Genomic DNA, 57,671 nt, shown 5'->3' with positions numbered 1-57,671 from the left:
AGGCTAACCTAAATTTTGCGGGTCAAGCTAACGAACTGTGGTGTGAAGGCGGCGAGCTTGCGTTTATTCAACGCATGATAAAAGAAAGTGTTAACGTAAAAGACAATGTTGAATGGTTTACCTGTTTGGTATCGAAAAGCGCGCATTTAAAGCCACTGAAAACGAGTATTAATTACTATGGCGCGCGTGAATGTAAAGTCATTGATATGGGGCAGGGGAGCAAGGTGAGTCGCTTTATAGCTTGGTCATTTTGAGGCTGAATAGCGGAGATTTAGCCGTAAAGAGCAGCAAGAAAAACGATAAAAAGCGTGCGCAGTATTAATGGCGTTCGCACGCTTTATACCTTTTGCTTAGCGCTCTTTTTTTCTATGAGAAAATAGCGCTTAAAGCAGGCTTTAGAAGCTAAATGTTTTGGTTACGCCGAACACAATTCGTTCGTCAGCGGTATCTATATCAAGGTTTGTATTCTCTGCGGCAATTTCGAAATCTAAACCTTTGTAGCTCGTTTGGTAAGCCAAACGATAGTGATAAAACGATGTATTGTCATCACGCCATACCCATGTGTCGCTATCTAGCGAGTTAGACACATCAAAGCTTGCGCGTACGTTATGGTTTGGCGCGAGTTCGAAGGTATGGGCAACCATCGCTACTGTATGTCTTGAGCCTGTCCCAAAGTAATCCCACGTGTACCAGAAATTAAGCTCTGTATTACCGTAGTCGCTTGCATAGCCAAACTTAGTATAAATTTCTGGATAATTACCGTCGCTTGAGTCGTCACCGCCGTGGTAGGAATAATAGGCGATACCATAGTCAATGCTGACAGCCTCAGTAAGCATTTGATAACGACCCACGTAGGCATCCCACTCAAGGTTGGTGTCGCCACCAAAATCCACGTTAGATGCCCAAGTGCCAGCATATACGCCGTTTTCGAGAGCTTTATCTATACCACCTTGAAGTGCTGGATCATTTTGGGTTTGGCTTAGGCCATTGAAGGTATAATCAGAGACCGCAGAAATATTTGCGCTCCAGTCAGCGAACGACGCTGATGAGTATAGCACTGCAACAATAGCAGTAGTAACGATGCGGATGGATGCTTGAAAAGCATTGCGTTTTTTCATTATTAAACACCTGTTTTTTCGTTATTGTGTTATCCACGATCTCTTATTTCAATTGCGCTTATACCCAAGTTATAGGCGCAACTACGCTCGTTTATCCAGAAGGTAAACTACTCAATATAAGATAAGGGACCGTGCTGTTCTTTTGCGTGACTGACCTTTACCGCATTGCAAAGGTCAGTAGACGCTATTTCACTAATTTAAGTTTTCTATTTTTGTGAAGTCGATTTTGTTTTCTTTTGGCGAGGTTTTGATAGTCGTCACTGATTTAAACTTCTGACTCAATATAAAACCGAAGCAGCTAAAGAAGACGGCTATAACCAGCGCACCCACCCACTGTATTTGTAAGAAGTCTAGCTGAAATAAAAGCGTAAGCAGCGAAAGTGCGACAATGTTTAACGCAATATATTTACCTTTACCTATGTGCTCAACGGTCATATTGAGGTTTTCGGTGTAAAGCCTTATGAGTGAATCGAGAGAGTTGATCACAAAGACAATACCGACAAACACCATTGCCATATTCGTTAACCCTTCAGTTGGGATACCGGCGCTGTGGTAGTGGTAAAGGACTGAGAACCACGCTGCAATTGGAATAGATGGAATGACCATCATCGCCAACATGACTTGATACGTTTTGAGACCACCTACAAAGCGCGACGTAAATTGTCCTATCATAATGCTCCAACTAAACCACCAGAATAAGTAAAACTCGTGATATTCATTGATAGGTAAAACAAAGTTGTCGATGTTGGCAAAATAACCGCCAATCAAACCTAGATTAGCAAAGTACGCCGACATCTCACTTTCACCAAATACAAAGGCCGCCGCCCACATACCAACAATTAGTGCGATGAATACCCACGTGGTGGTAAGGCTTAAAATACGAACATATTTAATACTGGTACTTGAATAAACAGCAAAGGCAATAGCTGCAAACACTATCAAATAAAACGCGGGGACAACTGATTCACCATCTCCTAGGGAGGGTAAATACCACGGCAGATTGGACAAGAGTAAAAACGCCGTGAAAGCGCAGGTTCCGATGATCACCACATTGTTGACGAATTTAACTAGCGGTAGCTCAAAGAACTTAACTTTTGGTTCGATTACACAGAAATAAAAGCAAGTAAGAAAGTAAAACCCCCAAATTAAGAAACCCCAAAAACCGAACTCGATAGCCAGTGGATTGGTGAATGCATATTCAGGACTTGCGCTTATGTCAGCATAACCTGCAAATTCAGTAAGCGGGAACATGATAAGGCCCACGTCTAAACCCGAGGTAAAAAGAATAGCGATAAAGGTAAAAGTTCTGACTGGCGTTACGCCAACCACTTTCATGTTGCCCCATTTATATAAAATGTAAGCTATAGAAAGTAGAGTGAAAATAATGCCTGCACTAAGCCATACTGTCATTATCGCCCTCCCAGTACTGATAAAAATAAAACATGTTTTTTCCTTTTTTTCGTTATTAAACAGTCCACCCAGTTATACGTCGTCGCCTTATGACAGCAGCGTATAAGCACTGTGGAAGGTGTGCTTGTCATATGAAAACACACTGGTGCAAAATTATTTAAAGTCTAGCGTTGCTCGGTTTGCCAACTAGGGTGGATATCTACCGCTACATTCTGCGGTGGCAAAACAGGTTTGCCTAAAATTATATCCGCGGCCTTTTCCGCTACCATGATGGTTGGCGCATTTAGGTTTCCGTTTGGAATCGTCGGAAATATAGATGAATCCACTACGCGCAAACCTTCAATGCCATGCACATTGGTTCTAGAATCTACTACCGCCATGTCGTCTTCACCCATTTTGCACGAACATGATGGGTGGTAAGCACTCTCAACGGCTTCACGCACGAAGGTATCTATTTCTTCATCCGTCTGAATGTGTTCGCCAGGCTGAATTTCGCCGTCTCTGAAGTCGTCGAATGCTGGCTGTGCGATGATTTCTCTTGTCAGTCTTACGCATGCTCTAAACCCTTCAATATCATCTTGGTGCTGCAAGTAGTTGAATAGGATTTTAGGTGGCACCGTTGGATCAGCCGACTGAATAGTGACACTACCTCTACTTTTAGGTTTGTTGTGACCTACGTGCACTTGAAAACCATCGCCGTCGAACGCAGACTTACCGTCATAACGGATTGCAGCTGGTAAAAAGTGGTACTGAATATCAGGCCATTCCACGTCTGCTCTCGAGCGAATAAACGCGCAAGATTCAAAGTGATTCGTTGCACCTAGACCAGAGCGGTTCAACAACCAGCGCGCGCCGATTAACCCTTTTGAAATTAGTCCGAGTTTGCGGTTTAACGTAATTGGCTGCTTGCACTTGTATTGGAAATAGAATTCCAAATGATCTTGCAGGTTCTGGCCCACGCCAGGCAGGTGATGCTTAACTTCAATGCCTGCTTTTTCAAGAATATCTTTATCGCCGATACCGGAAAGTTGCAGAATGTGTGGCGAGCCGATAGAGCCTGCGCTCAAGATCACTTCGTTAGATGTAGCTGCAGTTTCGGTTTTACCGTTAACCACATACTCCACACCTTTCGCAACCTTATCTTCTAGCACTACCTTAGTAACTAGTGCGCCGGTCACTATGGTTAAATTCTTGCGCGATTTAACTGGGTCAAGGTACTCACGACTTGCAGAACTGCGCACGCCGTCTTTCACGGTCATATGCATTGGGCCAAAGCCTTCTTGCTGCTTACCGTTATAATCGCTAGTGATGTCGTAACCTGCCTGTTCGCCGGCTTTAATAAATGCTGTGTAAAGTGGGTTCTTCATTTCGTTACCATTGTTAACGCCGAGTTCGCCATTTCCACCACGATAAGCGTCGTTGCCCTTATACCAGGTTTCCGCTTTTTGAAAATAAGGTAGGCAGGCCTGATAATTCCAGCCCTCTGCGCCGTGAGCTTCCCATTCATCAAAGTCTTTAGCGTGGCCGCGAACATATACCATTCCATTAATGGATGATGAGCCGCCCAATACTTTTCCGCGTGGGCAGTGCATTTCACGGTTGTTTAAATACGGCTCTTTTTCTGTATTGAATTGCCACGCGTATTTGTCGGTATTCATCGGAATAGACAACGCCGTTGGCATCTTAATGAAAATGCTTTTGTCTGAGCCACCGGTTTCAAGCAGCAGCACCTTGTGTTTCGGATTTTCTGACAGGCGGTTAGCCAGCACACAGCCAGCTGAACCTGCACCTACGATAATATAATCAAATGTCTGCATATCTGCTCCTAGAATAGCTTCTTAAAACGGGCTTTCGATTTGGCTCATACCTACGTAAACCGACTTGGTTTGTGTGTAGCTATTAAGCGTTTCTACGCCATTTTCTCGGCCAATACCTGACTGTTTATAGCCGCCTACGGGCATTTCAGCAGGAGAGTTACCATATGCATTGATCCAGCAAATGCCGGCTTGTAGCTGTTGGATAACGCGGTGCGCGCGCTGAATGTCTTTGCTAAACACACCGGCCGCTAAACCTAGCTCGGTGCCGTTGGCCCGTGCGATCACCTCATCTTCGTCATCGAAAACCAACACGCTCATCACCGGACCAAAGATCTCTTCTCTAACAATGGTCATATCGTCGGTGCAGTCTGTGAAAATAGTTGGCTCTACAAAGAAACCATTGGGTGCAGACTCAGGAGACGCCGCGTTGCCGCCAGTTAGTAGTGTTGCGCCTTCTTCTTTACCTTTAGCTATATAGCCAAGCACTAACTCTTGATGTTTCTTAGAGATAAGAGCGCCAAGGTTTACATTAGGATCTAATGGGTCGCCCATGACGATGTTGTTTTCGGTACGTGTCTTAAGCTCATCAATGAAGGCTTGATACACAGAACGCTGAACAAAAACACGGGTGCAATTTGTACAAATTTCACCTTGGGTATAGAAGTTTCCTAACATAGCTGCACTTACGGCCTGGCTAATATCAGCGTCTTCAAACACTAGCAGCGGTGATTTACCACCAAGCTCCATCGTAACGTCTTTCAAGTTAGATGCGGCTGCGCTTTGCATTACCTTTTTGCCTGTGCCTACTTCACCGGTGAACGACACTTTTTCAATGTCGGGGCTTGTTGTCAGCCACTGCCCCACCTCTGCTGCGCCTTGTACTACATTGAATACGCCAGCAGGTACGCCTGCATCAATAAAGACTTCCGCTAACTTAAGTGCACCCATTGGGGTTTCTTCAGACGGTTTGAAAATGAATGCATTGCCCGCAGCAAGTGCCGGACCGGACTTCCAACATGCGATTTGAATAGGGTAGTTCCATGCACCAATACCAGCGCAAATACCCAGCGCTTCTTTACGGGTATAGAAGAAGTCGCCGCCCACAGGCTGCTGGGTTCCTAACTGAGTAGGGGCAAGTCCTGCATAATACTCAATAACATCAGCGCCGGTTTCAATGTCAACACAGTCCGCTTCTTGGATGGGTTTCCCCGTATCGAGGACTTCAAGTTTAGCTAGCTCGTCATTACGCTCACGAAGCAGTGCAACCGCTTTATTAAGGATGCGGGTTCTTTCTATCGGCATCATTGCCGACCACACCGCAAATCCCTCTTTAGCGCTCTTGATTGCTTCTTGTTGAATGAACTCATCAGCCACTTCTACGTGGTAAATTACTTCACCGGTTGCGGGGTTGGTTACTGCAAAGGTTTCTTTGCTTTTGTTTGCCATCGGCTTGCCGTGAATGAAATTCTGATAAGTCGGTAATGACATGCATAAACTCCTACTTTAAAAAAAGGTGTTGAATATACTCACCAATAAATTGCGAGAAAAAACCTGATACACGAACTCCGTTTCAAAACGATGAATAGTGTTGAAACTATTTCTTTATACGAAGATCGCTCGACTTGTATCAAACGGTTCACGCAATATTAAAATCACCATTACCTTTAATGCCGTTTCAAGCCATTAAAGGCTATTTCGACGTTAGGTTTAACGCTTGCCAATGAGTGATTTTATTTTGATTGGCTGTTCAATAAAAAATAAATTGTATAGTGCTCTAACTATTATTTCAACTTGGGCTCACGTAAATATCGTGTTTTAAAGCATGTTTGGTAGTGGGTTTTAGTTTATAAGTTGCAGATTTATATGCATAAAATTGCAAACATTAAAAAATATCGAATATTAACGGTTATATGAGGAGTGGTAAGGCAGTGTTCGATACCTTGATAGAAATGTTTAGCTGAAACTAATTAAGGAGAAAGCCAATAGTGACGAAGTAGTACAATGAAATGTGCTAATACAGAAGATTGTGCTGAGTGTGTGAACGCGAATTGCAACGCAAAAATAAACGAAGGCGCGTTTTAAAAAGCGCCTTCATACGTAATCGATATTGTTTAATATAAGATGGGTTTGATTATTTAAGAAGATTACAGTGATAGCTTCCTGAGTTTATTGAAAGGATCGCGTCATCACCTTTGTTCCAATACACAACATTCTTGTTATTTGTGTATTTCGCCCCTGAAGCAGAACGGGATAATTGAACAATGTGAAGACTATTGTTTAGCGATAGCCCCAACGTATCCGGGCCAAGTGCACTTACTTCAAGGGTGGTCGTGTTCGCGCTAGGGGTCTCGCATGTATAGCGTTTTGTGTTATTTGTCTGCTTTGTATCAATGACGTCTTGTTTTTGGTTAACAGGTGCCGTTAGTTTCTTTTCATTATGTGACGATTGATAGTCAGTATCCGCCGTGCTTTCAGACGTTAACATTGCTTTGATGGTTTCTGTTTTGTCGCCGTTGAGAAGAACTAGCCACGTACCACTGTCTACGGAATACAACTGAGTTTCGTTAAGCGCCTCAACGAATTTTTGCTCCTGCTTCATAAGCGCAGGTGCACACATCTTTCTGGTCAACGCAATAGTGTCGATTGTAAATGCTGAGAGCCCTTCGCTTTCTGCCTCTACCATGACCGCCCCTGTATAACGGTTGCAACCCGTACTGCCGCTTATCTGACCATCGTCTATGCTCATAGTCACATGGCTATAGTCAATAATTCCGCCTTGCTGAATACTTTCAACCTGCCAGTAGCTATCGTTCATTGCAATAACAGAGGCGGCGTGTGAAGGATTTTCGGAACTTGAAGGAGAAACCGAATCAGAGAAAGAGCTTGAGCTACACCCAGCCAGCGATAGTAAGCCTGTGTAAAACAGTGCCCCAAAGTACATCTTATTAGTCATCAAGACTCCATTTAGTTTTTCTACTAGCGCTATGAGTCTCGCAATGCCTCTTAGTTCATTTAGTATCTGTTTATGTTTTTAAGGGGCTAAAGAAGACCATGAACGTTAGGCATTGTTTTGAGGGCTAAAAAACAGCCTTTGTCGACGACATTATGGGGTTAGCGATCGGGCCGTTGTTTGTTCTTGCGGAACTGAGCTTTGAGTTAGGTTTGAGAAAGGCACTCAAAGAAGAAATAGAGCGCCGCTCTGGCCCAGTAAAGTAGTGGCGTATTTCGGGAAAAACGCGTTAACCCTATAAACGTTAACGCGTTGCTCCGAACACCCAATCAATGGCCCTAGGCTTTCATTTTTTCTATAGTCTCGTTACGCAGCTGTAGCTTTGACTCAGCGAACGACTGCCTAGGCAACATTTTAAGCTTTTCCGCATAACCCATTGCCGTTGCCAAAACCTGATCCTGTGGTACAGCTGCATCGAGAAATCCTGCTTTAACAGCTTCAATACCTTGATAAATTCGAGAGAAAAGCAACGCTTCTGTTTGGCTCGTATTCGCCAGCCTTGCTTTTGCCAACTCCATGCCAAACGGCGGAAGTACCATGCCAATGGCAGTTTCGTTTAGTCCATATTTAGTATCTGCATCTTTACCGATACGCAAATCGGCCGCCATCAGCATAATTGCACCCATTGCAATGCTGTGACCTTCAGCCGCAACGATAACCGGCAGGGGAAAACTGTAGAGTCTGACAATAAGTTCAGCCCCTTTTGAGACTAACTCATGCTGCTTTGCTTTGTCGTCTGCTTTCATAACCGATAAATCGAATCCACCGCAAAATTTACCTTCACCCCCATGAAGTACAACCGCTTTTGCATTCTTCTCGGCTTCATCAAGCGCGTCGTTGAACTGTTGGATAAGTGTAAAGCTCACGGCGTTAACTTTTCCGTCGTCAAAGGTGATCACTGCAATATCGTTATTAATAGCTAAATTAAACGCCATGGTATGTCCTGTAACTTTCAAGGTAGGGATAAATGTACGTTACACTTTTTTAAGCGCAACTTTCTAACAGTGATTGTAGGTAATTGATATCTATTATGATAGTGCTTTATGTATCATCTTCGGGGTACGTGCCCTGATTATCGGAGATTATTCGGGGAAGTTCTGCAATAAGCTTCTTTTTATATCGGCGCTGCCTGCGACGTGCCTTTGCATTATTAGCTCGCCGGGAAGCGCGCTTATCTTGCACAACATCCTCTAAGTCTTGCGCATCTTCAATTCTACTTGCATCAAAAAGAGACGTTCTTCTTGGCATTTCAAAAATCCAAACGATATTGTTTTTTTCGCCACTGTTTAGAGCGTTCGTTTAGCGTGTGAAGTGATACACTTTCGCACGCTATGCGCTCAGCAAGCTGCGCCGCAGCAATGGCTTTTTCCTCTGAAAGATTTGGATAGGCCGGGGAGCGAATAACGTCGTACCATGGGCATCCGCAAACATTATCCAAAATGACCCGCATGAAGCAGTGGTCATTGTGTATTGGCCAACTATTTTTCTTCGTTGCTGCAATAGAAGGCAATACATTTTTTGCGTAATGCAAAAACTGTTTGAGGCTTTTCTCATGTTCTGCTGACACGAAGGGAGTGTGACTGATTTTCATAGCTCTGGAGCGCTGGTTATTCAAAACATGGCTAAAAAAAGGGTTGGTATTTTTATAGCTTGAATTAGTAGTGCCATTGCAATCTTAATTCGGTTTAGAAAAGAGTTTACACGACAACGAATAATTTCAGCGTTACACTAATTTTAGTCTTTTTGATTTCAGAGCAATTTGCTCTTTTTTACTACATGGTTGTTTAATGCGCCCTCATTTGAAAATACTCGTTATAGAAGATGCTGTTGACCTGCTCGAACAAATTACCTCAAGCATAGGTAATACTATCAACTACTTTGATAGAAGCGATGTTGAAATAAGTTTGTTAGAGGCAAGCTCAGTAGCAAAGGCGCTGCAGCTTGTTCGTGAAGACGGTGATATTCAGGCGGTAGTTTTTAGTTGGGATGTGGTCGCAAGAGTCAGTGAACTTTCAGAAACCAGCCTACTCAACCTTCCAGCGCAAGGAAGTCAGCAATCGGAAGGTAGTAAGGCAAAGGATACGGTTGATGACGAGAAGCCCGGTGAAGAGCTACTTTCAAGCACTGGCGCCACCGTTGAGAATAACGCCAAAGTCATTGATGCTATTAAGCGTATTAGACCAGAACTGCCCGTTTATGTGCTGGGCGATGCGGTTAAGGGCTTGGATATCGTAAACCAAGCTAACGGTATCGAGTCGTTCTTCTATCGCAATGATATCATCTCAGATCCGGAATCAATCCTCGGTTACATCATTAACGATTTTGATGACAGAAACGAGACACCATTTTGGACGGAATACAAAGATTACGTTGTAGAAGCTAATGATTCGTGGCACACACCAGGGCACAGTGGCGGTGCAAGTTTCAGAAATTCACCCTATATCAGCGACTTTTACCGCTTCTTCGGGCGTAATGTATTCGTCAGCGATTTATCGGTAAGCGTTGATTCTTTAGGCTCGTTATCTGATGGCACTCACGCTATAGGCAAAGCGCAAGCGGCTGTCGCGAATACATTTGAAGTACGTCATTCCTATTTCGTTACCAACGGCTCTTCTACGTCTAACAAAATTATTTTGCAAACGCTGTTGCGCGAGGGCGACAAAGTCATTGCCGATAGAAATTGCCATAAGTCAGTGCACTACGGCATTATCCAAGCGCGTGCCATGCCAGTGTATCTAGATAGTGTGTTTAATCCAGAATACGGGATCTTTTCACCGCCTAAAATGGCGCAAATTAAGTCGTTAATTGAAGAGAACACCGACGCCAAGCTGATCGTCCTGACCGGTTGTACCTATGACGGCTTGCTAACCGATTTGAAACAAGTGGTTAAACTTGCCCATGAACACGATATCAAAGTCTTTATAGATGAAGCCTGGTTTGCTTACTCCCTATTTCATCCGGCTTTACGAGATTATTCAGCCATCGCCGCTGGCGCAGACTATGTAACGCATTCCGCGCACAAAGTGGTGTCGGCGTTTTCCCAAGCGTCTTTTATCCACGTTAACGACCCTGATTTCGATAAAGACTTCTTTAAAGAAGTGTTTGCCATTCACACCAGTACGTCGCCTAAATATCAGTTAATTGCGTCGCTTGATGTGTGCCGTCAGCAGCTGGAAATGGAAGGCTACAAAATACTCAATGAGTTATTAAGTAACGTAGCCGAACTTAAATCGCAAATGGCTAAGTTCAAGCGCCTTAAAATATTGTCAACTGACGACTTCGCAAAAATGTTTTCCCATTTTGAAAGTGACAACATAGGACATGACCCGCTTAAAATACTTATCGATGTGTCTGCGCTTGAGTATTCAAATCAAGAAATACATCGATTCCTGATGGATGAGGTCGGGTTAGAAATAGAGAAGTTTACCCATAGCACGATTCTAGTTTTGCTCACGCTAGGCGGAATGCGTTCTAAAATCGTAAGACTATATAACGCTTTAAAGCGTCTGGACGATGGCGCAGTTAATTTAAGTAAACGCAAGAATAAAAGCCCGCTGCCAGCAGATATTCCACCCATTCAGTTAGATGATCTGCCTTCAAAAGCGTTCTTCAGCAAGCGCGAAGCAATCGCATGGCAGAACAGCATCGGCCGCACGGCGGCTGGCTTAATTACCCCTTACCCTCCAGGCATTCCGCTTATTGTTCCAGGGCAGAAAGTAGAACAGGCGCACATTGATTATCTTCAGGCGTTGGCAAGTCAAAAGCTTACCGTGCAAGGAATTTATGATGGTGAAATTTATGTTGTTGATGAAAGTTGACCGCCATGCTCTAGCGGCAAGATGCAATGTCATCTTGCCTTTTCTTTCACTTACCTTACACTTGCGCCGAAAGTTATAAAAAGGCGATGCAAATGAAACTAAGTGACGTGAAAAAGCTTCATCAAAAAAAATTTAGAACACAGTTCGGATTCTATTTAGTTGAAGGGGAGCACTTAGTCCTAGAGTTAATTAACGTTGCTCAACACAAGAGTAAAAGTATCGGCGATATCACGCTTTATATCACGGCTGAGTACGAGCCGTGGGTGAGAGAATACGTACTTCCATCTAATGTTCAGATGAACGTTGAAACGGTATCGTCGCAACAAATGCAGCAACTAAGCGACACGAAGTCACCACAAGGTATTATTGCTCGCGTTCCGCTTCCCAACGCTACGTTAAGTACAGAGCAGTCAACATCTAGCAATATTGCGAACAGTTCCAGCACCGAAAAGTACATCTACCTTTATGAGGTTCAAGATCCAGGCAATTTAGGCACTATACTAAGAACCCTAGCCTGGTTTGGTAATTTCACGTTACTGCTTAGCCCAAACAGCGTAGACCCATACAATTCTAAAGTCGTGCGCTCTAGCATGGGGGCTATTTTTCACGTCAAAATGGAATTAAATGTGCCGCTTGAAAGTTTGGCAGAACGATTTGAACGCTTCGCTTTTTTAGACATGGATGGTAGCAATATCACCTCAGAGACCTTCGGTAATTATCAGTGCTATCTGTTTGGCAATGAAGCACGTGGAGTGCCTTCAAATGCGCTTTCAACGCTTAACGCAACAGCATATACCATTGCCGGAAGTGGCAACATAGACTCATTAAATTTAGCTAGCGCTGTCAATGTCTGCGCATACGAGCTGACCCGTTCGGCATAGCGTTTACAACTCGATCACGATAGGAATTAACCATGGCATTACAATGGTTCCCTGGCCACATGCACAAGGCCCTGAAAGAAATTAAAGAGTCGCTTAGTCAAGTAGACATTCTTATTGAAGTACTTGATGCACGTATTCCGTATTCTAGTGAAAACCCAGAAATTGCAAAAATACGCGGTGATAAACCCTGTATTAAAATTCTGAATAAATATGATTTAGCCGACCCTGAGATAACTGCCCGCTGGCAGGAAAGCTTGGAAAAAGAGCGCGGCGTAAAAACGATTACAACATCAAGTGACAATCCTGGTAACAGTAAGCAGATAATGCAGCTTGTTAAGAGTATCTGTGCTTACAAAGAAGGCCAACCCAAAGCGATAAAAGCAATGATTACCGGCATTCCCAATGTGGGTAAGTCAACGCTCATCAATATATTAGCAGAGCGTATTATCGCAAAAACCGGCAATGAGCCTGCTGTCACTAAAAGTCAGCAGCGTATTAATTTGGGCAGTGGCATTATTTTATTTGATACGCCAGGGGTGTTATGGCCGAAATTAGAAAATCCGCATTCTATTTACCGCTTGGCTTCATCGGGAGCCGTTAAAAATACAGCAATGGAATACGATGATGTTGGTTTTTTTGCTGCTGATTATCTAATTAAAGCGTATCCCGACGTCATGAAAGAGCGTTACAAGCTTGAAGAGTTGCCTGACACAGAGATTGAGTTTTTAGAGGCCGCCGCGAGAAACCGCGGAGCAATTCAGGCAGGTGGACGAGTAAACCTACATAAAATTTGTGAAATTCTGCTTAAAGAACTGCAGTCAGGCAAGCTAGGGCGAATTACGTTAGAAACCCCTGAAATGTTAGAAGTTGAGAAAAAAGAAATGGAGCTGGAAGCGATTAAGAAGGCTGAAGCAAAAGCTAATCGTAAAGCAAAATTTAAAACAGGCTCGCTGACGCCAGATAAAAAGGACCGAAAAGAAAAGCGAGAAGAGAAGCGCCAAGAACAGAGCCGCAGAATGCGCGCGGGTAACAAGAAATAAAAAATTAAAAACTAATTTTAAAAAAACTGCATCCAAGCATTCGTCTTAGACGTTTGGTTTACATGCTGTTTACATTTGGGCATTTCCTGAACAGGTTCGCTCAAGTTAAACGGCGTGATAACTCAACGATAATAGGATGCCACAATGCACAAACGTCCACTTTTAGTACCCACACTTACACTACTTACTTTAAGTATAACCTCTCACTTTGCGCTTGCTGAACGCAACAAAGGTAAAGTGCCAATCGTCACGCCAGAATGTTCAAATATTGCTGCGTGTAAACAGCAGGGAATTTTCACTGACCCATTCGAAGAGCCGTTGGTTACAGGTGAATTCCCCGATCAAGACAACACCAACATAACTAATCCTCTCAACAATTACCCAGATAACGGTAAGTGCGAAGAGAATGAAGATGGTGTGCTCAAGTGCAAACCTGCAGCAGGCAGCTTGGCACTACTAAACGATGGGCGTATTCTTTATTTTAACGCATTGGAAGGTACTGAAAACGTTGAGTACAACGCGTTACTAGAAATAGGCTCTGCCATTATAAACGACCAAACTCGCGTATTGACCATGAAAAATGACAGTGCGAGTTGGATTGCGCCTTCTCCTGTAGACGCTGGCGCCAACCCTGATGGAAATGATTCTGAAACCCTTACTGGTGACATAACCGGTTTTTTAGGTACATCCCTGCCACTTGATTTAAACACAGATGACGAGAGAACCAACAACGACGGCGCTCTTTTCTGTGCTGATTTAGTTGGCTTGCCCAACGGAGAACTTATGGCAGTAGGCGGCACTGACTACTACCACGAACCAGGAGTAAGTACGAGCTTACTTGGCGAGCCGATTAATTTTGGACTGTCTGAACTAGAAGGTTTGAAAAACAGTCGTATTTTTAATCCCGAAGATAATAGCTGGCGAAAAACAGGCGACATGAACTTTGGGCGCTGGTATCCAAGCGCTTTATCACTAGCTAACGGCAATGTACTGGTTGCTAGTGGTGTTACCAAGCTCGTGAAGCCCGTTTATTTAACCCGCCCAGAAACCTCAGGTAGAAATGTTACGGTTACCGAAACCTACGATACATCTTGCGGGGAATGGAAGGACAACGGCCCGTTAGCAGAACGTTCGTTACCCTTGTATCCAAGATTACACTTGCTACCTAATGGCCACGTCTTCTACAACGGAGGCGGGCAGGCGTTTAATCCATTTGGGCAGAGTTACGATCAAGCGCTTTGGAATATAGTAGCGGCTTACGATCCTCAATCTAAAACGTGGGCTGACCTTGGGTTTGCCGGCTTACCACTTCACTTAAGCGAAGCGGGTATAGGAGATCTTACAAGTTTTCTTAATATAACCAATACCGAATCAAGCACATCGTTAAATGGGTTGCTTACCGGTCTAACGGAAGAATTTATTGCTAATCCATTTGACGCACTAGCCCCCATCATTGACGACCCATACAGGCTTGCTGATGTGCAGGCACTGTTAGGCGCTGGTTTTCGAGGCTCCACATTTTCAATGATGATGCCACTAACGCCAGATGATAATGGGGTTTACAGTAAAACAGAGTTTCTCACCGCCGGTGGTGTATTAACTGGTGTTGCTGCAACAAGCCCTGGTTTGTATGTTGGTACAAACTTGGCGCGTATCGACTCGGTGACCATTGACGGTGAAAAAATGCTGTATGACTCGCGCTCAACGGGAAGTCTACAGCAAGGTCGTTGGTACGGTACTGGTGTACTGCTCCCCACAGGAGAGGTCTTAGTCGTATCGGGAGCAGACAGGGATGAGGTGGTGCTACCAGGTGCTGGAAAACCTATTCTGAAAGCTGAAATTTTCGACCCTGAGACAGAAACATTTAGACAGGTTGCCGAGCAAAATCGACCGCGTACGTATCACAACTCTGCTGCATTGTTGCCAGATGGTAGTGTCTTAATAGGTGGACATGCTCCCATTAATACCGCATATGCATACAGCGTTACGTTACCGGGCTTCTCACCAAACGATGGCAGAGATCCTTCTTTTGAAATCTATAAGCCTGCCTATATGTTTGGCGACAGACCCGCTATAGGAAGAAAAAACAAGGCTGTTGGTGTGGGCGAACGTCTTAGTATTGGCTTGAAAAACACAGATGCAGCAACCGCCAAAATGAATGCCAATATCGAGTCAGTGGTGCTGATACGAAGAACAAACATTACCCATCTTATCGATGGTGACCAGCGCAGCGTAGTTCTTCCCATAGTGCGTCACAATACAGATAGGATTGTCGTACAAATGCCATCGCAGCAAGCTGTAGTACCACCTGGCGATTACATGCTTTTTGTTAACGCTCGTGATGAAAATGGCGAATTAGTTCCATCAGCGTCAAAGACTATCACGGTGACGGGCGAACTTTCTGCAATGTGTAACTAGGGGGAGTAATCATGATTAAGACATTTACTACCGTGTTAGCATTTTTCCTAGCATGCTCTTTTATATCCTCAAACGTTTACGCGCATGGGGCGTCAGCTGTCGCCGGAGAGTGGCTCCCTGTTATAGATGAGCGGGGTAAAAGCGAAGCCGTTATTTTGTCCCAAATACAAAGTTCGCCCTTGGGAAACGAAATACTTGTGCAATATGACGGCGAGGGAAAATTAGAAGTGCTGGGCGATGACAATGAGGCTTTCATTCGCATCACAAAAAGTGGTGTTTATGCCAATTGGGACCACCCTATGTGGTTTAAAGTACAAACCGCAGGGCCCAGACCTTTGCCAGAGTGGGTAACAGATCAAAAGCTCGAGTCAAAATGGACCCAAGTTAGCGAGCGGAACTACTACGGTTGGTATGATAAACGGTTAGAAAAAACTGATGAACACGCAGAACGCTGGAGTATTGCGCTAGCGGTAAACGGCAAGCGCCAAGAGCTTTCTGGGTATTTCAAATCGCTGGCGCCACCGAGCAAGCGCACGTTAGTTACGGTAGACAATAAAGCGGCGCCTATTACAGACCTTACAGCTATGGTAATTCCTGGTCCTGAACGAGCGATAAGGGTAAGTTATCAGGGCGACCATCACATGGTAGTACTTGATGAATACGACGAGCCCATGTTCAGATTTAGTCCACACGGCGTAGAGGCAAACACGCAAAGTGAAGGCTGGAAACAACTTGGTCGTTCGCCCGTGGATTCTGAAGTTAAATGGGTGAAGCTTTCTACACAAGCGGCATATACATGGCCAGACAGTCGTTTAGATAACGATGAACAAGAAAAATGGAAAATTCCTGTCTTCTGTCACCAAGATAAAAAAGTGAAGTTTATTCAGGGAGGATGGGTAGAGATAGCTCGCCTTTAAGCTTGCAACTTTTTTTTTGCAAAAGTAACGTAAGCGATAGCTTTTTGGTGTTTGCGCAGTTGTTTTGCGCAAACACTTTTCGTTTTTTCAAGCAGTTAAAGGGGAAGATATTGTCAGATATAAACATGAGCAATAAAAAACAGAGCAACGTACACCAGGCTAATGCAACCCGCTTTGATAAAACACTGTTTGAAACGCTTAAATCTCAAGCTGAGACTAGCGCACGCCGCCGCTCCCACTTTAATGTTCACAAAACATATCAAGATGTCGTTCAGCGCCTTTTTATTGCCATGATGCCAGACTCTTATGTACGTCCTCATCGGCATGTACAGTCTCATAAGTGGGAGTTTTTTATGGTACTTGAAGGTGAGTTAGATATTCTCTTTTTCGATAACGAGAAGGAAGGGCAACTGGTGGAAAGAACTACCTTAAAAGCAGGCGGGGAGACTAGCGGTGTGGAAATACCTCCAAATGTCTGGCATGCAACAGTTTGCAATAGCCCGGTTGTTTTTATGGAAGTAAAACAGGGCCCCTATGAGGCTACAGATGATAAGGGGTTTGCACCCTGGTCGCCCGAGGAAGGAAGTCATTTAGTTCCACAATTTTTGGATGCGCTAAAGCGTGCCAAAGAAGGGGACTTTGTAGGTGTTCTGTAGATGTTTTTTAAAACTAATATGAAAGGCGTGATCGAAGCGCACAAACACTTTCCTGTTTGGAAAGTCGTTGCTATTGCTTAACGACATGGTATGGTTAAGGATAAGTGACAGAAGGCCGCTGCTGTATTTTTGAAACGCACCGAAGCCTCAACATTTTGCTCAGTCGCGGCACAGGGTCGTTTGTACAAGCACATTGTGAAAAGAGAATTATCATGCAAAACGTTTCAACTGGTTATTTTTACAATTTTAATTACTGATTGCACCTGACCGTCGGTGTTCAGGGGCAAGTATTGGCTTCTGGGCACTGCAGGTAGAACGTTTTGCAAAAGCCCAGAAGGTATCACCATCTGGGCTTTTTTAATGCCCGTAATTCTCGGTAAAAAACAATGAAAGAAATCACATTAGGTGACATTAGAAAGCAACATAGAGTTAAACAAGAAGTGGTAGCAATGGCGTTATCAGTGACCGCTTCGGGCGTAAGCAAATTAGAATCGAAGAGAATTCAAGATGTGTCATTGCAGCGGGCTGCGGCTTATTTAGCAGCGGTTGGCGGCACTATGAAGATTGAAGTGACGATGCCAGATGGCGCTACCCTACGAGTAGGGTAGCGACTGTCTTTGGTGAATAGTTTCTACCGAGGTATCTTTTATAGCTTAGTTGCATAGTCTGTTAATTTATACTGCATGAAGGCCTTTAAAAAATAGCGTGTAATAATGAAAATCAATTTTAATGAAACGAATAGGCATGTTTTTACGACCAATCGCTTTAACTAAAATACCCATGGGGTAAACTGTCGTTAAATCGATTACAAGGAGTCTTACATGGCCGTTCACGAAATTACCCATCCGCTTATTGCCCATAAAATCGGGCTTATGCGATACGCTAAAATTAGCAGCAAAGATTTTCGCGAATTAGCTTCAGAAGTAGGGAACCTGCTGACCTATGAAGCGACACGAACGTTACCTACCGAGAGAGCGACGATAAAGAGTTGGTCCGGCGACGACGTCGAAGTGAGGCAGATTAAAGGAAAGAAAATAACGGTTGTGCCAATTCTTCGCGCTGGTCTTGGAATGCTTGAAGGGGTACTCAAGCTTATACCGAACGCCAAGATCAGTGTAGTAGGCCTTTATCGTGACGAGGAAACACTGCAACCTGTGGCATATTTTGACAAGGTAGTAAAAAACATTGATGAGCGCACTGCGCTTATTGTTGATCCCATGCTTGCCACTGGCGGAACCCTCATTGCAACCATTGACCTACTAAAGGAAAAAGGCTGTACCAAAATCATGGGGCTTTTTCTTGTTGCGGCTCCCGAGGGTATTAAGGCTGTTGTTGAAGCACACCCTGATGTTGATATTTTTACCGCTGCTATCGATGAACGATTAAATGAAAAGGGCTACATATTGCCGGGACTTGGCGACGCCGGTGATAAAATCTTCGGGACACGATAAACGTAATAAACCTTAATATTAAGTTGTTTAATGATTTGTTAAATGAGGCGTGTTTAGAACGTTAAATTTATTGGGTTAAACGTTTAAGAAGGTGTTACAATCGACGGGTAGTCACAGCGTATGCTTACTGCCCTTAACTGTTTTAGCGTAGGGCAAAAAGCGTCGTTAAAAGAGTTAATAATTAATGAACAAGACAAAACTAACCCTTAAAGACGTTGCTGAGCAATTAGGTGTCTCGACAGCGACGATTTCAAATGCTTTCAATCGTCCCGATCAGTTATCCAAATCAAAGCGTGAAGAAATATTGGCGCAATGCAAAAAAATTGGATACAGCGGACCAAATAAAGCCGCCCAGATTCTTAGAAAGGGCACCTCAAATATTGTTGCTTTAGTACTGGCAGATAGCATTTCCTATATGGTAAGCGATCCTGTTGCGAGCACGTTTATAAAAGGCGCTTCCTCGGCATTACAGGAAAGTGGTAAGCACTTGCTCCTATATGCAGGCGACTCGAATAGTATTACTGACGTTGTAGACTTCGTAGACGGATTTATCTGCTATGGTCAACCTCGCAATGTTAATCTTATTAGAGAACTGGCTGCTTCGCCTAAACCTGTTGTTACTGTCGATTTTGATATTGATAATAAGCCATCAATTAACATTGATAATGAGGAGGCTGCATATCGCGTTGCTAGTCATGCTCTGCATGAAGGGGATTCCGTTGCAATTCTCGGGCTGCGGCTTATTGATTCACCAGCTACGTGCCGCATTTATGATAGCCCCCTTATTGATGTTGAAACCTCGATTGCTCACCGCCGCCTAGATGGCTACTTGAGGGCTGCTCAAGACAAAAATGTCGTTGTAAGTAATGAAGCTATTTGGCATCTACCAGAAAGTGATCGACACTTCGCTCGCCAAGCCGCGAAAGAGGTGCTCACGAGCTCCCCTAGGCCCAATGTTGTACTCTGCATGAGCGACATCATTGCGCTAGAACTTTTGCATATGGCGCTTGAAATGGGCATAAACGTTCCAGAAGAGTTAAAAATTACCGGTTTCGACGGTATTGAAGAAGCTGAACGTGCGCGTCCTAGATTGACGACGGTTTGTCAATCTAGCTCACAAAAAGGCGTTGAAGCTGCCACATCGCTTTTAGAGCATGTTACATCTAAGAATACGCTGCCATTTGAAGTACGTTTAGGTGAAACTGTATAAAAATTCGCTACCCCTATGCAAAAGTGCGAAGGGATACAGCATACGTCTTAAATAAGCGAGCGATAAACGCCTGGTGCAAATTAATCGATAATTTGTGCCTCCTAGAGACCTTTCTCAACGTCGCTAAAACCGTTTTTCATCCACATTTATTTAACATTATCGCTGGGAAATTAAGAGAGAAAAGCATCTTAATTATTTAAGCTTTCTTAAAATGTGCGCATTTTATTGTACTAAACCAGATATTCTGATAAAGCAATGTTAACAGCATTGGATAAACCCTAATGATAGACAGTGGTATTCAGGCTGGTGCAGAGAGGGTATATGTAGGCTATAAAACGAGTTACTAGCCTACGCTTGAAATCGGCAGTCTATTTACCTCAGAATGTCTTGCAATCCAATTTAAAGCTGCTCGTCCCAAACGAGGGCTTTAAAGTGTTTACGGCACATTGATTCGTATCGGTCATTCCCGCCAATTTGAACCTGATCTCCGTTTTTAACAGCATCACCATGTTCATCCAGCCTAACAACAAAGTTAGCTTTTCTTCCGCAGTGGCACACTGTTTTTAATTCGAAAAGTTTGTCCGCCCACGCAAGCAAAAAGTGACTACCTTCAAAGGTTTCTCCCAAAAAATCAGTCCGTAAGCCATAGGCAAGCACAGGAACGTCTAGTTCGTCTACCACCTCAACCAGCTGCCGAACTTGCTTTTTCGTAAGAAATTGGGCTTCGTCGATGAACACACAGTCAGGCTTTCGTTCTTCGCAGTCCTTTTGAATTGATGAAAATAAGTCATCATCTTTGCTGTAGAGCTTGGCGTCTGCTTGAAGCCCAATTCTAGAGGTAACTTTACCTACACCGTAGCGGTCATCAAGCGCTGCAGTGTATATTATAGAGTGCATGCCTCGCTCGCGATAGTTATAGGCTGATTGGAGAAGGGACGTTGATTTTCCTGCGTTCATCGCAGAATAATAGAAATAAAGTTGAGCCATGGTGATTAGTAATTTTCGTTGTACCAAGAAATAAGGTTATTAGCATTCATAGGTTTCGCAAAATAAAAACCTTGCAAGTAGTCTGCACCAAGCGTTGCAACGTGTGCTTTTTGCTCTGCAGTTTCAATACCTTCTGCAATAGTTTTACAGCCAAACTCTTTTGCCATTAATATTGTTGCCCTTATTATGGTATCACTCTCCTCAGTGCTATTCTGTATAAAAGAGCGGTCTATCTTGATAAAGTCGAAGGGAATAGACTGAAGCCTGCTCAGCGACGAGTAGCCGGTTCCGAAGTCATCGATAGATATTTTTACGTTTCTGTCAACCAGTTCGCTTACTCTCTTACCTATCAGCTTTTTATCTATAGCAAATACACTTTCAGTAATTTCAAGGTGCAGTTGCTCCGGGGCAATTTGCGTCGATTTGAGAGCATTATCCAAGATTTTAGAAAAACTGTCGTCTAAGAGTTGCGCCACGGACACGTTGACGGACATAGATATTTCGTGGCCAAACTGCCAGTGAGAGAGGTCAATAAGGGCTCTGTTTAATACCCATGCCCCTATTTCAGGCATTAAACCACTCCTTTCTGCAAGTGGAATAAAAACAGCTGGGCAAATATAGTTTTCGTCGCACTTCCATCTCAAAAGGGCTTCAACAGAAGATACCGAGTTAGTACTCACATCAATAATAGGTTGATAGAAAACACTCAATTCGCCGTTTTCAATGGCTGTTCGAAGTCTTTCGCAGAGTTTTTGCTCTATCTTGATTTCAGCATGCAGGGCTTCATTAAACACGCTGACTGAGCCCCGTTGCTTTCGCTTTTGGTCATACATGGTTAAATCTGCGTGTTGAATCAAGTCAAGCGCAGTATCACCATGAGAAGGAAACATAGCAATACCTATGGTGGCATCTAGGGTAATTTGGTTGTCATCCGCAAGGATAGGAATAGTGACCCCACTTCGCATAGCGTGCGCGACGGCTTTGGCCGTATCAATATTCGCGTAGGGTATGACAGCGACGAACTCATCTCCCCCCCACCGACCTAAGTGATTATCTTCTGTGTAGTTTCGAAGTCTTTTAGCGATTTCTGCCAGTACAATATCGCCAATCTTGTGGCCGAGACTGTCATTCACTTGTTTAAAACCGTCTAAATCGATAAATAGTACCGCAAGAGAATTATCAAGGGCGCGCGTCGTATCTAGAAGATTGTTTAGATGTTTTAAGAAACCATTTCTGTTGGGCAGGTCCGTAAGAGGATCTTTATTTGAAAGGCGATACAACTCAGCGGTCCTTCGCTCGACTTCCGCTTCCAAATGTAAATTAGATGCATCGAGTTTTTGATTTGAGGCAACAAGCAACTGATTAACCTTTTCAGTTTCATTTCGCTCTATTTTCATTTGTTCCATCAATTTATTATTTTTAGCCTTTATATATAAGGTACTGATAAAAAACTTATGATAACGAAATGCACTAGTAAAAATACCAAACCAAAATACAAGCCCGAGAATACCTAAAACAAAAAACTCGCCATTTTTATCTAAGATAGCGCACAACGACATGGGAACGAGAAGGGCTGTGGAGTAAAAGCCCACAAGGTATTTATTGGGTGATAATACCGTTCCAGCTCCTCCAGACATGGCTGAAAGCACCACCATGGTTGCTGCAAGCTCAACCGTTGTCATTGTTGGATAAAAAAGAACAGAGTAGAGCGCCCAAATACTCCCCGTAGTGAATAAACCGATTGAGAACCTTATTAACGCTGGCCGGGGGTTATAGCTAGTGCCTGCAAGATTAGTACGCCAATAAATAGCATCCAAAAGGCGCGCAATCGATACGATCATCATTACTATCCAAACCTGAAATTTCAGAGCAAACGTTGACGGAGCATTACTCTCGAAGAAAAATAAAAGACCGGAAAAGGCAAGCATCGTCATCAGAAATCCGATGAAACTGTTGCCAATGAGCATATCGGTCGTATCTCGCTCTATCTCTATTTGGGATATTGACGCTTGATCTGTTTTCAACGAGAAAAACCTTCTAATAATTTGATGCTGTTACTCACGTTTGATGAAACCCGCACTAATATTTTAAGCCTTCTTGGGCATTTTTTTAACGTTTACGCTATATATTAACTTAGCACGGAGCGATCATCATACTATCGGTTTAATAGATTTTGAATGAGACCATCGACCAATTTGTTTTTCTCGCAGTTCAAATTGTTTATACCTTCTTAATCGATATTCCAACTTTCAAGGTCCTATGTTCCCTCTGTGTTTTAGGCTGAGAAACCTAAGTATTAACACTTTAGAAAGAACACGTAATACTTTCGAAGTAAATTTTTTCACAGGATGTTTACAATGTTGTTTTTTTGTTATACATTCTTAATCGATTAAGTATGTTTGTGTTGCCAACCACCCTAGTAGTTAGGGTAGCGGCTACTTAGGATTTAACAACTCCAACACATTACCGGAGAAAATATGAAAAAACATCACACACTCAACGCACTAACATTAGCCGTTTGTACAGCGCTTTCTGGCACGGCTTTCGCTCAAGAATCTGCGACACCAGAGACTGAAGCAAAATCTAAAGAAAAGTTCGAGCAAATCGTTGTAACTGCAGCGCCAGGTGGCGCAACAATGCAGGAAGCGAGTGTTTCGGTTAGCGCTTTTGATGAAGAAGATATTCTTAAGCTAGCGCCTCGCTCTACCGCTGAGGTGTTCCGCGCGTTGCCAGGTATTCGTGCTGAATCATCAGGTGGTGGCGGTAACGCAAACATTACAATTCGTGGTATTCCGCTAGCTACAGGCGGCTCAAAATTTCTTCAGCTTCATGAAGATAGCTTACCAGTACTTGAATATGGTGATATAAACTTTGGTAACGCAGATAACTTCCTACGTTACGACTGGTCAGTAGCCAATGTGGAAGCAGTACGTGGTGGTTCTGCATCAACGTTTGCAAGTAACTCGCCTGGCGGTGTAATTAACATGATCAGCAACACAGGTGAAGCAGGTGGTGGCGCTATCGGCACATCATTTGGTGTTGACTACGAAGAGTTCCGTTTAGATTTCCGCTACGGTGGCGAAATCACTGACGATCTATACTACCATATCGCAGGTTTTGCTCGCGGCGGTGAAGGTCCTCGTGAAACTGGTTACAATGGAGACCAAGGCGGTCAGGTTAAGTTTAACATTACTAAAATGTTAGATAACGGCCACATCCGTTTCTACTACAAAAACTTGGATGACAAAGTGTCAACTTACCTTCCTTCTCCAGTGCTTGTAAAAGGTGATGGTGAGTACGGTCCAGTTCCAGGTTATGACGCAAGTTCACAAGCGCTGAACTCTGCATATAATACAAACATTTCTACTTTTGACAGCTTCGGAAACCCTGAGAACCGCGACGTACGTGACGGTATCGAGTCTAAAGTTAGCTCTTTCGGTGTAGAAGTTGATTTAGAAGTTGCTGAAAACCTGTTCTTACTTAACAAGTTCCGTATTTCTGACATTTCTGGCGGTTTTATCGCACCATTCACGGATGGTTTCCCAGCAGGCCCAGGTGATGTTTCAAACTTTGCTTCAGCACTTTGTGCAGGCGCACTTGACGGCGATGGTAACCCTCTAAACTGCGATAGTACAACAGTGACTTTGGCCAACGGTCCTGGTGCAGGTGACGTTTACACAGGTCAAGCATTTACTAACCTTCAGTTTGACACGCGTATCAATGATCTTGGCAACATGATCAACGACTTCAGCTTACGTAAAGAGTTTGATAACGGTATCGACCTTACAGTAGGTTACTACTACTCAAACCAAGATATCGCGACGAGCTGGTCAAGCTGGCAGACCTTTATTCAAACGCTAGACGGTGATAATTCTCAGTTATTGAATATTACTAATGGTGATGGCGTTGAACTCGTGTCTGACGGTTTACTGTCGGCAAGTTTCCTTTCGTGGGAATGGGACCTGAACTACGTTACTAAAGCACCGTACATGAACATCGGTTTCGAATTGTCTGACAACATCCTTATCGATGCGTCAGTACGTCACGATACCACGGAAGCGTCTGGTGAACTTATCAGCTCATGCTGTGGTGGTAACGCTGATTTTGACTTAAACGGTAACGGCGTTATCGAGCAAATCGAAGATGCGTCTGCTACTAACAGTGGTTTCATCCGTGGCGGTGTAATTAATCTAAACCGCGCTGGTGCAGCGTCTCAAATCGTAGATTACAGCGCTAATAACACGTCTTACTCTATCGGTGGTTCATACCTGCTTACTGATAGCCAAACGTTCTTTGCTCGTTACTCGAAAGGTGGCCGTGCAATTGCTGACCGTCTACTTCAAATCGGCGGTACGTTGAATGCTGACGGTAGCTTAACAAGCACTACGTCAGGTTATGATACAACGAAGCAGTTTGAAATTGGTTATAAGTACGGCACAAAAGACCTGATGGTTAACGCAACCTTGTTCGACACGGTGACTGAAGATACACAAGCAGAGGTAACTAGCGGTCTTACATTTATGCGTGAATACGAAGCGACAGGTCTTGAGCTAGAAGGTCGCTGGAATGCAACGGATAACTTTGTAATGTCTGGTAACTTAACTTGGACTGACGCAGAGATCAGCGATGACGTTAACAACGCTGCATTGGTTGGTAACACACCTCGCCGTCAAGCGGATTGGATTTGGACTATTACGCCAGAGTATGTCACTGACACATGGTCTGTTGGCGCTTCATTACAAGGCTCTACAGAGTACTTTGTTCAAGACAATAATGACCTGAAGCAAGATGGCTACACGCTTGTAAACCTATTTGCTACCTATTGGGTTAATGATCAGTTCTCAGTATCACTTAACATGAACAATGCTACTGATGAGTTCATCATTACTGAATCAGAAGAAGGTTCTGCGGCAGTTGGAAGCTACGTACGTGCGCGTCCTCTAAACGGTCGCACAACAGTACTTTCTTTAAAGTATATGTTTGAATAAAACCAAGCGTTCTAACGTGGAAGCACGTTAGAGTATATACAGTAGAGAAACGCCCACTTTTCGAAGTGGGCGTTTTTTTAGTTTTGTTGTTGGTCTAAAATTGCGAGCTGTTTTGCAATAGCGTTTGATAAATCGTCAACTAAGTGACTATGTTTTTTGTGTATTACATGCACGATCTCATGTTCGACGAGGGGAATAAACTCTATTCCTGACCGTCTGAAAATGTCTTCCTCAGTGTGATCACTTGGCATAATCGCGTAATCAAAGCGTCCGCTGAGCAGCAGATCAATAACATGATGAAAGTCGTCAAATTCAAAGATATTTGCTTTTAACGCACGGGATTGCTTACCCATATTAAAGAAAAAACGTGTAGTAGCTGCTATGGCGTTGTCAGGATCTTCAATAACATCCTTGCTACATTTCGCTCCCCTGATGCACAGCAGAAAAGATGCGCCATGAGAAAGTGCGGGAGGAACAATCAAGATATTGTTATCAGGTTGGGCAACAACGTCATAGCGAACGACGTCCGCATCCGTCATACCTTGATTTAAAAGCCGCAGGCCACGCTCCCCTCCAACTTTTTCGAAAGTTACTTCAATTCCAATACTGCGATAAGCCCTCTCAATCAGAGGTTTATAAAAATTGTTGACGCGCGGATGATTTAACTCACCAATTACAAAATGTGAATCCTTGTGTTCCGCAGCGACTTTTAATGGTGAGACTAGAAGCGTAATAACTAGAAGTGTAATAAAAAGAGGAAAAATCTTCTTAGCGCTTGAAGCGAGAAACTTACACTTTCTTTTCACTGCGCGATCCTTTCAGCGATTATCCTAATCCCTTAATGGTAGAGCACAAAATGAACAATGAAAAGAAATGGCAAATAACACAAAAAAGCCCCATCGACTGACGGGGCTTTAATTTATTAAGCTAAAAACTCAATACTTATGCGGCGTTTTGACCACCGTCAATCGCTTTTAGCGTTTGCGAGGCTGGAAGCAGCTCTAAATCAAATGTATATTCATCTACACGAACTGCCAGCTTGCGCTTCTCGTTGTAGTCGTGAAGCTTCGCTACTTCGTCAGCTGTTACCACGCCTTTTTCTTGTAGCTTGTTAAGTGCATGCTCAAAAGAAATGAACGGCACAACAGGCTCTTTGCGCAGTGCTTTTTGCACTTTACCTAACAGGTGCGCCACAGCGTGCTTAGCTTTAAATGCTTGCTCATTAATATCGTTGCCATCACCAGGAATAACACGTACAAGATGGGTAAGCTGCTCTTTAACGCTATTATCCTGCATTGACGCAATTGAAAGCTCGCGTACGAGGTCGTCACTAATACCTGCAACACTGTTTGTGTAGGTGTTAGTAAGTAGGCGCATCAGACCGCGTGTAGCAGTGTTAGGGAAATTGTTAATAAAGTTAACAATTGCCTGGTCAGCTTGCTGTAGAGACCACTGCATTGCGTACTCGAAATACGGCAGGGCTAGTTTTCTGTCTTCAATGCGCTGCTCGTAGAAACGAATTGCTGCCATCGCGCCATATAGATAGCTCATTACGTCGCCAAGGCGCGCTGAAAGAAGTTCAGCCTTCTTCAGGTCTCCACCCAGTACCGCAAGTGATAAGTCGGCAAGCGGCGCTAGTTTTGCAGAGATGCTGTTAACACGCTTCTCATATTTACGTACTTCAGGTAGTGCAGATTCACTTTCACGTAGGAAAGGAAGATAGCCTTTACCCAAGCTACGGAATGCATTTTTAACGCTGAAGCCCACGGTCTTACGAAGGACTTTGTTGAATTCTGCATCCGCTGAACTTTCGTTGCTGTGAATTAAGTCAACCATATCTTTAAGGTAAGGGTGACAACGCATTGCACCTTGACCGAAAATCATCAGGTTACGAGTCAGGATGTTTGCACCTTCTACCGTAATTGCAATAGGAAGTGCTGCATAACCACCCGCAAGTGTGTTCTGAGGTCCGCGCTGAATTGCTTTACCCGCTTGGATATCCATAGCAGAGTTCATTACATCACGACCTAGCTCGGTCATGTGATACTTAGCAATAGCTGTTACTACTGAAGGCTTAACACCTAAACCTAAACCTTCGGTTGTTAACACGCGCATCGCTTCTAGTAAGAACGTCTTACCGGCGATGTCTGCCATTTTCTCTTGAATACCTTCGAAGCGACCAATTGGAAGACCAAATTGCTCACGTACGAATGAATACTCAACCGTGCCTTTAAACGCAGATTGTGCCGACGCTACGCCCATTGCTGGAAGTGAAATACCACGACCTGCACCTAGACAGCTAACTAGCATCTGCCAGCCACGACCAATGTTCTTCTGACCGCCAATAATGAAGTCCATAGGAATGAACACATCTTGACCACGAGTAGTACCGTTGTAGAAACGCACACCCATTGGGTCGTGACGGTTACCCAGTTCAACACCAGGGTGAGACTTAGGTAGAAGGGCACAGGTAATACCAAGCTCTAACTTGTCGCCAAGTAGTTGGTCCGGATCGAATACTTTAAATGCAAGGCCAAGCACTGTCGCAATAGGAGCAAGTGTAATGTAACGCTTGTCCCAGCTTACGCGTAGACCAAGCACTTCTTCACCATTGAACTCACCTTTGGTAACGATTGCTGCGTCTGGGATTGCACCTGCATCTGAACCTGCTTCTGGGCTAGTAAGTGCGAAGCAAGGGATATCGCGACCGTCAGCCAAGCGAGGTAGCCAGTAATCCTGCTGCGCTGTAGTACCGTAGTGCATAAGAAGCTCGCCAGGGCCTAACGAGTTAGGCACCATCACGGTTACAGCAATGGCACCGCTTTTCGCCGCAATTGTCGCAACGATAGTCGAGTTCGCATATGGGCTGAATTCAAGACCACCAAATTTCTTTGGAATGATCATAGAGAAGAAACGGTTTTTGCCCAAGAAATCTAACATTTCCTGAGGGATGTGCTTACCGTTGCCTAAGTCGAAGTCGTCAATCATAGCCAATAGCTCTGCTACTGGGCCATCCATAAACGCTTGCTCTTCAGCACTCAGTTTAGCCTGAGGAATGTCGCGCAATGCCTGCATGTCAGGCTTGCCTTGATAAATAGACGATTCAATCCAGACATCACCCGCATCTAGGGCTTCTTGTTCTGTAACTGAAATTGGGGGTAAAACTTTTTTTAAGCTAGTTCTGATACTCATAGTAACTCATCCGCTCATCTGACCAGTTGTATGAGTTAATACTACACCTTATTTTAAAAAGATCAAATGTTGTTAAAAATGATTTTATATCAATGATTTGTATTGGTTATTTAATAAGAATACACACGGGGAGTATGTTAATTCGATTAATATTGCGTATTTTTAATGTTTAAAAAGTGAGCACGGGACGATTTCGTTACCGTCATTCTCACGAACGTCGGCTGTCTTAAATGCCTATTTTTGTTGATGTTGCGCATTTTATTTCAATGCATTGTCTTTTATAGTTAGCCCTCTTAAACAAGGAGATGTCATAAAAATGCGCAGACTTTCACAATCTATCAGTAAACTTATTTTTGGAAGCGCAGCAATTGCCGGCTTAATGTGTTCGAATTTAGCGAGTGCAGACGTGACAGGTTACGCTGTAGCGAATATGGGGTACGGAAACGTCGATACGGAAATAGATAATGAAGCAGACATTAGCTACTCGGCTGCTCTAGGCTATCGTTTTCATCGTCAGTGGTACATAGAAGGTGGGTATATCTCTTTAATTGATGCTGATAATGATGAGCAATCGTTATCGAGCAAAGGACCCTACGTTGCGTTGCTAGGCAAAGCAAGTAGTCAAAACGGTGAACTGTATTACAAATTAGGTGTAGCAAACATAGACATTGAACACGTCTCGCTAAATGGTTCAGCCTGTGGTGCGGACGACGTGATTTGTGGCTACGACGATAGTATTGTTGCTGGCCTGGCCGGGTTGGGGTTTGATTATTATGTTGGCCTCCAATCTATGGTTCGCGTCGAGTATACCTATTTTGGCGGAAAAGATGATTTCTCAGCGCACATCGTCAACTTAGGATTTAGATATAATTTTTAAATTTTGCCACATCTGTTGCTCTTATATACATGCATGATAAGAATTTGCTGTCGGGCGTGTTTTAACCGCGTCGTCGTTAAATGAAGGTGTGAGAAACCTTCAAATTGACTTTGCTATCCCAAATAGTGACTGTTAGTTTATCGACTACAATCATCAGACAAATCCAAAAACCGCTATTTCGTGTAAAAACAAGTAAATTCACTACTATGGATTTACAATGAAAAACGAATTAGACAGCAAGTTCTTACTTAAGGTTTTCGATAAAATTCGTCAACACGGTGCTATAGAGGATGAGCAGTATAAACTCAACGGTATTACTGCTTTTACCGACCATGACGGGTACACGCTTTATATAGAAGACGTGCATGTTAAGTTGCAGTTTGGTTTTCACAACCAGTATTACTTCGACTATGACTCAAAAGACCAATATGAGTCATTTGAGAAAAAGCTGAAGGAAATCGATAAAGAGTATTAAGCGCGGATAACTATACAGTCAATAAAGGCGGTGACTAGTGCATCGCCATTATGAATTTTTACTGCGAGGTCGCATTACCTTCACTGGCTGTCCACCGTTATTAGCCCCCGAAAAAACCTTCTGATACAATGCCGCCCACTTCATTTCAAAGGAAATAGACATTGGCTGCGGCAATTAAAGCTCCTAAGTTCAAATTGGCATTTTTAGGTCCAAAGTTTTGGCCTGTGTGGCTAGGCGTATTTATTTTGTATGCGATAACATGGTTACCGCTTCCTGTGATCCGCGTTATCGGTGGCGGTACGGGAAGACTTATTGCGTTGATCGTGCCAAAACGTGCCAAAGTTGCGAAACGAAATCTTGCCCTTTGGAACCCTGCATTGTCTGAAAGTGAAATCGAAACGCTCTATAGAGAAAATATTCGCCGTACCGGCATGGCGTTATTCGAGACGGCCATGGGTTGGTGGTGGCCGAGCTGGCGCGTAAAGCGCGCAATCGAAATAGAAGGTACCGAACACGTAAAAGCGGCCTTTGCCAATGGGAAAGGGGTTTTTGGCATGGCGCTTCACAACATGAACTTGGAGTTTGCTTGTCGGGGCATTGGTTTTTTTCACCCGAGTATCGCGTTTTATCGTAAACACAATAATCCTCTGGTTGATTATCTTCAGTATCACGGGCGGAACCGTTCGAACAAATACATGATTGATAAACGCAATGCGAAAGCTCTGCTTGCAGCATTAGACGATAAAGAACTGTGTTTATACCTGCCTGACCAAGACTACGGACCCAAACAAAGTATTTTTGTGCCTTTTGGTGGGGTAAAAGACACGGCAACCACCACAGCAACGCTTATGTTCATAAGGCGCAGTCATTCAGAGCCTATGATCATAACGTCTCAATACACCAAGCGTGGCTATAAAATAAAAATTTACCCACCGCTATCTCAACTGGGTGAGATGAATGATACAGAAGCATTAACCTTGCTCAACCAGCACGTTGACGCAGCAGTAAAAGAGCAGCCAGAAAGTTATCTGTGGATGCACAAGCGTTTTAAAACAAGGCCTGAAAGTAACCCTGAATCCTTGTATAAATCACTGTAGATTATTGAAAAGCGAATTTCAGCGGCCTCCGAACAGCCGAAAGTTGATAGAAGCTGGTAAAAATAGATAAATAGGATAATGGGACTACTCGTTGTTGGTAGACTAAACTAGTAAGACTAAGGCAAGGTTTACGCGCATGTTGTAATGCGCCATTGGATTTTGCGGAAACAGATTGGTAGGTTATGGGACAAACAAGTTATTCAAGCTCATCATTTTGGGCCAAACAAATCGGCATTGCGGTGGTCCTCGTTATTGCTGCAGGTGTTCTTATATATATTTTACAAACGAATGAACAAGCGCCGGCGCCCGCTTCGCAGAAAGAAGATAAATCCGTGTCAAAGGGACTGAGCGATTTTTATCGCGACTTTCGTATGTCAGCCACCGATCCGAAAGAAGAAGAGCAGGGCGATTTTGTTATTGATATCGCCGGTGTGGATGCGAATTTAGATAGCAAGTTAGCTAAAATGTCGAGTCAAACCCGTCCGGTAGAAAAAGACTGGACAGGCGAATACAAAAATCGTGCGTTTAGAGAAGGCAATACGCTACGCGAGGCTATATCCCAATATGCACAAGCAGAAGGCATGCAAGTTATTTGGAATCTAGAACAAGATTTTGTTATTAAATATCAGTTTCAGCTCGATAATACGGTTTCTGGTTCGTTAGCGAAAATTGCCAGCGCTATTGATAGTAGCTTCGAAGGCGAAGTAAAAGCTTACTTATGCGCTGAGCAGCGCTCTTTAGTGGTCACAGCGGAAGAAACAGAATTCCTTTCTAAGAATTGCCGACTGCTGAGAGCCTAAGCTAATTGGATTGCTAAGGGCGTAAGGTAAAAAGTTAATACGCTAGATCAAAACCATAACCTTGACCGCCCCATGTTAGAAACTTGTAAAAGTAATCTAGGGCATAAATGATTTGGCGTTTATAGTCTAGTTGAATAAACGCCGTTCTTTAAACACTGATTAGCCGCTATACTTTTCCTCACTCACTCACTCGCTGCATTGGCCGAAAAGGCTGTCCCAATGACGCCTAACCTCCTCGCGTATTGCGTCTAACTCTTCACTTTGGTCTGCATATTTTGTATCCGCAAGCGTGAGATGATGATATTGCTCCCGCAGTTTTAAATACGCGCGTTGCAGCTTTGTAGCGGTCTCAGGAGCAATAATTTTGCCTTGGGCGGCGGCATCAAAAATACGCAAATTATCTGGATACGTTGTCATGCTTTCTACCGACTGCGCATTGGCAAGTACGAAGTATTGAGCCATAAACTCGATGTCAGTAATCCCGCCCACGCACTGTTTTAAATCAACTTTTTCGTTGTTTTTAGCGAGTAGATGTTCACGCATTTTAAGGCGCATTTTGCACACGTCTATCGCTAGCGCTTGCTTGTCTCTCGATTGAGTCAAAATCGTGTTTCTAACGCGGTTGAAATCTTCTAATAGCGCAGCGTCGCCGCAAATAGCGCGAGCGCGCACTAATGCTTGATGCTCCCAAGTCCATGCTTCTTCTGTCTGATACTTTTCGAAACCGTCAATGTGACAGCAAAGCAATCCTGCATTTCCAGACGGTCGTAAGCGCAAATCTGTTTCATAAAGCTGCCCAAACAATGTCTTTGTGTTGAGCAGGTGCATAATCCGTTGAGCTAGCTTTATATAAAACTGCTGGGCTTCGAGAGATTTTTTACCGTCGGTGCTAACACCACGAGGTGCGTTATGCAAAAACACCAAGTCTAAATCAGAGCCATAGCCCAATTCATACCCGCCGAGTTTGCCATATCCTATAACACCAAAGCCTTTCTCGTTACCTTCCAGATGAGAAGGAACGCCGTAGCGCTGACGCATCTGCATCCAAGCTGCATTTACGGCGTGTTCAAGGATAACTTCGGCTAAAACGGTAAGCTTGTCACTCACATTGTTTATGGGTAGCGAATCGCTAATATCACTGGCTGCAATACGGAGTTGTTGGCACAGCTTAAACTGGCGAAGGCCATCCATTAGCATTTCCACATCGTCTTGCTCTATGCGGAGCATGGTCTCCCGAAGCTCAAGCTGATATTCCTTCTTACTGGTATGAATGTCGGTATTCTGTTGCCCTAAATACAAAGGCGTGAGTAATTCATCTAGCAGCAGCGGAAAACGTTTAATTTCTTGCGCAATCCAGTCACTGCGCTCGCATAGTTTTACCAGTTGTTTAAGCACATCAGGGTTTTCAAGAAGAAGATCTAGATAGGTTGTGCGCCCAGTGATAGCTTCAATAACGCCCAGTAATCGGTTGAGAACTTGCGCGGCATGGCTAGGGTGTTGATTGATAAGTACGTATAAAATTTCAGGGAGCAATTTGTTTAACGTATCTTCCCCTTTTTGACCTATTCGATAGTTACGCTGCTTATCTTTAAAGGCCTTAAGCGCGATGTAAATACCGCTACTATCCGCCGTCGATAAATAATCGCTAAACGTCTCAGCAAACTCGTCTTCTTGAAGAGGAAGGCGCCAGGCATCTTGGCAGGCGGTAAATAACTGGTCTTCGTCTGAGTGGGTTTCGTGAGATTCTTCCACTAACTCATTAAAGTGTCCATGGATGCGTGCCATAGTAGCGTCGAGTTGCTTAAGAAACTCAGCGTATGACTCATATCCCATTACCTCGGTAAGTGCGCTCTGCTGCCATGGTGACTCTGGCAACGTTTGAGTTTGTCGGTCCTGACTTTGCTGAAGCGTGTGCTCCACTTTTCTCAGAAAAAGATAATCGTGTTTCAACTGTTCAGTAACGTTGCTTTCCACAATGCCGAGTTCACTCAACGCCGTTAAGGTGCGAAGTAATGATTTACTCTGTAGGGCTGGCTCTCTACCACCGTGAATAAGCTGAAAGCTTTGTGCGAAAAACTCAACTTCCCTGATACCACCTGCGCCTAGCTTAATATTGTTGTTTAAACGGCGACGACGAATTTCGGTGGCAATCAGCTTTTTCATGTTGCGAAGTGCGTCAAGCGTTGTGAAATCAAGGTAACGCCTAAAAGTAAAGGGGTGAAGAATGCTTTGCAGCCAAACTGCATTTTGTGAATTATCGTCGTTAATAATTCTTGCCTTTACCATGGCGAAACGTTCCCAATGACGGCCTTGATCTTGATAGTAATCTTCAAGTGCAGCAAAGTGCATAACCAGCGGGCCGGAATCACCAAAAGGGCGCAGGCGCATATCAACACGGTATACTTGACCGTCGTTTGTCACCTTATTAAGCGCCTGAATAAGCTTTTGCGCTACTTTGGTAAAAAATTGCTGATTCTCTAAGCTTTTGCGGCCGCCTTGCGTTTCACCTTTTTCAGGGTAAGCAAAAATCAAGTCGATATCAGAAGAAAAGTTTAGCTCCTTTCCGCCTAGCTTACCCATGCCTAAGATATACATATGCATATCTTGGCTCTCGTTTTGAGGCTTTCCATAGCGAGTGGCTAAATGGTGATAAATCCATTGGTATGCTTGGGTGATTAACACATCAGCCAATGTTGAGACTTGTATTAGCGAACTTTCAATAGGCTGTTTATTCAATACATCGAGAAACGTGATACGTGACATTTCTTGGTTGCGATACTCGCGAAGCACCTTAAGCAAATCGTCTTCGTTTGAAATATTTGCAAGTTTGCCTTTCAAAACTAACTGATATTCAGCCATGATGTTTTGTGACTCGTTATCTACGCTAGTTTTTAGCGGAGCGCTTTGTTGCACTTGATGAAAGTCTTTTGGCCCCGCACTATGTTGTTCATTAGTTTGTTGAGATTGCGCGCCGATGACATGTGATATGAAGCTTGGTTTTTGTATTAGCGTTTCTGCCAAGAAAGCGGAGCGAGAAAATGCAAGTAACAGCAACTCACTGTTTTGTTCAGCAAGGTTTTTATCGTCTAACGTTAACGACGGTGCTGTTAACAATTGCTGCCAGAATTTCTCGGCTTGTTCTACGTTTGTCATGCTATTTTCGTTGTCTGTTGGCATAATGATCGCATCTTTTTGATATTATTCTGGTCTTTAGAATTAAACTCGCGTTTCAGTGCGAAAAACTCACTCGCAACGCCAGTATTAAAGACTTGGACGTGTTTGAGTTGTTAACATCAACACCTGATTTAACCAAGTCCCAATTAAAATAAATCTGAACAAGTTCGTTCCCATCGTTGTACAAATTTGTAATAGATGGAAGCTGTTCATTTAGATGTTATTGTTTTTACAACACTAATTGAATATATAAATCAATATAGAACTTACTACGTTCAAGGAGCAAAGATAACGTGGAAGCCTTAGTAAAACTAGTACCCCTGACGCAAGAGCTATTAATTTATTTGGCCATGGATGTGGCGATAGCGTTAGTGCTGCTGATGATCATGAAGTGGTTAACCGGCGCATTTAGAAAATATTCAGTGACAGAAGAGTTAGGTGTTAAAGATAACTTTGCGTTTGGTATAAGTATTGCGGGTGGCATGCTGTCTTTGTGCATTGTTTTAAGTTCTGTGGTTGGGCGTCATATTGGTGTGGGATACCAGGAAGCGGCGATAGGTATGGTGACGTTCGGTATAGTGGGGATCATACTCGTAAAATTCGGGCGCTTTGCTCACGACAAGCTGGTGCTTAATAAGGTAGACACCCATGCAATGATTGCCGAACGAAGTGTAAGTGTAGCACTCGTTGATGCGGCGAGCTTGGTGGCAAGTGCCATTGTGTTGCGCAATATTATGATTTGGGTTGATGGCAGTGACATGAATGCACTGATTGCGATTGTTACTGGTTTTACCGTGGTACTTACCATGCTGCTGGTGATGACGCGAATGTTAGAATTCAGGTATGCCCGCGATAACCAAAATGACTCGTTTCAAGGCGCACTAGAAAAAGGGCAGTTAGCACTCGCTATCGAGCACAGCGGCAATCTTCTTGGTACGGCTATGATAGTGTCGGCAGCAAAGAACCTGCTTATTTACAATCCATCGGGCTATGTTAGCAACGTGACAGGCTGGTTAATTGTAAGCGTTGGTCTTGCTGTAGCACTTCACTTGCTGGTACTGGCTAATAAAAAAATTATCCTTTTTGGTATGAATTTCCGTCAAGAGGTGGACCATCAGCACAATGTGGGTGTGGCTGCGCTTGGCTTCACCCTAAGCATCGGTAACGCCATGATCATCAATGGTGTTTTAGGCGGGTAGGAGGCTTTTTAAGTTGTCATCAGCGGGCGCTTCGCGCGTGTTGTTCGAGCTTATTGTGTTGGTTTTATATATTTTAAATTGTGAAGGGTGATACTTGGTGTCACATCTCAATCTTCGAACTTTGCCTTTACGCACGCTAAACCGTTGAGCTGTCCCTTTCCGATAATGCCGTCTTTTTGTGGGCGGCTCATTTGCTTAACCGCATATTCAAGCTGGGCTGCCTTAATTTTATCTGCTACTTCAAATACCGCTTTAAAGTTGAGCGGTGACTTACCTTTAAGTGCCTTGGCTCCGCCTTTAAGCTCGCCCCTGTGTTGTGCAATGCGGCGCTTGGGGTCAGTTGTGATCCCTGTATAAATTTGCCCTAGCTTGTTCTCTATAAGATAGAGATACCAAGGGTTATTTATACTTCCTTGGTGGGTATTGCCGTTCTTGGCTGTTATACTCTTTGCCAATGTTTTCAAAATCTACATAGTTATTTTCAGCATGATATTACCAGATTTTAGTAAAGCGAAAGTGCTTATTGTTGGCGACTTAATGTTAGACCGCTATTGGAGCGGCGGTACAGGGCGTATATCTCCCGAAGCACCTGTACCAGTGGTGAACGTTAATAGTTCTGAAGACCGCGCTGGTGGTGCTGCGAACGTTGCAGTAAACGTGGCAACTCTTGGGGCTGAGGTAACCTTGCTGGGAATGTGCGGTAAAGACGAAAATGCAAACATTCTCAGAGAGCGTTTAGAAACCCACAACATTCAGTGTCAGTTTTTTGAGGTAGAGGGTTTCGATACCATCACCAAGCTTCGCGTTATGAGCAGAAATCAACAGCTTCTGCGTTTGGATTTTGAAAAAAGTTTTGAACACGCTGATAAATCAGAATTGGAATTGGCTTTTGACAAAGCGTTGGACGAAGCTGATATCGTCATTTTAAGCGACTATGCCAAAGGATGTCTGAGCAACCCCGCTAGGCTTATTGAAAAGGCACGCCGCAAAAATAAGCGTGTGGTAGTAGACCCTAAAGGCAGTGATTTTGGAAAATATGCAGGTGCTACACTAGTTACCCCAAATATGGACGAGCTTCGCGGTATTGTCGGTGAAATAGATAGCGAGCAGACTTTGGTGGAAAAAGCGCAGACACTGAAAACATCGTTGGATTTAAGTGCACTTCTTGTAACGCGTTCTGAGGATGGCATGACCCTCTTTGACGGCGACAATACTGAGTTCCATTTGCCGGCTAAAGCGAAAGAGGTGTATGACGTCACGGGGGCAGGGGATACGGTTGTTTCGACACTCGCAGTTGCCATGGCCTGTAATTTGCCACTTCAAGCGGCTTGCGTGCTCGCTAATTTGGCGGCTAGCGTGGTGGTTGGAAAACTGGGTACCTCCACCGTAACAAACACCGAGCTAGCGTTAGCGTTAGGCGAACAGTCAGTTCATCTGGACGGCGGTGTAATGACAGAAGACCAGCTCGAGATTGCGCTAAAAGCAGCGAAATCACGAGGCGAGAAAGTGGTAATGACAAACGGCTGTTTTGATATCCTGCACTCTGGTCACGTTGCCTATTTAGAAGAGGCTGCGCAGCTTGGCGACCGATTAATTGTAGCGGTCAATACCGATGCGTCTGTCACTAAATTAAAAGGACCTGGTCGCCCGGTAAATAACGTAAGCCGACGTATGGCAGTACTAGCAGGCCTAAGCGCTGTTGACTGGGTTGTACCTTTTGAAGAAGACACGCCACAGCGCGTTATCGCTCGATTATTACCGGATGTACTTGTGAAAGGCGGTGACTACAAGGTTGAAGACATTGCGGGCGGCACGGAAGTTATGGCGAATGGCGGTGAAGTTAAAGTGCTTACCTTTGAAGATGGCGTGTCTACCACAGGCATTATAGAGCGCATCACGCAAAATAAGCTGCGTTAGCATTCAAGGTTTAACAAATAAAGAGATAACACTTCGAGAATGGCGCGTTGTTGGTTACCATATAATCAAAAGTTACGCGCCGCGTCGAGCACCAACAATATTACGTTTGTTTTTTGAACGCACATTCTTTAATGGAATAACGGTAAATTGCATGTACGAAAGTTACTACGGACTTAACTCGAAACCGTTTCAGTTAACCCCCGATCCCCAATTTTTCTTCGCGAGTAAATGGCACAAGCGAGCTATGTCTTATCTGCAGTACGGCCTGTCTCAAGCTGAAGGGTTTATCGTAATTACCGGTGGAATAGGCACCGGGAAAACAACAGTTGCTAACAGTTTGCTTGAAGAGATTGAAGACGATATCGCCGCGGCCCAAATTGTAACGCCAAAGCTGTCGCCAGATGAGCTGGTAAAGATGGTGGCGTCTAAATTCGATGTACCTACTGAAGGGCGTTCGAAAGCGGACATTCTTAAGGCCCTTGAAATATTCTTGTACGACTTAAATAAAGCGGGGCGCCGCGCATTGCTGTTAGTAGACGAAGCGCAAAACCTGCCGTTAGAGTCGATTGAAGAACTGAGAATGCTAAGTAACTTTCAGCTAAACGGGAAGCCGCTTATTCAAAGTTTCTTATTAGGTCAAGAAGAGTTGCAGCCAATTCTGCGGGCACCGAATATGGAGCAGTTTAGGCAGCGTATAGTAGCGTCATGTCATTTAGCGCCGCTTTCGTTAGAAGAGTGCAAAGAGTACATCGAGTACCGTCTACACCATGCAGGTTGGAACGGCTCTGCTCTGTTTAGCGACGAAGCATTAGAGCGTATTCACATGTTCTCTCGCGGTATTCCTCGCAAAATTAACACCCTTATGGATAGGGTGATGCTCTACGGTTTTCTAGAAGAGCTTGAAAGCTTTGATGCAAACGCGGTAAACGAAGTCATAGAAGAAGTAAAAGCGGAAATGTTTGAGCCTGATAAAACGGGCGCAGAAGTGACCGAACATATGGGCTTTGCTGACCACCCAGAAAGTCAAACTATCATGACACCTAAGGGAAATGTTATACGCGATACCAAATACTATTTGGATATGCTGGCAGAGCTGGTAGACGCGTTAGATGACGCTATTTCACAGAAGGTGAAAATGACACAGTACGTAGACAAACTTATGAAGAAGAAGTTTAAGACGTATGTGCGGTTAAAGAGTGATGATAAGAAAGAGTGAGGGGGGCATAGTTACTAAAGAGTATTCGTTACAAACCTTCGTAAGTGATTTCAAACGCCAAGTTTATTCAGCTAAGCCATCTTAGAAACGCCCTAGATAGGGCATTTTTTGGGAACACTCTCTCAGCCAATGCCCTCTAGGGCTCCCCTATACATACACATTCAACAGTGAAGTTGTTTTAGCTTGAGTGACGCTTCGAAACTTAGTCGTATGTATAGGTGATAGAGGCGCTAATACGTCGGTCGGTATAGTTATTTCCAAATTGACCGCCTGCGTTCAAATCACCTTCTTGCTTAAGATACCTAGCATCAATACCTGCCTTCAACCGACGACCGAACTCTCTTTCTAAACCAATGGATGCATTCCAGTTGTCACTTTCGCCTCTGAAAGTTTCTTCAGCGCCCTGACCTGTGATATTGGCGTAGTTAATGCTGCTAGTTAAATTGGTGTAACTGCCGATTTTATAGGCTAGGTTGGTACCGAAAGAGTAGGTGCGTCTTAGCCTATCTTCGTCTAGATAGTCATCTTCAGAGTAGCGCCAGGAAAATGCGAGGGTAACGCGTGAAAAATCGTAACCCGCCTGGAAATTCGAACTTTTTCTTAAGATAATATTGTCGTCGAATTCCAAGTTTTGAGACGTAAGCTGAACTAACTGTTCACCGGCATTGGGTGTGTAGCTTAAGCTGTTAGGCTGAAAGCAGTCGGCGATAGATGTTATTGCAGTAGGGCAAACGAATACGCCTAAGTTCTCTGGGTCGGCAAGAAGCCTTGAGGTATTAGTCACGTCTTCCGAATAACTAAACGATGTCCGCAAATATTTAGCATTATAGCCGATACTTGCTGAAGCAGATTCACCATAAAAACGACGTCCGTATGTGGCAGCTATACGAGTGCGGGTGCTTAATGCCCATTGCATGTCTAAACCAATAAAGGTTTCTCCGTCATCATCTTCGATATCAGATTCGCTCTTATTTGCGGTAATTGAAATATAGCGATTTTCAGCTTGACGGTACGTTAGACCCGCACCGTAAGAATTAAACTCTCTCACTAAGCTATTGGTATCGTCTCTGTCTGATATTTGGTTCGCTTCGTGGCGCGCTGTTAGGCGGATGGCCCAGTCGCCATAAATTCGCGTATCTATATAGCCATCACCAGTTCTTGATTCAAAGTTGCCAGTATTTGCCTGCCCGCGCTCGGTATTTTGATAAGTACCGGACACTGACCAGATGAAATATTTGGCATCATCACCATTAATTAAGTTACCGTTGAATTGATAACTATCATTGTCGAGTGCATTGTTGTTTGTTAAGGACCGTTCCGACGCTGTGTCTGAATATGAGGCGGTGCCTTGGCCTCTTATCCAGTTACCTTGATCAAGGGTTAGCGTAGATGAAAGGCGATTAGAGCGTGTTTTCGCCAGGCTGTCAGAATTAGCGATAAAGTCGCTAACTAAAAAGTTTGCTGAATTAGTGTTTTGGTAATTTAAAGCGCCAGCAGCTTGAAAGGATAATAGGTTTTCAAACGGTACCCACTGCGCTGAATAACTATACTCCGCATAATCTTGGCGCTGACTAGCGTCGTCATTGTCGCGTTCAAGGTGGGTATAGGTGCCAGACCACAACCCTTGAAATGTTCTTGTTTGATAAGTCGCGTTTACTTGCGGAGCAATCGTTACTGTTGTTAGTGAACGATTGCCATTTTCTTCAGTATTTACACTTTGGTGAATGGTATCGGCAGTAGCTAGAGCGTTAATTTCGAACTTGGCCTGTGCAGCGAAGCTTGATGCTACAGACATAGCAACAAGCGAAAGCTTAATAATTTTCTCTTTAGGCATCAAATAACGCCTAATCGTTACGCTCTGAGTAGTAGTACCCATAATATCCGCTTCCATCGGTGTCATTATGAACAGATTTGTTAACTACAAATCCAATGGCCATGTCTGGGTTTAGACGTTCTACAGACATCTTTATATCGCTTATTTTTGCTTTCCCTTCTTCAACCACAACCACTGCTTGACCAGCGAAATTTGCGAGTATGGCACTTTCGTTAATACCAATAAGAGGAGGCGTATCGAAAATTACAATACGGTCAGGGTATCTGTTAGCAAATTCATCTACGGTTTCATGCATCTTCTGGCTTGCAAGTAACTCTGTAGATAAGTGGTGCGACTTTCCAGCAGGAATAATTTTTAGTTTGTCGATGTTAGTGGGGTAGAGCACATCTGAAATATCGTCAACATCACCGGTTAAATATTCCATTAGCCCTTTACGACGCTCTAATCCTAACGTATTTAATACATTTGGCTTAAGCACGTCGGCGTCTACAAGAAGTACCGTTTTATCCTGTTCTGAGGCTATACTCATTGCTAGATTGGTCGCAGTAAAGGTTTTCCCTTCAGAAGGGCGACTGCTGGTAACCATTATAATATTAGGGTTGTGTAGCGTTTTTGAGAGTGAACCAAACGCGTTAGCCAAAAGCTTTCGCTTAATTTCACGGTACTCTTCGTTAATTTGCTTGCGGTCACCATTTAGAGAGATATGTCCATTTTTATCAAGCCTCTCAAAATTGATTTTGAACTCTTCAAGGGGCGACCTTTGATTAACGAACTCCCTCTCATCGGCAACGACTTCTGCCGCGGCTAACTCTGAAGAAGTTGAAGCTTCAATAGAAACTTCCGATTCTTTGAGATGACTTTCATAACTCGCTTCTTCAAGCTTGTCTTCTGGTAAATTGTTCTGCTTTGCAGCTTTAGCTTCTTTTTGCTTTTGAAGTGCTTTTTCAATAGTGTTTTTCATTAAAGAAGCCCTCCAAATAAATCTATATTCATAATTTCAGCTGCGACTAACGCTCCATACATAGCCAAAATAGTACCACTAGAGAGTAAAAACACGATAAGTCGAGTTCTATTGGTTTTGTTAATTTGCTCAATATTTAAGTGAGTAACCGTGCCCCAGATAGGATAGTCTGAAACGTTAAGTAACTGCTTAGGTCTAATAAGAACAGGGGTAAGCTGACTAATTAAAAACGCAATGCCAATTCCTGACCCAAAACCTATAACCAAAACAGCAGTATAGAAAATCAAACGGTTTGGTCCAGAAGGCCGCTTGGGCAGCAAAGGAGGCTCTATTATCCTGAATTGAAGGTCTTCTGCCGAAACATCAGCTCTTCTTGATAGGTCAGCAGACTCACGGCGAGACAATAGTTCCTCGTACTTTTGTTTTGTAACACCGTACTCTCTATTGAGTGAGGATGACTCTGCTTCAATTTGAGGTATCAAATCTACTTTACTTTCAAGTTCAGAAATCTTGCGTAATAAATCTGTTTCCTTAACTTGAAGTGAAGCAATTTGACTCTCCAAACGGCTTGCCTCTAATTTAATTTCTCTGTTAAGCTCAGACAGCGGTTGATTGTTATCGCCTTCGTCAGCGCTAAGGAATGCCTCTATTTCTTTGTCTCTAGATTCCTCTAAACTTTCTAGCAATGCTTTAGTCTCAACCACATCTGGGTGCAAATCCGTGAAGCGAAGTGTAAGTCTGTCGAGTTCTTCCTCTAAAGCACGTATACGTTCATCATAGCGGGTGCGAAGTACTGGTTCGTCTTGATTAGTGACGCCAAAACTGTCACTGCGCTTTACACCACTAATCTGCTTGTTGAGCGTTTCAGCTTGCTGTTGCGTTTGTTTTATTTGAAGGCGCGTGGCTTCTAACTCATCATTCAAGCTTTGCAAGCTGGAATAGTATGAACCTGCTAGCGGTAATATATCGTTATACTGCCGTTTAAAGTTAGCTAAACGCTGTTCTGCTTCCGTCAGGCGAGATTCATATTCTGCAATCTGCTCGTCTAAAAAGCGCCCGGCGGTGTCTGTATCTTTTCGATTGTTACCTAAAGATCCCTCAACAAATAAATCTAACGTTTCTTGAACCACACGCTGAGCTACTGTGGGCTCTTTATTGGAAAACGAAATGTTATAAATGTTATCTCGTCCAGTTGAAGATAGCTTTATTTCTTTCGTAAGTGATGTTACCAGAGATTCAAACTCGTCTTCTGTTGTAGTGGTAATATCAAGGTCACTTTCTCTGGCTATTTTCTCTACATTACTTCTACTAAGCAATGTTTTAGCCATCATCTGAATCTCTTGATCAGGATTTGTCTGTATCGCTAGCCCACGAAGTAAGGGCTGCAATACAGAACGCGTATCTACGAACACTTGTGCTTTTGATGAATAGACATCAGGAAGGCTAGCCACGTATAAAAAGCCAACCGGGCAAATCAACCATGAAAAGATGATTACGTAACGCTTCTTAATCCAAACCCCTTTAACATAATCAAGGATCTGGGTTAACGTTTGCTGTAAGTCCTGCATTTTATTATTTGTTCCGTTTACTACTTAACAACTAGAACCAGGCTTCTGGAATAATTACGATATCGCCAGGCAGCATATCGACATTCTTAGAGATGTCACCATCTCTTATCAGGTCGTCGATATCGATTTCAAAGGTTTTTTGTCTTCCTTCAACAACCCTTACAAGTTTTGCATTGTTTCCATCGGCAAATTCAGTGAGACCGCCAACGGCTATCATCAAATCAAGAAGCGTCATGTGCTCTGAGTAACTGACTGCGCTGGGATTCGTGGCCTCACCAATTACTCGAACTTGTTCGCTCAAGGGGCCTGTGAAGTTATTTACACTTACTGTAACTCTAGGGTTGTTGATATAAGTGGAAAGTTGCTCTTCAATTTCTCTGGCAAGCATAGTAGGCGTTCGGCCTGCTACATCAATGTCTTCAACTAATGATGTTGTGACCTTGCCATCGGGCCGAACAATGAAATTGCCCGATACTTCTGGGTTACGCCAAACGAAAATAGTTAACGAATCGCCGGGGCCGATAAGGTACTGATAATCGTTTACGTCGGTAGTTAGAGAAGGTCGTGTGGTTGCCTCGGGCAATACCGCTGTGTTACTACAACCGTTAAGACCAATAAATAAAATAGGGGCACAGCATGTAATTAGCGTTCTAAAGCGGAACATAAGAGATCATCCTACACTCATTATGGTTAATATATGGCTTTTGTCGTTTACCCTACGGGAAATGTCACTATAATGCCAATATCAATTGTAGTCTATTGGAATAAATCCCTTTATGATGGGAATATCGCCGCAGTTTTAGGGGGCCAGGGGTGGCAGTAAACAAGCGCAATCAAAATAAACGCTCAAATATACTAGTAATAACGGAAGCGTTGCTCATAGCTTACATGGGCTATATTTCTCATTTTATTCTCACGCAAATCGGGATGTCGCCAAACGTTTCGGTTGAAAAGCTTGTCATAAACGTGGGAATGCTCACCGTTTCCATATTACTTTGTTCACTATCTGTCGGCTTATATGAAGCCAAACTAAGAGAAACCTTTCGCGGCATTATACGACGCATTTTTGTGAGTGTAGGTCTTAGCTACTTTTTAGTAGAAGTATTAAGTCGTGCATTTTTCGACGACTTAGTAATGGACTCGTATTTTTTACCTGCTTCGGTGTGTTCAATAATTATTACTTTGGTGATATTCCGGTATTTCACCAATCGACTAGGACTGTTGGGATTAGGCAAAGTGCGTATTTTAGTACTTGGTGCCGGAGAAAGAGCATCAATTATTGAAAAGCGTATGCGAAGAGATGTTGACCGAATAGGATTTGAGTTAGTGGGCTTTGTACCTATTCCAGGCGACAACCGTGAAGACGGTATTAAAAAAGAAAAAATCATACATCTGAAAGTTAATGAAAGTTTTCAACAGTTTATAGCCGATAATGAAATTGAAGAAATTGTTATTGCTTGCGACCAAAGACGCGGAACTTTGCCTGTAGAAGTTCTTTTTGACTGCAGGCTTAGAGGGATTGAAGTCACCGAGCTTTTGGACTTCATGGAGCGCGAGACAGGACAAATTGTAGTAAACCTGATGTACCCGAGTTGGGTTATCTATTCAAACGGCTTCCAAAGTCAGAACTATTTAAGAGATGCGTTAGATTACACGCTTAATACGATATTAGCGTTTTTCATATTTCTCTTTGTTTGGCCAATAATGCTAACAACTGCATTAATAATCTACCTCGACGATGGTCGTAGAACCGGCGTTTCTGTTTTTTACAAACAGGAGCGCGTGGGTTTAAACGGTAAGCTTTTCAAAATCATCAAATTCAGAAGTATGCGACCTGACGCCGAAAAAGATGGGGCTAAGTGGGCGAGTAAGAATGACGATCGAGTTACCCGTATTGGCCACTTTATTAGAAAATACCGCGTTGACGAATTACCCCAGCTTTTAAATGTGTTTAAAGGCGAAATGGCGTTTATCGGCCCTCGCCCTGAAAGGCCGCAATTTGTAGAGCAACTTGTTCGTGAGGTGCCGTACTATAACCAGCGCCATAACGTGAAGCCGGGCCTTGCCGGTTGGGCGCAGTTAAATTATCCGTATGGAGCAAGCGTTGAGGACTCCATGGAAAAGCTGAAGTTTGATTTGTACTACGTGAAACACCAAAGTTTATTGTTGGATATTCTCATTTTAATTCGTACCGTTGAAGTTGTACTGTTTGGTAAAGGGCGATAATCATGAAATTAGATAATCGTCTTAATGCTATGACAGTAGATGTGGAAGATTACTTTCAAGTTTCCGCATTTGAAGGTGTAGTTGAAAAAAAAGATTGGGATAGCATTAGTCTTAGAGTGGGAGACAATACACATAGGCTGTTGGATTTATTTGCAGCGAATAACGTTAAATCTACATTTTTCACACTTGGCTGGGTAGCGCAGCGCTGCCCAGACGTAATTAAACGAATAGTAAATGAGGGCCACGAGTTAGCCAGTCATGGCCTAGCACACCAACGGGCCACCACGATGAACGAGCAAGAGCTTTACGATGATATTAAGCAAAGTAAAGATATCCTTGAAGATATAGGCGGTGTGGCGTTAAAAGGATACAGAGCGCCCAGTTTCTCCATCAACGATTCGAACACCTGGGCTTACGATATCTTAAAAGAACTTGGCTTCGTTTATTCGTCCAGTACTTACCCAATTAATCATGACCTCTATGGTGTGCCTGAATGGCCTCGCTTTAAGTACGAGCGTGATAATGGACTTATTGAAATACCTATCCCTACAGTTCGTAAAAAAGGAAGCAATTTGGGAATTGGCGGTGGAGGTTATTTTCGTTTGTATCCTTACTGGCTTTCGAAACGCCGCATTACAGAGTTTATGCAATCTGAAAGTGCGCCTTACAGCTTTTATTTTCATCCTTGGGAGATAGATCCTGAGCAACCGAAGTTCTCCACAGCTCCATGGAAGTCAAAAGCTCGTCATTACATCAACTTGTCAAAAATGGAAGGTAAAGTTGAAAAGCTGCTTAAAGACTTTAATTGGGTAACTATGCAGCAAGCGTACGAAGTAGAATAAGCCTGTAACTATCAAAATAAGAATAAAAGGGCAGGGAAATGCATATGGATAACATTGATACACAAAGCGATAAGGATAGCGGTTTTACAAGTTTTTCATTTGGTAAAAATAAAACGTTCTTCACTTCGGGCTTTTTATTGCTTTGCTTATGGGGTGCCTTTTGTTGGCAGGGGCTCACCACTGTTGTTCAAATATGGTACGGAAACGAGATATTTAATCACGGATTCTTTATCGTCCCAGGTGCTATCTACCTAATTTACCTAAAGCGCTATATGCTGTTTGCTAAGCCTATCAAAACAACGCCATTGGCTTTTATTATTATTATACCCGCGTTGCTTTTATATGTGGTTGGTATTGCAGGTGATATTCAATTGTTTATGCATACCGCTACTTTCACGCTATTACCCGCACTCATTTGGTTAATGGTGGGCACTCAAGCTGCAAAAATAATTCTGTTTCCATTGGTGTTTATGCTTTTTAGTATTCCAGTGGGTGAACAGCTTATTCCTTATCTTCAAAAAATAGCTGCTGATGGTTCGGTTGCCCTATTACATTTAACTGATGTGCCTCTTTTTCGAAGCGGCCTTTACATTGAAATACCTCAAGGTCGATTCCTAGTCGCCGAAGCGTGTTCCGGCGTCAGCTTTTTTATTGCGAGCTTTGTCATAGGTAGCTTGTATGCTTACTTAAACTTAGTGTCAGTAAAGCGTAGAGCAATATTCGTTGCTATATCATTAATAATTCCGGTATTGGCGAATATTGTTCGAGTGTATGGCATTATTCTTATCGCATATTGGACAGACATGGAGCATGCTGCTGGCGCAGATCATCTAATCTATGGCTGGTTTTTCTTTGCTTTCGTAATTATGTGTTTGCTGGGGATCGGTGAATTTATGCGGCAATCACCGTATAAACCTAGTAAAGTCGGGCCGCAAAATGCGACAGCCTCGGTGAGCATGCCTGTCGTTATCAGTTCAATCGTTATTTTTGCAGGCTTTTTTGCATGGCTCGTAAATATTTCAAATATTAGCAATTCTCATTCTGACATACGTCTCTCTACTCAGAGTTATGATTGGGACAACAATTGCCAAAGAACGGATTGGCAACCCATTGTAGTAGACCCGGATGCAGAAGAATTTGGCTTTCTTAAATATCAAGGTTGTAACGTTAAAGTTTACAATGCTTGGTTTAGCGAACAACATAATGAATTAGTAAGCGACCTGCATAGGCTATTCGACCCTGAACGCTTTTCGCTCAGTCACATTACTAGTATAGCTACAAACGGTTTACACCTCTCTGTCTATCATGTTGTATCGTCAAGTGGCGAAAAGCTCAGTATCGTAAGGTTTTATGAAGTCGACAATGCGCTATTTACCAGCGCGGTCAAGGCCAAAATATATCAGGTTAAAAATGTGCTGTTTGGAAGTTCCAAAGGTGGAAGACTATGGATCCTTGCAGCAAATGGACATGATGTTTCAGCTATAAATGACAGTCTTTCTGTTATTTTATCTCGCCTATAAACTTAGAAAGTAAAATGATTAGTTATTGATGAAGCGAATTGCTTGATTAAAGTAGAAAAATATGGAGTTCCAATAGTACTCAAAGATACCTGCAGATTTATTAGCGAGTATTATCCCATCTGCACCATCTCTGGCAACAATTGATTTGTTAGTAATATTATTTTTTATAATAACACCTTGCGTATTAGGAAAGCGGTATTCAATAGCATTCGGATAGTTTGAATTTAGGTAAATCTCATTGTTGCTAACAATGGTATGTGGACTGCTCTCTAAGCTAATACCTACATCTGCGTAAATGTGGTTGGGGTTATCATGTGATATTTTATTAAAAGCTATGATCCCGCCCATTGACTGGTTTTTATTGTTTCCTAAACCAAAACCTATCCCTCTGTCCGAGTTGATAATAATGTTACTGACAACAGTATTATCAAATGAATACTTCCAAAAATGAATAGCATGCTCAGCAACCTTTTCAGCAGGGCTTGCGATATTCAAAAATATATTGTTGGACACTACCCAACCTCGTGACCTATGCGCATCTATGCCGCCAACATAATAGTTTGGTGCAACACCAGCGGTGTATTCAAAGCGACTATTTTTGATTACACCAAAGTCTGAATATTCACCGTTGTCCTTTCCGGACACTTTGAGTAGTTGCTGATACGAGTCCTCGAGGATGCAGTTGTCTAATGAAAAATAGTCGACGTCTTTCTCTGCGCGTACTTGAATAAGATGATGGGAAACGTTTCTAAGAGTAATACCTGAAAGCGTAACATTGCTTGCACTTATATCGAATATGACCTCAACGGGGCTTTTCTTCTTCATACCTGAACCGCTAAGTACAACGTGCGCTGGATTATTTGAAATAGAGCGAATGGTGATGTTATTTCGTGAAATTATGATGTTTGATGAATTTTTATATTCGCCGTCATCCACTAATATCTCTATTACGTTTCCACTTTTATCATTGTTTGCAATATGAACAGCATTTTTAAGCTCTTTTGTATTAGTCACTATCAACTCTAGCGAAAAGCAAGGTGAGTACGGGGTAAATAATGTGATAAAAGCCATTATCCAAAGCTTTCTAAGAACGTGATTCATAAAGCCGATAGCTCTCGAACTGTGCAAATATAGTCATTCATGATAGTAGCTTTATACAACCAGTGAAATTGCTTCTTTAAATATCTTTTATATTGTCACTTCAAAGTGTTATCTTATCGATAAAAGTTGAACGACTTTTTCGATATTTATTGCTTAGCCTTTTCAAAATATAAACACCTGAGGTCACTGAATGGGCGTTGATAGTCTCGCAACCTTAATACATTTCTTCGTTATGATGATGATAATCATCTTCTATATGAAATTAGAAAAGAAAACCAATAAAAATAGTGCCGACAAGAAAGAAGCAACAAAAAAACAGAAACAACAATAAGAAGTAGAAAAGAGACTATTTAATGGTTACAGATATTTTCATGAGCTTAATTTTATTAGCTCTGATGTTTTATTCTTTTACTCGGCCACATGTAGCTGCCTGTATGGCAGTGTGGATAAACCTTGTTAAACCTCAGAACACTTCTTTTGCCTTCTTGGCCGGGCAGCCACTTTCTTTAATTACTACGGCATTATTCTTTTTAGTTTTAATTTTTAATTTTAATAAGCTGTGTGTTCCTAAAAGTAAATCATATCACTTTATTATGATAGGTTTTATGGTTTGGGTAACAATAGCTTCATTTCTCGGTGAATATCAAAACGTCGTCTGGATTAAGTACGACTTTGTGATAAAAACCCTTATTTTTGCTTACTTTATTCCTTTTACATTAACTAAAAGAGCTCATGTCGAGATGTTTCTTTGGATATGTGTTGCTTCTTTTGGGTTATTCCTTTTTATGGCTGGGATAAAAACCTTATTAGGGGGAGGAGGTTACGGGGTTTCACTTATCGGAATCGGTGGGTTTATGTATTCAGAAGGCTCTACACTGGCGTCGCTAGCAGTTTGCCTTATACCTTTGTTTGTTGCCTTAAAGTCATCCTCAAAAATTGCACAGTCATGGAGTGCTTTTCGCTGGCTGTCTTTAGCTTACTCTGCTCTATCTTTACTCACGGTTGTTGGAACTCAAGCTAGAACGGGTCTAGTAGCGTTGGCAGCGTATATAGGATTACTTCTGAAAAAGCACAAGATAAACTTTAAAGTGTTTCTGGCTATATGTATGATTCCTTTGCTTATTTATACAGTTGCGCCCAAGTCTTGGTTTCAGCGCATGTCGTCTATAGAAGACGCTACAACATCTGAAAAGTCTGCCATAGGTCGAATTGTAGTGTGGAGGTGGACATTAGACTACGTTTCTCAAAGACCTTTTTTCGGGGGCGGTTTTTACAGCTACAACGCGAACGCTGGTATTTTACACCACTATCAGCGAGGTGACGAAATAGAAATAAAACAAAGTGGCGGTAAAGCATTCCACAATATATTCTTCGAAGTGCTCGGCGAGACCGGTTACGGGGGACTTTTTCTATTTCTGTCAATTTTACTGCATACAATTTTGCTTAACAGAAGGACTATTAAACAGTTCGGTGGAGAAGTTGGGGTTATTGGCGGTGCATTAAGCCATTCTTTAATTATTTATTGTGTCGGAGGTCTCTTCATTGGCGTAGCATTTTATCCATGGATCTATTATCTATATGGAGTCTCTCTAGCTTTAAGTACAGTAGAAGAGTCATAAATGAATTACCTTACTTCAATAAGAGGAATCGCTGCATTCTTTGTCGTTCTTTATCATATAAAGCATTGGTTGGTTGCTTACAATGTTCCGCAGTTTATTAGTATATTCTTTGAGAAGGGCTATTTAGCGGTAGATTTCTTTTTTCTACTGAGCGGATTCATTATTTCTTTTAACTATATGAAACACTTTTCGAGTAATGACACTTGGCAGGCTAAAAAAGTTTTTATAATTAAGCGCATAGCAAGAATTTATCCACTTCACGTTTTTGTTCTTTTGAGCTACCTCAGCATTCCTCTTGCCTTGTATTTAACAAATAGAGTAGTACCCGAAGGAGCATTTACCGCAGAAAGCTTCTTCATCAAACTTATGCTTTTAGATCTTTGGTTTATCAGCTCCGATTTTTGGTCAATGTGGAATACTCCGTCATGGACTATCAGCGGAGAGTTTTGTGCTTATTTGGCTTTTGCATTTACTGCTGGTTTTATTGCAAAGTTCCGACGCTATGCTGTTATTGCTCTATTAGTTTCGCTAAGCATCACCGCGATTGCCTACACGGTAATTGGAGCTCGTTCATTAGGGGATAATATTGGGGACCTAGGACTCCTTCGTTGCGTTTTCGGTTTCTTCAACGGAATGTGCCTTTACATCATCTATTACAGATTGAAAGATGAAGAGATTGCTTTTGGTAAGTGGCTTTTTTGTATCTCCTTCTTGTCTTTCTATGGATTAATTCTAACTACTACTGCCAATCACTTTTACGCGCCTGGGTTATTCTTTTGTATGCTTTTAGGGCTTCTTTTGTCTAAAGGGCCAATTCACAGGCTGCTTGAGCTTAAACCTTTTATATGGCTTGGCGACATATCTTACTCCGTCTATTTAAGCCATACCTTTTTACTCAATTGGTTTGTTATGCTATTGATGGAAGACAGTCACAATGCCTCTATTTTTAATATTTTCGCTTATATCGCAATAGTATTAATGTTTTCGACGATGTGTTACAGGCTGGTTGAGGTCCCTGGACGTCGCTTGATTTCGCGTAAATTTACAAACAAAGGTTCTTGAATGGATGACGGTAAGAAGTTAATTAATACGCCAGTGAGACACCGGATAGGCCTTGACGCGCGATTTATTTTGCGGCCGTTAAGAGGCATGCCTCAATACGTGTACATGCTATGTCAATGCCTGCCCAAGATGATGCCCAACGTTGATTTTTACTTTTTTATTAATAGGCAATTTGAGTACAATGATGACGCGTCCCAGTATCAACAACGTCTCAACGTACTCAAAAAGTTTTCGAACGTAACGTTAATTAATATTGATGCTGATACGGAAATGCTTTGGGAACAATGGTTGTTACCGAAGGCGTTAAAGCATTACAGTATTGACCTTCTTCATATGCCAGGCAATAGGGTTTGCCTGCTGTCTCGCGTTAAACAAATCACAACTACCCATGATCTAATTGAATGGCATTCGTTAAAGATATTTCACTACTATAAAGAGCGTAGTGTGAAAGAAAATTTTTATATATTTAGAATGAAAATATACATGTGGGCAGTATATCGTTTGGGTCTTACCATTTCCGACCACATTTTAACTATATCGAAATATTCTGAGCGTGATATCACCAATACGTTTCCTGCATTTAAAAGTAAAGTGTCGCACGTGTACCACGGTATTCCTAACGGGTTCACCCCCCCTTCAACTACATTAGCGAAACAAGGGGTATTGATGCTGGGAGGCGACAGCCATCAAAAAAATGCTGAAAACATGCTTAAGGCATGGGGGCAATTGTCAGGCGAATTAAAGAAACGGCATCCTCTCACTATTTTGGGATTTGTGGGGGGAGAAGATTCCATTATTGCTAAAACTATTCGAACCTTAGATATTGGCAATGACATTGTTATAAAAGGGTGGGTAACCGAAGACGAACTCATACAGCAAATGCAAACGACAAAAGTATTTATGTTCGCGTCGCGTGAAGAAGGCTTTGGGTTTCCGCTTGTACAATCAATGGCAGTAGGCACACCGGTTGTAACCTCTGAAGCTGATGTGCTTAAAGAAATCGGTCAAGACGCGGTATGCAGCGCAGACGCGGAAGACTTTATTGCGCTGAGTGCAAACCTTGCAGCGCTGCTAACTGACGACGCGCTATATAAACAAAAGGTTGCTAAAGGCATAGCGCTCGCCTCGCAATTCACGTGGGAGAACACCACTAAACACATTGCGTCAACCTATTTTAATCTGTTGAATAAAAAGCAGGACGAAGGAGCACACGAGTGATGTCGTTTTTGTGGGAACCCATTCGGTGGCGCTACAACTTATACTTTGCCGAAAAATTTGATCTTTATGGCTCACTTTCATTCTACCTAAAGCAAAAGTTCACAAGGAAAAAGTACTTAAAAAACGCTCCTGTCGTTTACATTTATGCAAACAAAAGAAACGTTGGGGACTATATTTCCCATCTTGGTTTAAAAGAAATAGTGGGTAAGGACGGCCCTGATCTCTTTTGTTCTCCTGTATGGTTAAAGGAGTTCAAAGCGCACATTGACTACTTAAGACAGCATAACCCAAATGTGCTGCTGGTAGTTGGCGGAGGAGGCCTTTTACAGCCAGTATTCGAACCCTTTTGGCACGTTGTACTTCAAAGTGGCCTGCGTTTCACCGCGCATGGTATTGGCATTAATAAGATGTCTGGAAGAGGGGAAATGAAAGGTGATTTATTTCCTAAAATCGCGAGGTGCGCCGACCATTTAGGCGTGAGAGATGAATATACCTTCAACTTTTTAGAGCAATTTGCACCAAACAAACTAGTTCTTACCGCTTGCCCCTCAATAAATTATCTGGTTCCACGTTACTGGCAATCACAAGCACGTTCTTCAAACGTTCTTTTGCATCTAATCCATCCGTCAGATGTAAGGTTGGCAGGCGCTGACCTAGATACAATATCAAAAAATCTGATGGCTGTAGCTGAAACTTTAGGGTTGGAATATCAAGAACATACTAATATGGACTCTTCTCATGTTCGAATGTTGAAAAAGGTAAGTAATGCTCGCGTTATTGTGAGTAGTCGTCTGCACGGCTGTATAATGGGTTTCGGTATGGGGATTCCTTTCTTACCGTTACTGTGCGATGACAAAATGAAGGCATTCTTGACATCACATACGGAAGTTGACGGCGTTGATGTAAAGCAAGCGGAAGACGCATCTATTTTGAAGCATAGAGTTGGGCTGCTTCTAGCTGGATGGAGAAGCGACCGAAGTAAGCTTGATGTGAAGCTTGCGGAAAATGCAGAAGCGGGCAGTAACATAAAGAGCCTAGCATCAAAAATCACCAAAGATTAACAATAAATGCAATAAAGCAGCAAGCCATAGTGTTAATGCAAAAAATAATTTGTGGAATTGCGCGCATTAAACAAAATAAGGGATAGGTATGAATGTTACCTTTAGTGGCTTCTACGGTATGAAAAATACAGGCGACGATTGCTTTTGCAAAGTCGCAGAGTGGGGAGCGCAGCATTACTGGGGCGCTGATACCAGTTATTTCTTTTCTAAAAAGATTCCTAAGCTATCCAACAATGCAAAGCCGGTTATGAAAACATTGCCATATCGTCTGAAGTTCATTAACGAGTTATTGTTAGATAGGCATTTTAAGAAAAATAAGCATCTTGTTTATTCTGGTGGTTCTATCTTCCACGGCAAAGACTGGTGGGAAATGGAATATGCCAATAAAAACTTTGAAAAGTATAACTTAAAGATTGGGGCTATCGGGGTTTCTGTAGGCCCTTTTGAGTCGACGGCACACGAAAAGAAAGTTATCGAGTTTATGAAGCGCATGTCTTTTCTTTGTGTTAGAGACCTTAAGTCTTATGAATTGGTGCAGAGTTACAATTTAGATCTACCTTGCACACATGCGTTCGACCTTGCGGGGCTGTTGCCAAAGGTTGACAAGCTAGATTTAAAAGCAAAGCAAGAGAGCACTAGATCAACCGTAGGGTTAGCCCTGTGTTCGTTTAGTGGAAAAACAGGAGAAGTGCGTCACGAAAATAGCGAACGATTGCAAATTCTGGCCTCCGCAATTAATACGTTGAACGCTAAAAGGGGCGGTGATGTTAAGCTTAGACTCTTTGTATTTAACGGCCATGAATTGCATGGTGATATGGCTGCAACGCAGGAGTTTATTCGACTTCTGGACCCGTCTGTGAGCATAGAGCTGTTCGATTATGTTACCGATCCTATGAGTATGTGGCATCAGATTGGAGAGTGTGACGCATTTTTAAGCTTTAGACTACACGGCGCAATTTACGCGTTTATGGCTCACGTTCCTTTTTTATTAGCCGAAGTGCATGAAAAAGCCAGCAACTTTCTTAAAGATATTGATTGGCCAGAGAATTTTCGGGTAGGGGATTTTGAGGTATCGCCCGATAGTTTGGTTGGTATTGTTGAAGAAATGCTTGGAGGGCACGACTTTTCGCAAAGCATAAAGCGTTGCGAGAATGACGCTGAAAAGAACTTCACGCATGCTGTGTTTGATTGAACATTTCACTTACTCAAGGAGGGTATATAAATGAATACTGTTGTGCGTTTTACATCAAGTCCTCTTGATGTGTGCTTTGTTTTGAATTCAGCCAATAAGGACTTAAAAGTTTGAACCTAGCGAGAAAAGTGGCCAGCAGTACGTCGTTGATCCTTATTGTTCGATTATTCCAACGCGGCATAGGTATTATAAGCCTGCTGATTCTTGCCCGACTATTAACTCCACAAGACTTTGGTGTAGTGGCTATAGCTACCATGTTGGTATTTTTTTTCGACGCTTTATCTGAAGGGGGGACTCAGCAATATATTATTCAGAAGAAGACACTGGATGATAGCGACATTAAAACGGCATGGACGATTTCTATACTGTCTAAGTTTGTCCTGTTCGTGGCGCTACTTATCTTAACGCCGTTACTCGCAGATTTCTTGAATGCGCCGGAAGCAGAAACGGCAATCCGCGTCATGGCATTTGTGCTGCCTATCTCTGCCTTCGAGAGCCCTCAATTATTTACACATAGAAGAGATTTGGAGTATGAAATAATTTCCAAAATATTGCTTATTGAGCGAGTGTTGAGCTTTATGGTTACTGTAGTGCTGGCTTTCGTTTTAGAGAACTATTGGGCTATGATTTTCGGCGTACTTACATCATATTCGTGTAAGACAATGCTTTCCCATTGGTATGTACCGTACCCTTTTACTTTTTCATTAAGTCGCTTGAAAGAGCAAATGAGTTTTTCATTGTGGATGCTTATGCGTTCTATTTTGGGCTACGTGCGCGCTGAATTCGATGTTATTTTCATTAGTAAAATGTACGGCGCAGATCAGCTCGGTGGTTTTAGTTTAATGAGAAATCTCTCATTCTTACCGAGTAGAGAAATAATTGCACCTGTATCTAATGTATTCCTAGCAAGCTTTTCTGAAATAAAAAGAAGGGGTGATCCAATTGGTGAGCACATTGTGGTTGTGCTTACCATACTGCTTTGTGCGATTTTTCCGATTATTGGTTATTTACACGTTTTTAATCAGGAGCTTGTTTCGCTGTTTTTAGGACAGCAGTGGCTGCCCTTTGCGCATTTATTACCGCTATTAGCCGTGTTCACCATTACATTTGCCGTGTCCACTTTTGTTCAGCAAGGGCTTATTGCAAATGGTGATGTAAAGCTATTGTCGGTTTATGAAATGGTAACGTTGAGCTTATTATTAGGCCTGTTTGCGTTTTTCTTCTCAGGCACTATGGAAGAATTTATTATCGCAAGGCTAGTATTCGCTTTCACTGTGCTGGGCATCTTGCTGGTGTTTTGTTCTATGCGGTTTGGGCTGCCCGTAGTTAGCTTACTGTTTATGTGTGCGCTGTTGGCCACGGCGTGTTTTGGCGCTGTCTTATCAGCACAAATGTTGACGGGGCAGGGAATACTCTATCTTGTATTAGGGAGTGCTCTATACTTTGGAGTTTATCTTGTAGCGTGTTTATTTTTTCTGTTTTTATTTAAAAGGCACAGAATACTTGAAGAAGTTAGTTCGTTAGGCTTGCGCTTTATTCGCTCTAGGCGGGCAAGTTGATTCAATGAAGAGTTATTTAGTTGTTAAATAGAATGAGTTGCAGCGTTCCTATTGCTGAGCATACTTAAAGTATGGTCAGCAATAGATAGCGTAATGAATATTGCGCTTATTCTTTCCACACTACGTTTGCGTATTTTCCTTTAAGTGAATACTCGTAAATAGCGCGTATTTTAAAGTAGTTGTTACTGCATGTTCCGGCCCATTCCGATCACCCATTTCGGTTCAATCCGATCACTGATT

The 57,671-nt window shown here is 42.9% G+C and carries 46 protein-coding genes (1 of these 46 running past the window's edge); 27 read left to right on the top strand and 19 right to left on the bottom strand.

Features of this window, described 5'->3' with window-relative positions:
- Window positions 1-254 carry the 3' end of a 23S rRNA (adenine(1618)-N(6))-methyltransferase RlmF gene (rlmF, locus tag JC525_RS15355; protein ID WP_198816610.1) on the top strand. The gene continues 721 nt to the left of window position 1, outside the view, so only the last 254 of its 975 coding nucleotides appear in the window; its start codon lies off the left edge, out of view; its stop codon occupies window positions 252-254.
- A 141-nt stretch (window positions 255-395) separates the two neighbouring features.
- On the opposite strand, the gene JC525_RS15350 is transcribed toward rlmF, so the two are convergent.
- The 8 genes from JC525_RS15350 to JC525_RS15315 all read right to left on the bottom strand — a co-directional run bounded on the left by JC525_RS15350 (window position 396) and on the right by JC525_RS15315 (window position 8,946).
- Window positions 396-1,118 (bottom strand): TorF family putative porin, encoded by a 723-nt coding sequence (locus JC525_RS15350; RefSeq protein ID WP_198816609.1) that lies wholly within the window; start codon window positions 1,116-1,118, stop codon window positions 396-398.
- A gap of 192 nt (window positions 1,119-1,310) precedes the next feature.
- Complete coding sequence (locus JC525_RS15345; RefSeq protein ID WP_198816608.1) at window positions 1,311-2,528, bottom strand: BCCT family transporter; 1,218 nt, start codon at window positions 2,526-2,528, stop codon at window positions 1,311-1,313.
- 164 nt (window positions 2,529-2,692) lie between these two features.
- Window positions 2,693-4,345 carry a choline dehydrogenase gene (betA, locus tag JC525_RS15340; protein ID WP_198816607.1) on the bottom strand — a complete coding sequence of 551 codons (1,653 nt, stop codon included), beginning with the start codon at window positions 4,343-4,345 and terminating at the stop codon, window positions 2,693-2,695.
- Between the two features lie 21 nt (window positions 4,346-4,366).
- The gene (gene betB, locus JC525_RS15335; RefSeq protein WP_198816606.1) at window positions 4,367-5,833 is read right to left on the bottom strand and encodes a betaine-aldehyde dehydrogenase; all 1,467 of its coding nucleotides are present in this window, start codon (window positions 5,831-5,833) and stop codon (window positions 4,367-4,369) included.
- A gap of 643 nt (window positions 5,834-6,476) precedes the next feature.
- Window positions 6,477-7,298: an META domain-containing protein gene (locus JC525_RS15330; protein WP_198816605.1), complete on the bottom strand. Its 822-nt coding sequence runs from the start codon at window positions 7,296-7,298 to the stop codon at window positions 6,477-6,479.
- A gap of 335 nt (window positions 7,299-7,633) precedes the next feature.
- Entirely contained in the window at window positions 7,634-8,290 is a 657-nt protein-coding gene (locus tag JC525_RS15325) for a crotonase/enoyl-CoA hydratase family protein (RefSeq protein WP_198816604.1), read from the bottom strand.
- Between the two features lie 106 nt (window positions 8,291-8,396).
- Window positions 8,397-8,603 (bottom strand): hypothetical protein, encoded by a 207-nt coding sequence (locus JC525_RS15320; RefSeq protein ID WP_198816603.1) that lies wholly within the window; start codon window positions 8,601-8,603, stop codon window positions 8,397-8,399.
- A gap of 1 nt (window position 8,604) precedes the next feature.
- Window positions 8,605-8,946: a hypothetical protein gene (locus JC525_RS15315; protein WP_198816602.1), complete on the bottom strand. Its 342-nt coding sequence runs from the start codon at window positions 8,944-8,946 to the stop codon at window positions 8,605-8,607.
- Between the two features lie 196 nt (window positions 8,947-9,142).
- Between JC525_RS15315 and JC525_RS15310 the strand changes: the two genes are divergently transcribed.
- From JC525_RS15310 to JC525_RS15270, 9 genes are all read left to right on the top strand, one after another.
- A complete protein-coding gene (locus tag JC525_RS15310; protein ID WP_198816601.1) occupies window positions 9,143-11,173 on the top strand; it encodes an aminotransferase class I/II-fold pyridoxal phosphate-dependent enzyme in 2,031 nt (676 codons plus the stop codon).
- A gap of 92 nt (window positions 11,174-11,265) precedes the next feature.
- Complete coding sequence (locus tag JC525_RS15305; protein WP_198816600.1) at window positions 11,266-12,054, top strand: TrmH family RNA methyltransferase; 789 nt, start codon at window positions 11,266-11,268, stop codon at window positions 12,052-12,054.
- A 32-nt stretch (window positions 12,055-12,086) separates the two neighbouring features.
- Window positions 12,087-13,094 carry a ribosome biogenesis GTPase YlqF gene (gene ylqF, locus JC525_RS15300; RefSeq protein ID WP_105931558.1) on the top strand — a complete coding sequence of 336 codons (1,008 nt, stop codon included), beginning with the start codon at window positions 12,087-12,089 and terminating at the stop codon, window positions 13,092-13,094.
- 144 nt (window positions 13,095-13,238) lie between these two features.
- Window positions 13,239-15,512: a galactose oxidase-like domain-containing protein gene (locus JC525_RS15295; protein WP_198816599.1), complete on the top strand. Its 2,274-nt coding sequence runs from the start codon at window positions 13,239-13,241 to the stop codon at window positions 15,510-15,512.
- Window positions 15,513-15,523: 11 nt separating this feature from the next.
- Window positions 15,524-16,429 carry a hypothetical protein gene (locus tag JC525_RS15290; RefSeq protein ID WP_198816598.1) on the top strand — a complete coding sequence of 302 codons (906 nt, stop codon included), beginning with the start codon at window positions 15,524-15,526 and terminating at the stop codon, window positions 16,427-16,429.
- Window positions 16,430-16,554: 125 nt separating this feature from the next.
- On the top strand, window positions 16,555-17,085 hold the full coding sequence (locus JC525_RS15285) for a WbuC family cupin fold metalloprotein (RefSeq protein ID WP_198816597.1): 531 nt from the start codon (window positions 16,555-16,557) through the stop codon (window positions 17,083-17,085).
- 386 nt (window positions 17,086-17,471) lie between these two features.
- Window positions 17,472-17,693 (top strand): XRE family transcriptional regulator, encoded by a 222-nt coding sequence (locus JC525_RS15280; RefSeq protein ID WP_198816596.1) that lies wholly within the window; start codon window positions 17,472-17,474, stop codon window positions 17,691-17,693.
- Between the two features lie 213 nt (window positions 17,694-17,906).
- On the top strand, window positions 17,907-18,536 hold the full coding sequence (upp, locus tag JC525_RS15275) for a uracil phosphoribosyltransferase (RefSeq protein ID WP_105931563.1): 630 nt from the start codon (window positions 17,907-17,909) through the stop codon (window positions 18,534-18,536).
- Window positions 18,537-18,720: 184 nt separating this feature from the next.
- Window positions 18,721-19,746 (top strand): LacI family DNA-binding transcriptional regulator, encoded by a 1,026-nt coding sequence (locus tag JC525_RS15270; RefSeq protein ID WP_198816595.1) that lies wholly within the window; start codon window positions 18,721-18,723, stop codon window positions 19,744-19,746.
- Between the two features lie 399 nt (window positions 19,747-20,145).
- Here JC525_RS15270 and JC525_RS15265 read toward each other — a convergent pair whose 3' ends face one another.
- Window positions 20,146-20,733, bottom strand: coding sequence for a thymidine kinase (locus JC525_RS15265; RefSeq protein ID WP_198816594.1), 588 nt, complete (start codon window positions 20,731-20,733; stop codon window positions 20,146-20,148).
- Window positions 20,734-20,738: 5 nt separating this feature from the next.
- Window positions 20,739-22,757: a putative bifunctional diguanylate cyclase/phosphodiesterase gene (locus JC525_RS15260; protein ID WP_198816593.1), complete on the bottom strand. Its 2,019-nt coding sequence runs from the start codon at window positions 22,755-22,757 to the stop codon at window positions 20,739-20,741.
- 453 nt (window positions 22,758-23,210) lie between these two features.
- Between JC525_RS15260 and JC525_RS15255 the strand changes: the two genes are divergently transcribed.
- Window positions 23,211-25,721 carry a TonB-dependent receptor gene (locus JC525_RS15255; protein ID WP_198816592.1) on the top strand — a complete coding sequence of 837 codons (2,511 nt, stop codon included), beginning with the start codon at window positions 23,211-23,213 and terminating at the stop codon, window positions 25,719-25,721.
- Between the two features lie 77 nt (window positions 25,722-25,798).
- Here JC525_RS15255 and JC525_RS15250 read toward each other — a convergent pair whose 3' ends face one another.
- Complete coding sequence (locus JC525_RS15250; RefSeq protein WP_233095233.1) at window positions 25,799-26,527, bottom strand: hypothetical protein; 729 nt, start codon at window positions 26,525-26,527, stop codon at window positions 25,799-25,801.
- A 136-nt stretch (window positions 26,528-26,663) separates the two neighbouring features.
- On the bottom strand, window positions 26,664-28,913 hold the full coding sequence (locus JC525_RS15245) for an acyl-CoA dehydrogenase (RefSeq protein WP_198816591.1): 2,250 nt from the start codon (window positions 28,911-28,913) through the stop codon (window positions 26,664-26,666).
- Between the two features lie 316 nt (window positions 28,914-29,229).
- Between JC525_RS15245 and JC525_RS15240 the strand changes: the two genes are divergently transcribed.
- From JC525_RS15240 to JC525_RS15225, 4 genes are all read left to right on the top strand, one after another.
- On the top strand, window positions 29,230-29,790 hold the full coding sequence (locus tag JC525_RS15240; RefSeq protein ID WP_198816590.1) for an outer membrane beta-barrel protein: 561 nt from the start codon (window positions 29,230-29,232) through the stop codon (window positions 29,788-29,790).
- A gap of 217 nt (window positions 29,791-30,007) precedes the next feature.
- Entirely contained in the window at window positions 30,008-30,265 is a 258-nt protein-coding gene (locus JC525_RS15235) for a DUF3081 family protein (protein WP_198816589.1), read from the top strand.
- 161 nt (window positions 30,266-30,426) lie between these two features.
- Window positions 30,427-31,362 (top strand): LpxL/LpxP family Kdo(2)-lipid IV(A) lauroyl/palmitoleoyl acyltransferase, encoded by a 936-nt coding sequence (gene lpxL, locus JC525_RS15230; protein WP_198816588.1) that lies wholly within the window; start codon window positions 30,427-30,429, stop codon window positions 31,360-31,362.
- A gap of 182 nt (window positions 31,363-31,544) precedes the next feature.
- Window positions 31,545-32,162, top strand: coding sequence for a TcpQ domain-containing protein (locus JC525_RS15225; protein WP_198816587.1), 618 nt, complete (start codon window positions 31,545-31,547; stop codon window positions 32,160-32,162).
- A gap of 186 nt (window positions 32,163-32,348) precedes the next feature.
- Here JC525_RS15225 and glnE read toward each other — a convergent pair whose 3' ends face one another.
- Window positions 32,349-35,339: a bifunctional [glutamate--ammonia ligase]-adenylyl-L-tyrosine phosphorylase/[glutamate--ammonia-ligase] adenylyltransferase gene (gene glnE, locus JC525_RS15220; protein WP_198816586.1), complete on the bottom strand. Its 2,991-nt coding sequence runs from the start codon at window positions 35,337-35,339 to the stop codon at window positions 32,349-32,351.
- Between the two features lie 290 nt (window positions 35,340-35,629).
- Here glnE and JC525_RS15215 point away from each other — a divergent pair, with 290 nt between their 5' ends.
- Window positions 35,630-36,535 (top strand): DUF350 domain-containing protein, encoded by a 906-nt coding sequence (locus JC525_RS15215; protein WP_198816585.1) that lies wholly within the window; start codon window positions 35,630-35,632, stop codon window positions 36,533-36,535.
- Window positions 36,536-36,642: 107 nt separating this feature from the next.
- On the opposite strand, the gene JC525_RS15210 is transcribed toward JC525_RS15215, so the two are convergent.
- On the bottom strand, window positions 36,643-36,990 hold the full coding sequence (locus JC525_RS15210) for a GIY-YIG nuclease family protein (protein WP_198816584.1): 348 nt from the start codon (window positions 36,988-36,990) through the stop codon (window positions 36,643-36,645).
- Between the two features lie 31 nt (window positions 36,991-37,021).
- On the opposite strand from JC525_RS15210, the gene hldE reads away from it, so the two are divergent.
- Window positions 37,022-38,452, top strand: coding sequence for a bifunctional D-glycero-beta-D-manno-heptose-7-phosphate kinase/D-glycero-beta-D-manno-heptose 1-phosphate adenylyltransferase HldE (gene hldE / locus JC525_RS15205; RefSeq protein WP_198816583.1), 1,431 nt, complete (start codon window positions 37,022-37,024; stop codon window positions 38,450-38,452).
- 151 nt (window positions 38,453-38,603) lie between these two features.
- Window positions 38,604-39,668, top strand: coding sequence for an XrtA/PEP-CTERM system-associated ATPase (locus JC525_RS15200; protein ID WP_198816582.1), 1,065 nt, complete (start codon window positions 38,604-38,606; stop codon window positions 39,666-39,668).
- A 202-nt stretch (window positions 39,669-39,870) separates the two neighbouring features.
- Here the strand turns inward: JC525_RS15200 and JC525_RS15195 are convergent, their stop codons facing one another.
- From JC525_RS15195 to JC525_RS15180, 4 genes are read right to left on the bottom strand one after another with little or no spacing between them, the layout of a single operon-like run.
- A complete protein-coding gene (locus JC525_RS15195) occupies window positions 39,871-41,544 on the bottom strand; it encodes a TIGR03016 family PEP-CTERM system-associated outer membrane protein (RefSeq protein ID WP_198816581.1) in 1,674 nt (557 codons plus the stop codon).
- Window positions 41,513-42,463, bottom strand: coding sequence for an XrtA-associated tyrosine autokinase (locus JC525_RS15190; RefSeq protein WP_198816580.1), 951 nt, complete (start codon window positions 42,461-42,463; stop codon window positions 41,513-41,515). Before JC525_RS15190 ends, JC525_RS15195 begins: the two co-directional genes overlap by 32 nt.
- On the bottom strand, window positions 42,463-44,031 hold the full coding sequence (locus JC525_RS15185) for an XrtA system polysaccharide chain length determinant (RefSeq protein ID WP_198816579.1): 1,569 nt from the start codon (window positions 44,029-44,031) through the stop codon (window positions 42,463-42,465). The genes JC525_RS15190 and JC525_RS15185 overlap by 1 nt, the downstream gene beginning before the upstream one ends.
- Before the next feature lie 31 nt (window positions 44,032-44,062).
- Window positions 44,063-44,695 (bottom strand): XrtA/PEP-CTERM system exopolysaccharide export protein, encoded by a 633-nt coding sequence (locus JC525_RS15180; protein WP_198816578.1) that lies wholly within the window; start codon window positions 44,693-44,695, stop codon window positions 44,063-44,065.
- Between the two features lie 149 nt (window positions 44,696-44,844).
- Here JC525_RS15180 and JC525_RS15175 point away from each other — a divergent pair, with 149 nt between their 5' ends.
- From JC525_RS15175 to xrtA, 3 genes are read left to right on the top strand one after another with little or no spacing between them, the layout of a single operon-like run.
- Window positions 44,845-46,257: a TIGR03013 family XrtA/PEP-CTERM system glycosyltransferase gene (locus JC525_RS15175; RefSeq protein WP_198816577.1), complete on the top strand. Its 1,413-nt coding sequence runs from the start codon at window positions 44,845-44,847 to the stop codon at window positions 46,255-46,257.
- Between the two features lie 2 nt (window positions 46,258-46,259).
- Window positions 46,260-47,099: an XrtA system polysaccharide deacetylase gene (locus JC525_RS15170; RefSeq protein ID WP_198816576.1), complete on the top strand. Its 840-nt coding sequence runs from the start codon at window positions 46,260-46,262 to the stop codon at window positions 47,097-47,099.
- Window positions 47,100-47,143: 44 nt separating this feature from the next.
- The gene (gene xrtA / locus JC525_RS15165; protein WP_198816575.1) at window positions 47,144-48,619 is read left to right on the top strand and encodes an exosortase A; all 1,476 of its coding nucleotides are present in this window, start codon (window positions 47,144-47,146) and stop codon (window positions 48,617-48,619) included.
- A gap of 18 nt (window positions 48,620-48,637) precedes the next feature.
- Here xrtA and JC525_RS15160 read toward each other — a convergent pair whose 3' ends face one another.
- Window positions 48,638-49,633 (bottom strand): right-handed parallel beta-helix repeat-containing protein, encoded by a 996-nt coding sequence (locus JC525_RS15160; RefSeq protein WP_198816574.1) that lies wholly within the window; start codon window positions 49,631-49,633, stop codon window positions 48,638-48,640.
- 440 nt (window positions 49,634-50,073) lie between these two features.
- Here JC525_RS15160 and JC525_RS15155 point away from each other — a divergent pair, with 440 nt between their 5' ends.
- The 6 genes from JC525_RS15155 to JC525_RS15130 all read left to right on the top strand — a co-directional run bounded on the left by JC525_RS15155 (window position 50,074) and on the right by JC525_RS15130 (window position 57,431).
- On the top strand, window positions 50,074-51,339 hold the full coding sequence (locus JC525_RS15155) for a putative O-glycosylation ligase, exosortase A system-associated (protein WP_198816573.1): 1,266 nt from the start codon (window positions 50,074-50,076) through the stop codon (window positions 51,337-51,339).
- On the top strand, window positions 51,340-52,401 hold the full coding sequence (locus tag JC525_RS15150; RefSeq protein ID WP_198816572.1) for an acyltransferase family protein: 1,062 nt from the start codon (window positions 51,340-51,342) through the stop codon (window positions 52,399-52,401).
- Window positions 52,402-53,619, top strand: coding sequence for a glycosyltransferase family 4 protein (locus JC525_RS15145; RefSeq protein ID WP_198816571.1), 1,218 nt, complete (start codon window positions 52,402-52,404; stop codon window positions 53,617-53,619).
- Window positions 53,619-54,680 carry a polysaccharide pyruvyl transferase family protein gene (locus JC525_RS15140; RefSeq protein ID WP_233095231.1) on the top strand — a complete coding sequence of 354 codons (1,062 nt, stop codon included), beginning with the start codon at window positions 53,619-53,621 and terminating at the stop codon, window positions 54,678-54,680. The genes JC525_RS15145 and JC525_RS15140 overlap by 1 nt, the downstream gene beginning before the upstream one ends.
- 88 nt (window positions 54,681-54,768) lie before the next feature.
- Window positions 54,769-55,872 (top strand): polysaccharide pyruvyl transferase family protein, encoded by a 1,104-nt coding sequence (locus JC525_RS15135; RefSeq protein ID WP_198816569.1) that lies wholly within the window; start codon window positions 54,769-54,771, stop codon window positions 55,870-55,872.
- Window positions 55,873-55,982: 110 nt separating this feature from the next.
- Window positions 55,983-57,431: an oligosaccharide flippase family protein gene (locus JC525_RS15130; protein WP_198816568.1), complete on the top strand. Its 1,449-nt coding sequence runs from the start codon at window positions 55,983-55,985 to the stop codon at window positions 57,429-57,431.
- The last annotated feature ends 240 nt before the right edge of the window (window positions 57,432-57,671 follow it).

Source organism: Alteromonas sp. IB21, assembly GCF_016405965.1.
Classification (GTDB): Bacteria; Pseudomonadota; Gammaproteobacteria; order Enterobacterales; family Alteromonadaceae; genus Alteromonas.
The sequence above is the reverse complement of the archived record's forward strand: the minus strand, read 5'-3'. Positions and strand labels throughout refer to the sequence as shown.

What these genes read in the sequence shown, in the direction of transcription:
- JC525_RS15310 (WP_198816601.1), top strand. Translation starts at nt 9,143, where the DNA reads ATGCGCCCTCATTTGAAAATACTCGTTATAGAAGATGCTGTTGACCTG.
- JC525_RS15325 (WP_198816604.1), bottom strand. Translation starts at nt 8,290, where the DNA reads ATGGCGTTTAATTTAGCTATTAATAACGATATTGCAGTGATCACCTTT.
- JC525_RS15270 (WP_198816595.1), top strand. Translation starts at nt 18,721, where the DNA reads ATGAACAAGACAAAACTAACCCTTAAAGACGTTGCTGAGCAATTAGGT.
- JC525_RS15195 (WP_198816581.1), bottom strand. Translation starts at nt 41,544, where the DNA reads ATGGGTACTACTACTCAGAGCGTAACGATTAGGCGTTATTTGATGCCT.
- JC525_RS15185 (WP_198816579.1), bottom strand. Translation starts at nt 44,031, where the DNA reads ATGCAGGACTTACAGCAAACGTTAACCCAGATCCTTGATTATGTTAAA.
- JC525_RS15240 (WP_198816590.1), top strand. Translation starts at nt 29,230, where the DNA reads ATGCGCAGACTTTCACAATCTATCAGTAAACTTATTTTTGGAAGCGCA.
- betA (WP_198816607.1), bottom strand. Translation starts at nt 4,345, where the DNA reads ATGCAGACATTTGATTATATTATCGTAGGTGCAGGTTCAGCTGGCTGT.
- JC525_RS15140 (WP_233095231.1), top strand. Translation starts at nt 53,619, where the DNA reads ATGTCGTTTTTGTGGGAACCCATTCGGTGGCGCTACAACTTATACTTT.
- upp (WP_105931563.1), top strand. Translation starts at nt 17,907, where the DNA reads ATGGCCGTTCACGAAATTACCCATCCGCTTATTGCCCATAAAATCGGG.
- JC525_RS15350 (WP_198816609.1), bottom strand. Translation starts at nt 1,118, where the DNA reads ATGAAAAAACGCAATGCTTTTCAAGCATCCATCCGCATCGTTACTACT.
- JC525_RS15200 (WP_198816582.1), top strand. Translation starts at nt 38,604, where the DNA reads ATGTACGAAAGTTACTACGGACTTAACTCGAAACCGTTTCAGTTAACC.
- JC525_RS15285 (WP_198816597.1), top strand. Translation starts at nt 16,555, where the DNA reads ATGAGCAATAAAAAACAGAGCAACGTACACCAGGCTAATGCAACCCGC.
- JC525_RS15190 (WP_198816580.1), bottom strand. Translation starts at nt 42,463, where the DNA reads ATGAAAAACACTATTGAAAAAGCACTTCAAAAGCAAAAAGAAGCTAAA.
- xrtA (WP_198816575.1), top strand. Translation starts at nt 47,144, where the DNA reads ATGGATAACATTGATACACAAAGCGATAAGGATAGCGGTTTTACAAGT.
- betB (WP_198816606.1), bottom strand. Translation starts at nt 5,833, where the DNA reads ATGTCATTACCGACTTATCAGAATTTCATTCACGGCAAGCCGATGGCA.
- JC525_RS15280 (WP_198816596.1), top strand. Translation starts at nt 17,472, where the DNA reads ATGAAAGAAATCACATTAGGTGACATTAGAAAGCAACATAGAGTTAAA.
- hldE (WP_198816583.1), top strand. Translation starts at nt 37,022, where the DNA reads ATGATATTACCAGATTTTAGTAAAGCGAAAGTGCTTATTGTTGGCGAC.
- JC525_RS15290 (WP_198816598.1), top strand. Translation starts at nt 15,524, where the DNA reads ATGATTAAGACATTTACTACCGTGTTAGCATTTTTCCTAGCATGCTCT.
- JC525_RS15330 (WP_198816605.1), bottom strand. Translation starts at nt 7,298, where the DNA reads ATGACTAATAAGATGTACTTTGGGGCACTGTTTTACACAGGCTTACTA.
- JC525_RS15145 (WP_198816571.1), top strand. Translation starts at nt 52,402, where the DNA reads ATGGATGACGGTAAGAAGTTAATTAATACGCCAGTGAGACACCGGATA.
- JC525_RS15245 (WP_198816591.1), bottom strand. Translation starts at nt 28,913, where the DNA reads ATGAGTATCAGAACTAGCTTAAAAAAAGTTTTACCCCCAATTTCAGTT.
- JC525_RS15135 (WP_198816569.1), top strand. Translation starts at nt 54,769, where the DNA reads ATGAATGTTACCTTTAGTGGCTTCTACGGTATGAAAAATACAGGCGAC.
- JC525_RS15305 (WP_198816600.1), top strand. Translation starts at nt 11,266, where the DNA reads ATGAAACTAAGTGACGTGAAAAAGCTTCATCAAAAAAAATTTAGAACA.
- JC525_RS15320 (WP_198816603.1), bottom strand. Translation starts at nt 8,603, where the DNA reads ATGCCAAGAAGAACGTCTCTTTTTGATGCAAGTAGAATTGAAGATGCG.
- glnE (WP_198816586.1), bottom strand. Translation starts at nt 35,339, where the DNA reads ATGCCAACAGACAACGAAAATAGCATGACAAACGTAGAACAAGCCGAG.
- JC525_RS15170 (WP_198816576.1), top strand. Translation starts at nt 46,260, where the DNA reads ATGAAATTAGATAATCGTCTTAATGCTATGACAGTAGATGTGGAAGAT.
- JC525_RS15345 (WP_198816608.1), bottom strand. Translation starts at nt 2,528, where the DNA reads ATGACAGTATGGCTTAGTGCAGGCATTATTTTCACTCTACTTTCTATA.
- JC525_RS15235 (WP_198816589.1), top strand. Translation starts at nt 30,008, where the DNA reads ATGAAAAACGAATTAGACAGCAAGTTCTTACTTAAGGTTTTCGATAAA.
- JC525_RS15255 (WP_198816592.1), top strand. Translation starts at nt 23,211, where the DNA reads ATGAAAAAACATCACACACTCAACGCACTAACATTAGCCGTTTGTACA.
- ylqF (WP_105931558.1), top strand. Translation starts at nt 12,087, where the DNA reads ATGGCATTACAATGGTTCCCTGGCCACATGCACAAGGCCCTGAAAGAA.
- JC525_RS15315 (WP_198816602.1), bottom strand. Translation starts at nt 8,946, where the DNA reads ATGAAAATCAGTCACACTCCCTTCGTGTCAGCAGAACATGAGAAAAGC.
- JC525_RS15150 (WP_198816572.1), top strand. Translation starts at nt 51,340, where the DNA reads ATGAATTACCTTACTTCAATAAGAGGAATCGCTGCATTCTTTGTCGTT.
- JC525_RS15225 (WP_198816587.1), top strand. Translation starts at nt 31,545, where the DNA reads ATGGGACAAACAAGTTATTCAAGCTCATCATTTTGGGCCAAACAAATC.
- JC525_RS15295 (WP_198816599.1), top strand. Translation starts at nt 13,239, where the DNA reads ATGCACAAACGTCCACTTTTAGTACCCACACTTACACTACTTACTTTA.
- JC525_RS15180 (WP_198816578.1), bottom strand. Translation starts at nt 44,695, where the DNA reads ATGTTCCGCTTTAGAACGCTAATTACATGCTGTGCCCCTATTTTATTT.
- JC525_RS15155 (WP_198816573.1), top strand. Translation starts at nt 50,074, where the DNA reads ATGGTTACAGATATTTTCATGAGCTTAATTTTATTAGCTCTGATGTTT.
- JC525_RS15265 (WP_198816594.1), bottom strand. Translation starts at nt 20,733, where the DNA reads ATGGCTCAACTTTATTTCTATTATTCTGCGATGAACGCAGGAAAATCA.